Source organism: Streptomyces physcomitrii (assembly GCF_012273655.1).
GTDB classification, from domain to species: domain Bacteria; phylum Actinomycetota; class Actinomycetes; order Streptomycetales; family Streptomycetaceae; genus Streptomyces; species Streptomyces physcomitrii.
The window spans coordinates 283,565-341,082 of record NZ_JAAWWP010000004.1; the positions used below are offsets into that span (position 1 = coordinate 283,565).

General features: G+C 73.5%; 49 protein-coding genes, 1 pseudogene and 1 riboswitch (2 of these 51 running past the window's edge). Of the genes and pseudogenes, 18 read left to right on the forward strand and 32 right to left on the reverse strand.

What is annotated here, in order from left to right; translation table 11 throughout:
* On the forward strand, positions 1–73 hold the 3' portion of the coding sequence (locus tag HFV08_RS09055; protein ID WP_312885478.1) for an alkaline phosphatase D family protein. Its footprint begins 1,583 nt before the window's first position; only the last 73 of its 1,656 coding nucleotides appear in the window; its start codon lies off the left edge, out of view; it ends in the stop codon at positions 71–73.
* Between the two features lie 56 nt (positions 74–129).
* Here the strand turns inward: HFV08_RS09055 and HFV08_RS09060 are convergent, their stop codons facing one another.
* Positions 130–699 (reverse strand): dienelactone hydrolase family protein, encoded by a 570-nt coding sequence (locus tag HFV08_RS09060; protein WP_168537654.1) that lies wholly within the window; start codon positions 697–699, stop codon positions 130–132.
* Between the two features lie 30 nt (positions 700–729).
* Here HFV08_RS09060 and HFV08_RS09065 point away from each other — a divergent pair, with 30 nt between their 5' ends.
* Complete coding sequence (locus HFV08_RS09065; protein ID WP_168537656.1) at positions 730–1,827, forward strand: mechanosensitive ion channel family protein; 1,098 nt, start codon at positions 730–732, stop codon at positions 1,825–1,827.
* Between the two features lie 94 nt (positions 1,828–1,921).
* Here the strand turns inward: HFV08_RS09065 and HFV08_RS09070 are convergent, their stop codons facing one another.
* Positions 1,922–3,508: a Na+/H+ antiporter gene (locus HFV08_RS09070; protein WP_168537658.1), complete on the reverse strand. Its 1,587-nt coding sequence runs from the start codon at positions 3,506–3,508 to the stop codon at positions 1,922–1,924.
* Between the two features lie 257 nt (positions 3,509–3,765).
* On the opposite strand from HFV08_RS09070, the gene HFV08_RS31485 reads away from it, so the two are divergent.
* A complete protein-coding gene (locus tag HFV08_RS31485; protein WP_168537237.1) occupies positions 3,766–4,992 on the forward strand; it encodes a hypothetical protein in 1,227 nt (408 codons plus the stop codon).
* 159 nt (positions 4,993–5,151) lie between these two features.
* A complete protein-coding gene (locus HFV08_RS09080) occupies positions 5,152–6,120 on the forward strand; it encodes a phosphotransferase family protein (RefSeq protein WP_168537660.1) in 969 nt (322 codons plus the stop codon).
* 150 nt (positions 6,121–6,270) lie between these two features.
* Here the strand turns inward: HFV08_RS09080 and HFV08_RS09085 are convergent, their stop codons facing one another.
* From HFV08_RS09085 to HFV08_RS09100, 4 genes are all read right to left on the reverse strand, one after another.
* Positions 6,271–6,735 carry a GNAT family N-acetyltransferase gene (locus HFV08_RS09085; protein WP_168537662.1) on the reverse strand — a complete coding sequence of 155 codons (465 nt, stop codon included), beginning with the start codon at positions 6,733–6,735 and terminating at the stop codon, positions 6,271–6,273.
* A complete protein-coding gene (locus HFV08_RS09090; protein ID WP_168537664.1) occupies positions 6,732–7,673 on the reverse strand; it encodes an RluA family pseudouridine synthase in 942 nt (313 codons plus the stop codon). Before HFV08_RS09090 ends, HFV08_RS09085 begins: the two co-directional genes overlap by 4 nt.
* Positions 7,674–7,801: 128 nt before the next feature.
* Entirely contained in the window at positions 7,802–8,482 is a 681-nt protein-coding gene (lspA, locus tag HFV08_RS09095) for a signal peptidase II (protein WP_168537666.1), read from the reverse strand.
* A gap of 133 nt (positions 8,483–8,615) precedes the next feature.
* Positions 8,616–9,422 (reverse strand): TraR/DksA family transcriptional regulator, encoded by an 807-nt coding sequence (locus HFV08_RS09100; protein ID WP_168537668.1) that lies wholly within the window; start codon positions 9,420–9,422, stop codon positions 8,616–8,618.
* A 611-nt stretch (positions 9,423–10,033) separates the two neighbouring features.
* On the opposite strand from HFV08_RS09100, the gene ileS reads away from it, so the two are divergent.
* Entirely contained in the window at positions 10,034–13,204 is a 3,171-nt protein-coding gene (ileS, locus tag HFV08_RS09110; RefSeq protein WP_312885479.1) for an isoleucine--tRNA ligase, read from the forward strand.
* A 372-nt stretch (positions 13,205–13,576) separates the two neighbouring features.
* Here the strand turns inward: ileS and HFV08_RS09115 are convergent, their stop codons facing one another.
* The 16 genes from HFV08_RS09115 to rsmH all read right to left on the reverse strand — a co-directional run bounded on the left by HFV08_RS09115 (position 13,577) and on the right by rsmH (position 31,540).
* The gene (locus HFV08_RS09115) at positions 13,577–14,686 is read right to left on the reverse strand and encodes a DivIVA domain-containing protein (RefSeq protein ID WP_168537670.1); all 1,110 of its coding nucleotides are present in this window, start codon (positions 14,684–14,686) and stop codon (positions 13,577–13,579) included.
* Positions 14,687–14,774: 88 nt separating this feature from the next.
* On the reverse strand, positions 14,775–15,062 hold the full coding sequence (locus tag HFV08_RS09120) for a YggT family protein (protein WP_040254400.1): 288 nt from the start codon (positions 15,060–15,062) through the stop codon (positions 14,775–14,777).
* Positions 15,063–15,123: 61 nt separating this feature from the next.
* Positions 15,124–15,762, reverse strand: a complete 639-nt coding sequence (locus HFV08_RS09125) for a cell division protein SepF (RefSeq protein WP_040254398.1) — start codon at positions 15,760–15,762, stop codon at positions 15,124–15,126.
* Between the two features lie 133 nt (positions 15,763–15,895).
* Positions 15,896–16,615 (reverse strand): YggS family pyridoxal phosphate-dependent enzyme, encoded by a 720-nt coding sequence (locus HFV08_RS09130; RefSeq protein WP_040254397.1) that lies wholly within the window; start codon positions 16,613–16,615, stop codon positions 15,896–15,898.
* Between the two features lie 7 nt (positions 16,616–16,622).
* Positions 16,623–17,354 carry a peptidoglycan editing factor PgeF gene (gene pgeF, locus HFV08_RS09135; RefSeq protein ID WP_376770593.1) on the reverse strand — a complete coding sequence of 244 codons (732 nt, stop codon included), beginning with the start codon at positions 17,352–17,354 and terminating at the stop codon, positions 16,623–16,625.
* Entirely contained in the window at positions 17,354–18,601 is a 1,248-nt protein-coding gene (gene ftsZ / locus HFV08_RS09140; RefSeq protein ID WP_168537674.1) for a cell division protein FtsZ, read from the reverse strand. Before ftsZ ends, pgeF begins: the two co-directional genes overlap by 1 nt.
* 282 nt (positions 18,602–18,883) lie before the next feature.
* Positions 18,884–19,657: a cell division protein FtsQ/DivIB gene (locus HFV08_RS09145; protein WP_168537676.1), complete on the reverse strand. Its 774-nt coding sequence runs from the start codon at positions 19,655–19,657 to the stop codon at positions 18,884–18,886.
* A gap of 47 nt (positions 19,658–19,704) precedes the next feature.
* On the reverse strand, positions 19,705–20,799 hold the full coding sequence (gene murG / locus HFV08_RS09150) for an undecaprenyldiphospho-muramoylpentapeptide beta-N-acetylglucosaminyltransferase (RefSeq protein ID WP_168537678.1): 1,095 nt from the start codon (positions 20,797–20,799) through the stop codon (positions 19,705–19,707).
* A gap of 6 nt (positions 20,800–20,805) precedes the next feature.
* Entirely contained in the window at positions 20,806–22,119 is a 1,314-nt protein-coding gene (gene ftsW / locus HFV08_RS09155; RefSeq protein ID WP_246341630.1) for a putative lipid II flippase FtsW, read from the reverse strand.
* A 189-nt stretch (positions 22,120–22,308) separates the two neighbouring features.
* Positions 22,309–23,727: a UDP-N-acetylmuramoyl-L-alanine--D-glutamate ligase gene (gene murD / locus HFV08_RS09160; protein WP_312885480.1), complete on the reverse strand. Its 1,419-nt coding sequence runs from the start codon at positions 23,725–23,727 to the stop codon at positions 22,309–22,311.
* On the reverse strand, positions 23,724–24,794 hold the full coding sequence (gene mraY / locus HFV08_RS09165) for a phospho-N-acetylmuramoyl-pentapeptide-transferase (RefSeq protein ID WP_040254386.1): 1,071 nt from the start codon (positions 24,792–24,794) through the stop codon (positions 23,724–23,726). Before mraY ends, murD begins: the two co-directional genes overlap by 4 nt.
* Entirely contained in the window at positions 24,791–26,221 is a 1,431-nt protein-coding gene (locus tag HFV08_RS09170; protein WP_168537682.1) for a UDP-N-acetylmuramoyl-tripeptide--D-alanyl-D-alanine ligase, read from the reverse strand. Before HFV08_RS09170 ends, mraY begins: the two co-directional genes overlap by 4 nt.
* A 4-nt stretch (positions 26,222–26,225) precedes the next feature.
* Positions 26,226–27,866, reverse strand: coding sequence for a UDP-N-acetylmuramoyl-L-alanyl-D-glutamate--2,6-diaminopimelate ligase (locus tag HFV08_RS09175; RefSeq protein ID WP_312885497.1), 1,641 nt, complete (start codon positions 27,864–27,866; stop codon positions 26,226–26,228).
* A 63-nt stretch (positions 27,867–27,929) separates the two neighbouring features.
* A complete protein-coding gene (locus HFV08_RS09180; RefSeq protein WP_168537684.1) occupies positions 27,930–29,885 on the reverse strand; it encodes a peptidoglycan D,D-transpeptidase FtsI family protein in 1,956 nt (651 codons plus the stop codon).
* A gap of 4 nt (positions 29,886–29,889) precedes the next feature.
* The gene (gene ftsL, locus HFV08_RS09185; protein ID WP_168537686.1) at positions 29,890–30,468 is read right to left on the reverse strand and encodes a cell division protein FtsL; all 579 of its coding nucleotides are present in this window, start codon (positions 30,466–30,468) and stop codon (positions 29,890–29,892) included.
* Between the two features lie 43 nt (positions 30,469–30,511).
* On the reverse strand, positions 30,512–31,540 hold the full coding sequence (gene rsmH / locus HFV08_RS09190; RefSeq protein ID WP_168537688.1) for a 16S rRNA (cytosine(1402)-N(4))-methyltransferase RsmH: 1,029 nt from the start codon (positions 31,538–31,540) through the stop codon (positions 30,512–30,514).
* 538 nt (positions 31,541–32,078) lie between these two features.
* Between rsmH and HFV08_RS09195 the strand changes: the two genes are divergently transcribed.
* The 4 genes from HFV08_RS09195 (at position 32,079) to HFV08_RS09210 (ending at position 37,801) form a co-directional block, all read left to right on the forward strand.
* Positions 32,079–32,648 carry a beta-class carbonic anhydrase gene (locus HFV08_RS09195; RefSeq protein ID WP_210430037.1) on the forward strand — a complete coding sequence of 190 codons (570 nt, stop codon included), beginning with the start codon at positions 32,079–32,081 and terminating at the stop codon, positions 32,646–32,648.
* A gap of 286 nt (positions 32,649–32,934) precedes the next feature.
* Positions 32,935–33,975, forward strand: a complete 1,041-nt coding sequence (locus tag HFV08_RS09200) for an AAA family ATPase (protein ID WP_168537690.1) — start codon at positions 32,935–32,937, stop codon at positions 33,973–33,975.
* Entirely contained in the window at positions 33,975–35,378 is a 1,404-nt protein-coding gene (locus HFV08_RS09205; protein ID WP_168537692.1) for a DUF58 domain-containing protein, read from the forward strand. Before HFV08_RS09200 ends, HFV08_RS09205 begins: the two co-directional genes overlap by 1 nt.
* Positions 35,375–37,801: a transglutaminase TgpA family protein gene (locus HFV08_RS09210; protein WP_168537694.1), complete on the forward strand. Its 2,427-nt coding sequence runs from the start codon at positions 35,375–35,377 to the stop codon at positions 37,799–37,801. Before HFV08_RS09205 ends, HFV08_RS09210 begins: the two co-directional genes overlap by 4 nt.
* 384 nt (positions 37,802–38,185) lie before the next feature.
* Here the strand turns inward: HFV08_RS09210 and HFV08_RS09215 are convergent, their stop codons facing one another.
* From HFV08_RS09215 to HFV08_RS09225, 3 genes are all read right to left on the reverse strand, one after another.
* A complete protein-coding gene (locus HFV08_RS09215) occupies positions 38,186–38,596 on the reverse strand; it encodes an SCO2097 family morphological protein (RefSeq protein ID WP_168537696.1) in 411 nt (136 codons plus the stop codon).
* A gap of 380 nt (positions 38,597–38,976) precedes the next feature.
* Positions 38,977–39,747, reverse strand: coding sequence for a methyltransferase (locus HFV08_RS09220; RefSeq protein WP_168537698.1), 771 nt, complete (start codon positions 39,745–39,747; stop codon positions 38,977–38,979).
* 200 nt (positions 39,748–39,947) lie between these two features.
* Positions 39,948–40,520 (reverse strand): SAV_6107 family HEPN domain-containing protein, encoded by a 573-nt coding sequence (locus HFV08_RS09225; RefSeq protein ID WP_168537700.1) that lies wholly within the window; start codon positions 40,518–40,520, stop codon positions 39,948–39,950.
* A 285-nt stretch (positions 40,521–40,805) separates the two neighbouring features.
* Between HFV08_RS09225 and HFV08_RS09230 the strand changes: the two genes are divergently transcribed.
* The 5 genes from HFV08_RS09230 to HFV08_RS09250 all read left to right on the forward strand — a co-directional run bounded on the left by HFV08_RS09230 (position 40,806) and on the right by HFV08_RS09250 (position 47,109).
* Positions 40,806–41,684, forward strand: coding sequence for an ATP-binding cassette domain-containing protein (locus HFV08_RS09230; RefSeq protein ID WP_312885481.1), 879 nt, complete (start codon positions 40,806–40,808; stop codon positions 41,682–41,684).
* Positions 41,656–43,746, forward strand: a complete 2,091-nt coding sequence (locus HFV08_RS09235; RefSeq protein WP_168537707.1) for a YhgE/Pip domain-containing protein — start codon at positions 41,656–41,658, stop codon at positions 43,744–43,746. The genes HFV08_RS09230 and HFV08_RS09235 overlap by 29 nt, the downstream gene beginning before the upstream one ends.
* An 11-nt stretch (positions 43,747–43,757) precedes the next feature.
* Positions 43,758–44,372, forward strand: coding sequence for a TetR/AcrR family transcriptional regulator (locus HFV08_RS09240; protein ID WP_040254365.1), 615 nt, complete (start codon positions 43,758–43,760; stop codon positions 44,370–44,372).
* Positions 44,373–44,754: 382 nt separating this feature from the next.
* Entirely contained in the window at positions 44,755–45,366 is a 612-nt protein-coding gene (locus HFV08_RS09245) for a DUF4126 domain-containing protein (protein WP_168537709.1), read from the forward strand.
* A 111-nt stretch (positions 45,367–45,477) separates the two neighbouring features.
* Positions 45,478–47,109, forward strand: coding sequence for a phytoene desaturase family protein (locus HFV08_RS09250; RefSeq protein ID WP_168537711.1), 1,632 nt, complete (start codon positions 45,478–45,480; stop codon positions 47,107–47,109).
* Positions 47,110–47,185: 76 nt separating this feature from the next.
* On the opposite strand, the gene HFV08_RS09255 is transcribed toward HFV08_RS09250, so the two are convergent.
* From HFV08_RS09255 to HFV08_RS09285, 7 genes and pseudogenes are all read right to left on the reverse strand, one after another.
* Positions 47,186–47,611, reverse strand: a complete 426-nt coding sequence (locus HFV08_RS09255) for a pyridoxamine 5'-phosphate oxidase family protein (protein WP_168537713.1) — start codon at positions 47,609–47,611, stop codon at positions 47,186–47,188.
* Between the two features lie 1,383 nt (positions 47,612–48,994).
* Positions 48,995–49,328, reverse strand: a pseudogene (locus tag HFV08_RS32645) (hypothetical protein); the annotation flags it as partial.
* 45 nt (positions 49,329–49,373) lie between these two features.
* Positions 49,374–50,294 (reverse strand): methylenetetrahydrofolate reductase [NAD(P)H], encoded by a 921-nt coding sequence (metF, locus tag HFV08_RS09265; protein WP_168537715.1) that lies wholly within the window; start codon positions 50,292–50,294, stop codon positions 49,374–49,376.
* Between the two features lie 164 nt (positions 50,295–50,458).
* Positions 50,459–51,109: a thiamine phosphate synthase gene (thiE, locus tag HFV08_RS09270; protein WP_168537717.1), complete on the reverse strand. Its 651-nt coding sequence runs from the start codon at positions 51,107–51,109 to the stop codon at positions 50,459–50,461.
* Positions 51,110–51,180: 71 nt separating this feature from the next.
* Entirely contained in the window at positions 51,181–51,546 is a 366-nt protein-coding gene (locus HFV08_RS09275; protein WP_040254356.1) for an Rv2175c family DNA-binding protein, read from the reverse strand.
* A gap of 219 nt (positions 51,547–51,765) precedes the next feature.
* The gene (locus tag HFV08_RS09280) at positions 51,766–53,007 is read right to left on the reverse strand and encodes an NAD(P)/FAD-dependent oxidoreductase (protein WP_168537719.1); all 1,242 of its coding nucleotides are present in this window, start codon (positions 53,005–53,007) and stop codon (positions 51,766–51,768) included.
* A gap of 44 nt (positions 53,008–53,051) precedes the next feature.
* On the reverse strand, positions 53,052–53,420 hold the full coding sequence (locus HFV08_RS09285; RefSeq protein WP_168537721.1) for an avidin-fold protein: 369 nt from the start codon (positions 53,418–53,420) through the stop codon (positions 53,052–53,054).
* A gap of 83 nt (positions 53,421–53,503) precedes the next feature.
* Positions 53,504–53,616: riboswitch (TPP riboswitch) on the forward strand.
* On the opposite strand from HFV08_RS09285, the gene thiO reads away from it, so the two are divergent.
* The 4 genes from thiO to pknB form a co-directional block, all read left to right on the forward strand.
* Positions 53,610–54,785, forward strand: a complete 1,176-nt coding sequence (gene thiO, locus HFV08_RS09290) for a glycine oxidase ThiO (RefSeq protein ID WP_168537723.1) — start codon at positions 53,610–53,612, stop codon at positions 54,783–54,785. (Overlaps the previous riboswitch by 7 nt.)
* 128 nt (positions 54,786–54,913) lie before the next feature.
* Complete coding sequence (gene thiS, locus HFV08_RS31495; RefSeq protein ID WP_246341633.1) at positions 54,914–55,114, forward strand: sulfur carrier protein ThiS; 201 nt, start codon at positions 54,914–54,916, stop codon at positions 55,112–55,114.
* Between the two features lie 2 nt (positions 55,115–55,116).
* The gene (locus HFV08_RS09300; RefSeq protein ID WP_168537727.1) at positions 55,117–55,959 is read left to right on the forward strand and encodes a thiazole synthase; all 843 of its coding nucleotides are present in this window, start codon (positions 55,117–55,119) and stop codon (positions 55,957–55,959) included.
* 149 nt (positions 55,960–56,108) lie between these two features.
* A protein-coding gene (pknB, locus tag HFV08_RS09305) for a Stk1 family PASTA domain-containing Ser/Thr kinase (RefSeq protein WP_168537729.1) crosses the window boundary here: on the forward strand, positions 56,109–57,518 show its 5' portion. 525 nt of this gene lie beyond the right edge of the window; the window shows 1,410 of its 1,935 coding nt (coding positions 1–1,410); the start codon lies at positions 56,109–56,111; the stop codon falls past the right edge of the window.

Below are 57,518 nucleotides of genomic sequence, written 5' to 3' on the forward strand. Positions count from 1 at the left end.
CTCCTGGACCCGCGGCTACCGCACGCTCAACGGCACCCAGAAGGTGGAGCGCGCGGACTCGCCGGTGCGCTGAGGCACGGGGCCGACTGCCGCCGGGGGCCGGAGAGTTCGGCCCCCGGCGGCTCGCCCTCAGAGGCTCGCCAGGAAACCCGCCGCGGTCCGCCAGGTGGCCTCGGCGGCCTCGGCGTCCCAGTCGTCGAGATCGGGGTCGGTGTAGAGGTGGCCGGCGCCCGGGTAGCGGTAGACCTCCACATCGGCGCCGATCCGGCCCATCCGCAGATACCAGGCGGTGAGCCAGTCGTCGCTCTCGAAGGGGTCGGGCTCGGCGACATGCAGCTGCACCGGCAGCTCGTCCACCGAGGCGCTCTCGGCGATGTCCGAGGTGCCGTGCAGCAGGAGCAGCCCGCGCGCCTTCTCGTCCCCGAGGGCGAGCGTCTGCGCGACGGAGGCGCCGAAGGAGAACCCGGCGTACACGAGCCCGCGCTCCGAGTAGGGCGCCGCGGCCAGGACCGCGCGCTTGAGCAGCTCCTCGCTGCCCAGGCCGTCCGTGAACTCCATCCCCTCCTCGACCGTGCCGAAGGTCCGGCCCTCGAAGAGGTCCGGGGTCCAGACCTGGTGACCTTCGCCACGCAGCCGGTCCGCCGCGGCCCGTACCGCCGGGCGGAGACCGAAGGCCGAGTGAAAAAGCATGATGTTCATGCGCCCATGATGCCGGTTAGGTTCGAGGACATGGACAACGTGCTGCGCCCGCTGATCGTCATCGGTGGTGCGGTCCTGCTGACCCTCCTCGTGGTGTGGCTGGCCGACCGCCTGCTGATGCTCGCCGACGCACGGCACCGCGAGACCCCGCTGTGGGGTCTGCTGCGCCGTGCCCGCCTCCCCTTCCTCTTCACCCTCTGCGCCGCCCTGCTCAGAGGCGCCTACCGGGAGGCGAGGGTCGCCGAGGACCACGCCGCGGGCATCGGACAGATCCTGACCCTGGTCACCATCGCCTCCACGGCCTGGCTCCTGGTGCGGATCGCCGCCGCGATCGTGGAGTCCTCCTACGCCCGCTACGCCACCATGCACCGCGACCCGGCCCGGGTCCGCCGGGTGCGCACCCAGGTCACGCTGATCCAGCGGGTGGTCTCGGCGGTCGTCGCCGTGGTCGCCGCCGCGGCGATGCTGCTCACCTTCCCGGCCATGCGGACCTTCGGCGCCTCGCTGCTCGCCTCCGCCGGAATCGTCGGCATCGTCGCCGGTGTGGCAGCGCAGTCCACCCTCGGCAACCTCTTCGCCGGGTTCCAGATCGCCTTCGGCGACATGGTCCGCATCGGCGACACCGTGGTCGTCGACGACGAGATGGGCACCGTCGACGAGATCACCCTGACGTATCTGACGGTGCGCACCTGGGACGAGCGCCGGATCACCATGCCGGTCTCCTACTTCACCAGCAAGCCCTACGAGAACTGGTCCCGCGGCGGCACCGAGATGACCGGCACGGTCACCCTGCACCTGGACCACAGCGCCCCGGTGGACAAGCTCCGCACCCGCCTGGAGGAGGTGCTGCGCGAGTGCCCCGCCTGGGACGGCCGCGCCTGGAGCCTCGCGGTGACCGACACCACGCCGAGCACCATCACGGTACGGGCGCTGGCCACCGCGAAGGACCCGGACGACGTCTGGACGGTCCGCATCACGGTGCGCGAGCAGCTCATCACCTGGCTGACCGAGCACCACCCCTACGCCCTGCCCCGGGTCAACTCCGCACCCGCGGTCCCGGCCCCGGGGCAGCCCGTACCCGCCGAGTGGCAGCCCGCCCCGGACCGGCACCCGGGCGCGGCGCGGTAGCGGAGGGCGGCGCGGGCGGCCGGAGACGGCACGGGCCCGGGGTCGCGCGAGGGTCGCGCGGGCCCGGCCCCACCGCGTGAGGAACCGGCCCCGCTCAGCGCATGCTGCGCACGTCGAGATGGCGCAGGACCCGGTCCACGATCTCCGGGTCGGCGCCGGGCTCGCTGCGCGCGGCGAGGATCTCGTGCCGGGCCGCGGAGAGCATCTCGCCGTGCATCCGGCGGGACCACTGGGCCCGCTGCATCCGCTTGCCGTGCGCCTCGCGCCGCTCCTCCTCCGCCATGTCCGGGCTGATCCGTACGCCCATCTCCAGTGCCCGGCGCAGGAGTTGCTCGGTCATCTCCTCGGGGAGGCCCTCGTCCCGCTCCAGTTCGCGCAGGCGCCGGCGGGCGGCCTTGGCGGCCCGTACCGCGAGTTCCTTCTCGAACTTCTTCTCCGCCTCGGTGTCCCGGCGCACGTCCAGGGTCCGCACCAGCCAGGGCAGGGTGAGCCCCTGGAGGACGAGGGTGGTCATCACCACGCCGAAGGCGATGAAGATGATCTCGTCGCGGTTCGGGAAGGGCGAGCCGTTGTCCATCTCCAGCGGGATGGCGAGGGCCAGGGCGACCGAGGCCACCCCGCGCATCCCCGACCACCAGACGACGACGGTCTCCCGCCAGGTGGTCGGGATGTCCTCGTCGTAGTCGCGGCGGGCGTGCAGCCGCCGGGTGAGCCAGGTGGCGGGCAGCAGCCAGAGCAGCCGGACCAGGATGACCACCCCGGCCACCGCGCCCGCCCAGCCGAGCACCTGCCCCCAGCGGCCGCTCGCGGTGTCCAGGGCGTTGTGGAGTTCGAGGCCGATCAGCCCGAAGGCGACACCGGTGATCAGGGTGTCGAGCACCCCCCAGAAGGCGCTGCTGGTGAGCCGGGTCATCACATCGTCCGGGTCGACCCCGAACTCCGCCAGATAGAGCGCGGTCACCAGCACGGCGAGCACCCCGGAGCCGTGCAGCTCCTCGGCGAGGATGTACGAGGCATAGGGCACGAGCAGGGTCAGCCCGACCTGGAGGGTGGAGTCGTCGAGCAGCGTCATCACCTTGTTGGCGCCCCACCCGAGGGCGAGACCGAGGACCAGCGCGACGACCGCGGAGAGCACCAGATCGAGGGCCGCGTCCCGGAGCGAGAAGGTGCCGCTCACCGCGGCCGCGATGGCGACGTTGTAGAGCACGATCGCGGTCACGTCGTTGAACAGGCCCTCGCCCTCCAGGATCGAGACAAGGCGCCGCGGCAGCCCCAGCTGACCGGCGACCGCGGTGGCGGCGACCGGGTCGGGCGGCGCCACCAGGGCCCCGAGCGCCACCGCGGCGGCCAGCGGGACGCCCGGCAGTACGGCGTTCGCCACCGCGGCGACGGCGGTGGCGGTCACGAACACCAGGGCGACCGCGAGCAGGAAGATGGGGCGCTTGTTCGCCGCGAACTGCCGCCAGGAGGTGCGCTGTACGGCCGCGTAGAGCAGCGGCGGAAGGAGGGCGGGCAGGATCAGCTCCGGCGGGATCTCCACATTGGGCACGAACTCCAGGAGCGCGAGGACGATGCCGAGCACCGTCATCAGGACCGGCGCGGGCAGCCGCAGCCGCTCCCCGAGCGGCACACTCACCACTGCCCCGAGCAACAGCACGAACAGCAGGGCCATTTGTTCCACGGAACGCTCCGGAGCGGGGTAGATGATCAGTGGCGGTCTCGGCTGATCGCTTTCCAGCAAGTGCGGCCTAAAGCGTGCCACGGGCCCCCGGTTCAACCGGATCAATGCGGTCCGGACCCGCGCGCCCCCGACCGCCCGCACCCAGGGCCCCTCGGGCCCGGCGGCACTGCCCCGGATGCTGCCCCCGGGGACCGTCCGTGAGCCGGGCGCCCCGGTACCGTGCGCCGGACCGACCGTCCGGTGTCGAAGGGAGCCTCGTGCGCGCGCACGGCAAGCGGAAGCCGCAGTCCGAGGAGCGGGAAGCGGCGGGCCGCGTCCCCCCGGCGAGCGCTCCGGTCCAGCGGATGCTCGCCCTCCAGCGGACGGCGGGCAACGCCGCCGTCTCCCGCGCCGTCGAGGCGGAGCGCCACGCGCACGGCCCCGGCTGCGGGCACGCCGAACCGGCCGCCGCGCCGGAGCGGCGGCCGCAGACGCAGCCGAGCGTGCAGCGCGCCCCGGCGCCGAGCGTGCAGCGCACGGTCTGGCAGTTCGAACCGGGCTCCAGCTGGACCGACCCGGTCACGGGCCACCAGGCGCGGTGGCAGAGCACCACCGACCCCGCCGACGTACGTACCTCCGCCCAGCTGGGCATCGACGCCCGCAGCGCCCCCGTGGCGGGCGACACCTACGACGACGCCACCCGGGAGGTGCACAGCAGCGCCAACGCCGACTTCTCCCGGAAGGGCACCGTCTCCGACCAGCGATACCCGGGGCGCGAACTCCAGGCCCGCCGCGCGCTCGTCGAGGCCAAGCAGCGGATCGCCACGGCCCTGGCCATGCTGAAGGCCGCGGGCGACCGGCCCGGCGGCCCGCTCCTCGCCGCCCTGCACTCCGGCTTCCCGGCCTTCCGGACCGCCTCACCCCAGCAGATCGCCGAGCTGCTGCCCCGGATCACCGAGGTCGTGAGCCGCATCCGGGCGGGCCTGAACGCGGAGGGCGCGAAGATCGCCCTGGCCGGCCGGGACGCCCAGGACGACCCCACGGTCAAGGCCTGGGTCGACCCCGGCCCGCGCGACTACCTGACCCGCCTGACCAACCCGAACCAGATGAAGAGCGAGGAGCTGCCGACCATGGACGCGGGCCGCTCCGGGCCGATCCATCTGATGGAGTCCGGCCAGAGCGCCTGGTACCTCGTCCACGAGGCGACCCACCGCTTCGCCGGGACACTGGACTACCAGTACAGCCCCTACGAGGACGAGTTGAAGGAGGAGTCCTTCGAGGCCGGGATGGCCGGGGCCGTCGGCCCGGGCGAGGCGGCCGAGCGGGACCGCGCGATGATCGGGAAGCGGGCGGTGCGCCCGCCCGGCCAGTACACCGGGCAGCACGAGAGCCAGCCCGCCATGCAGCGCAACTGGTACGCCCTGGGCCGCCGCGCCCTGATGAACGCCGACTCCTACGCCCAGTTCATCCTGACCGCCACCGGCGCCCCGACTCCCCGCACCTGAGGCCTGCGCCGCCCCGCCTCCGCCCCGCACACCCGAGGTCCGTGCCGTCGCCTCCGCGGCCCCGCGCCCTCCGGGGACCCAGCGGACGACCGGCCCGAAGTCCCGCCCGCCGCAAGGGACTTCGGGCTCGCTCGGGGCGCGCCCCCTAGGCTCTGACGCATGCCACCCGAGGAGCCGGAGTACCCCCTGCCCGCGGCCACCCGCGCCTGGGTGCGCGCACAGCTCGCCGCGGGTGAGGAGCTGGTGCGGGTGACCCGGCTGACGGGCGGCTGGTCCGCCGAGATGCGGCTGCTGCGGCTGCGGGGCCCGGCGGGCGAGCGGGAGTGGGTGCTGCGCTCCTTCGTGAAGCCCTTCCCCGTCCGGCACGCCCCCGGCATGCTGCGCCGCGAGGCGGGGGTGCTGCGCCTGCTGCGGGACACCGACATCCCGGTGGCCGCTCTCCTCGCCGTCGACCCCGAGGGCCGCCGCTGCGCCGCCCCCTCGCTGCTGATGACCAGGCTGCCGGGGCGGCCCTGCCTGGACGAGTCCGGGGCGGCCGACCGCTCCCGGGCACTGGCCGCGCAGCTGGTCCGCGTCCACCGCGTCTCCGCCGAGGGCGGCGACCGGCCGCCCGCCTACCGGCCCTGGACCTCGCCGGAGACCGTACGCGTCCCCGGGGACAGCACCCGGCCCGCCCTGTGGCAACGCGCCGTCGACATCCTCCGGGCGCCCCCGCCCCTGTACGAACCCCGCTTTCTGCACCGGGACTTCCACCCCGGCAATGTGCTGTTCGCGCCGGGCGGGGACGGACGGACCGGTGCCCGGATCACCGGGGTGGTCGACTGGGTGGAGACCTCCTGGGGACCGGCCGAGCTGGACCTCGCGCACTGCTCGACCAATCTGGCCCTGCTCTACGGCGCCCCGGCCGGGCTCGGCTTCACCCGCCACTACCTCGACGCGGGCGGCCGCCTCACCGGCGACCCCCGGGCCCGCCTGTACTGGCACCTGCTCGACGCGCTCGCCTTCGCCCCGTACGCGGAGCAGGTCGCCGCCCCCTGGCGGGAACTCGGCCGCGCCGACCTCACCGAGGAGCGCATGGCACGGCGCCTGGAGGAGTGGGTGGCGGCGCTCTTCGAGCGGTACGGCTGAGAGGCCCGGCTCGCACGGTGCGGCTGAGGGCCCGTCGCGCGGTACGGGTGAGGGGCCCGACTCGCGCGGCGCGGATGAGAGCCCGGCCGCGCGCTCAGGACGACAGGCGGGACCGGGCGGTCCGGCCCGCAGGCAACGGCCGGGCGGCGCTCAGAGCTTCTTGCGCATCGCCCGGTGCGGGATGCCCGCGTCCGGGAACTCGGGGCCGTAGGCGGTGTAGCCGAGGCGTTCGTAGAAGCCGAGGGCGTGGGTCTGGGCATGCAGGTCCACCGCGCCGAGGCCCCGGCCGCGGGCCGCCTCCTCGATGCCGCGCACCAGGGCCGCGCCCACGCCGAGCCCGCGCGCACGCGCCCGCACCGCGAGCCTGCCGAGCGAGCCCACCCCGGGGTCGCCGCCGGTCTTCGCCTCGGTGCCGGGGCCGTGCAGCAGGCGGCCGGTGCCGAGCGGGGTGCCCTCGTCGTCGCTCGCCAGTACGTGCACGGCGAGGGCGTCCAGGGTGTCGTACTCGATCTCCGGGGCCACGCCCTGCTCGCCGACGAAGACCTCCCGGCGCACCGCGAAACAGGCCTCGCGCTCGGCGGGCTCCACCGCCTCGCGCACCCGCGGGCCGCTCATGAGCTCTCCGCGCGCACCCGGTCCAGGGCCAGCTGGAGGTCCTCGGGGTAGGCGCTCTCGTACTCCACCCAGCGGGCCTCGCCCGGGTGCTCGAAGCCGAGCCGGACCGCGTGCAGCCACTGGCGTTCGAGGCCGAGGCGCCCGGCCAGGGTCGGGTCGGCGCCGTAGGTCAGGTCGCCCACGCAGGGGTGCCGGTGGGCCGCCATGTGCACCCGGATCTGGTGGGTGCGGCCGGTCTCCAGCTTCACATCGAGCAGCGAGGCCGCGCGGAAGGCCTCCTGGAGGTCGTAGTGGGTGACCGAGGGCTTGCCGTCCGCGGTGACCGCCCACTTGTAGTCGTGGGTGGGGTGGCGCCCGATGGGGGCGTCGATGGTGCCGCTGGTCGGGTCAGGGTGGCCCTGGACCAGGGCGTGGTAGCGCTTGTCCACGGTGCGCTCGCGGAACTGCTGCTTGAGGGAGCTGTAGGCGTACTCGGACTTGGCGACCACCATCAGCCCGGAGGTGCCCACGTCGAGCCGGTGCACGATGCCCTGGCGCTCGGCGGCGCCCGAGGTCGAGATCCGGTAACCGGCCGCGGCCAGGCCGCCGATGACGGTCGGCCCGCGCCATCCGGGGCTCGGGTGCGCGGCCACCCCGACCGGCTTGACGATGACCACCACATCGTCGTCGTCGTGCACGATCTCCATGCCCTCCACGGGCTCCGCGACCACCTGCACCGGGGCGGGCGCCCGGGGCATCTCCACTTCCAGCCAGGCACCGCCGTGCACCCGCTCGGACTTGCCGACCGCCGCGCCGTCGACCAGCACCTTGCCTGCCGCGGCCAGTTCCGCCGCCTTCGTACGGGAGAAGCCGAACATGCGCGAGATGGCGGCGTCGACGCGCTCGCCCTCCAGGCCGTCCGGCACGGGCAGGGTGCGGATTTCGGGAATCGTGCTCACCCGTCGAGTATGCCGGACGCCCACGGGGGTCAGGTCCGGGGAGTCGGGCGCCGGCCGCACCGGTGCGCGCGTGCGGGTCGCGGCCTTACAGGTATCCGCCCGGCCCTGCGCGCCCCGGTCCTGGTGCCTCAGTCCTTGTGGACGGTGCCGTCCGGGTCGAGGCCGCGGAAGGAGAGCAGCACGATCAGGATGCCGCCGCAGACGATCGCGGAGTCGGCGAGGTTGAAGACGGCGAAGTGCTTGGGCGCGATGAAGTCGACCACGGCGCCCTTGAAGACACCCGGCGAACGGAAGATCCGGTCGGTGAGATTGCCGAGCGCGCCGCCGAGCAGCAGTCCGAGCGCCACCGCCCAGGGCAGGCTGTAGAGCTTGCGGGCGAGCCGGATGATCACCACGATCACGGTGGCGGCGATCAGCGTGAAGATCACCGTGAAGGCCTCGCCCATCCCGAAGGCGGCCCCGGGATTGCGCACCGCCTCGAACTGCAGCCACTCCCCGAGGACCTCGACCGAGGCGTGGTGCTCCAGCCGGGCGACCACGATCATCTTGCTGACCAGGTCCAGGACGTACGCGAGCACCGCCACCGCGAAGAGCACCGCGATCCGGCGTCTGCCGCGTCCCGTTGCGTCCCCGGCGGCTCCGGCCCCGGTGCGCTCCGTGCCCGCGGCGGACGAGGTGGGCTCGGTGCTCTCGGCGGGCTGGTCCGCGGCGGCTTCCGGACTCCGGCCGCCGGGCACCTGGGGGGGCTGCTCGGCGCCCGAGGTCTCGGGGTTCTCCGGCGTACTGATGATGCGCTCCGCCTCTGCCACGTAAGTCCCTCAATCTGGATGCCCGGCCTGGGCACGAGGGTACGGCACCGGGGTACCGGGGACGGCGCCGAGGAGGGGCGATGCCGGGTGCGAGGAGGGGCGATGGCGGGTGGCGAGCGGGCGCGGGCCCGCCTCAGACCCGGCGTTCCTGCTTCTGCTTGCACTCCACGCAGAGCGTCGCCCGCGGGAAGGCCTGCATCCGCGCCTTGCCGATCGGGTTCCCGCAGTTCTCGCAGATGCCGTAGGTGCCCGCCTCGATCCGGTCCAGGGCGCGTTCGGTCTGGAGCAGGACCTCGCGGGCGTTGGCGGCGAGGCCGAGCTCGTGTTCACGGGTGATGTTCTTCGAGCCGGTGTCGGCGTCGTCCTCGCCCGCCCCGTCCTGGGAGTCCCGCATCAGGCCCACCAGCGATTCCTCGGAGGACTCGATCTCGCTGCGCAGCCGCAGCGCCTCCGCGGTCAGTTCGGCCCGGGCCTCGGCGACCTCCTCCGGCGTCCAGGGGTCCTCCCCGGGCCGTACCGCCAGCTCCCCGGGCCCGGCCGCCGTCTGACGCGCCTTGGGCACCGCGGTCCCGTCCTTGGTGGCCGTACCCCTGTCCCCTGCCGCCTTCTTCGCAACCACCGGCGTGGCTCCCGTCGTCGTCGCGGATTTCTTCGCTGCGGACTTCTTCGCCGCGGTCTTCTTCGCGGCCGACTTCTTGGCCGCGGTCTTCTTGGTGACCGGCTTCTCGGCCGCCGCCTTCTCGGCCGCCGCCTTCTCGGCCGCCGCCTTCTTGGCAGCCGCCTTCTTCGCGGGGGCCTTCTTCGCCGGAGCCCCGGCCTTCGCGGAAGTCCCGGCCGTCTTCGCCTTCGCCTTCGTCTTCGCGGGGGCCGTACCGGCCCGCTTCCCGGCCGCCGTCCCCTGCGCCGTCGACTTCTCGGAGGTCGACTTCTTCGCCACCATGGCCGCGGCCCCTTCACATATTGTGATCTTGCACGCGAATCGTGCTGGGACGATAAATCGACTCCAGGCCCGCGGCAACGGGGCACGCCGCCCGAGAGGCCCACCCCGGCGGGGGCCACGGCCGATCTGCCTCCGTTGTGCCCAACTCCCCGCCCGGTAATCCGCCGAGCTGCGCGGATCCTCTCCGCCCCGGCCCCGTACCGCCCCGTATGCCCATTCGGGTCAGATACGGCCGGACACCACACCGCCCGCGGGCCCCGCCCTCCCGGCGCTCCCCACCCCGAAAAACCGGTCATGCGCCCCGGGCCGCGGCCCGTACACTGGGCACAGCGAGAAGCGTGGATGGGGACGAGTAACGCCGTACGCAGCCATGAGCGACCCGGGGACGGTGCGAGCCCGGGGGCCTGCCCGACGTGAAGATCACCCCGGAGCCGCCGGAAGAAAGCCGCAGCCGACCCAGTCCGCCGCGGCCGGTAGAACCGGCTTCGCGACCCCAATGAGGGGGCCGTGCGGTGTGCCGCGCGGCCAAGGAGGGTGGTACCGCGGGAGTCCGGGCACGACGGCTCTCGTCCCTCCGACGGAAGGCAGCAGTCCGTTGGAGGAGCATCCCCGTGAAGTCGCCGCAGTCGCCGAATCCGGCCGCCCCGCAGCAGTACCGCCAGGTGCCCGCCCAGGTGGACCTTCCCGCCCTGGAGCACGCGGTGCTCGACTTCTGGCGCGAGCAGAAGGTCTTCGCCAAGTCCCTGGAGCAGTCCGAGGGCCGCCCCGAGTGGGTCTTCTACGAGGGCCCGCCCACCGCCAACGGCATGCCCGGCGCCCACCACATCGAGGCCCGCGTCTTCAAGGACGTCTTCCCGCGCTTCCGCACCATGCGCGGCTACCACGTGGCCCGCAAGGCCGGCTGGGACTGCCACGGGCTGCCGGTGGAGCTGGCCGTGGAGAAGGAGCTGGGCTTCAGCGGCAAGAAGGACATCGAGGCGTACGGCATCGCCGAGTTCAACGCCAGGTGCCGCGAGTCGGTGACCCGGCACACCGACGCCTTCGCCGAGCTGACGACCCGCATGGGCTACTGGGTCGACCTGGACGAGGCCTACCGCACCATGGACCCCGAGTACGTGGAGTCCGTCTGGTGGTCGCTGAAGGAGATCTTCGGCAAGGGCCTGCTCGTCCAGGACCACCGGGTCGCCCCCTGGTGCCCCCGCTGCGGCACCGGCCTCTCCGACCACGAGCTGGCCCAGGGCTACGAGACCGTCGTCGACCCCTCGGTCTACGTCCGCTTCCCCCTCACCTCGGGCCCGCTCGCGGGCGAGGCCTCGCTGCTCGTGTGGACCACCACCCCCTGGACCCTGGTCTCCAACACGGCCGTCGCCGCCCACCCCGGGGTCACCTACGTCGAGGCCACCGACGGCACCGAGAAGGTCGTCGTCGCCGAGCCGCTCGTCGAGAAGGCCCTCGGCGAGGGCTGGGAGCCCACCGGCCGCCGCTTCACCGGCGCCGAGATGGAGCGCTGGACCTACGAACGCCCCTTCTCCCTGGTCGAGTTCCCGGAACCCGCGCACTTCGTGGTCAACGCGGAGTACGTCACCACCGAGGACGGCACCGGCCTCGTCCACCAGGCCCCCGCCTTCGGTGAGGACGACCTCAAGGTCTGCCGCGCCTACGGACTGCCGGTGGTCAACCCGGTCAACGCCGACGGCACCTTCCTGGAGTCCCTGGAGCTGGTCGGCGGGCAGTTCTTCAAGAAGGCCGACGAGGCCCTCACCGAGGACCTCGGCACCCGCGGACTGCTCTTCCGCCACCTCCCCTACGAGCACAGCTATCCGCACTGCTGGCGCTGCCACACCGCGCTGCTCTACTACGCGCAGCCCTCCTGGTACATCCGCACCACCGCGGTCAAGGACCGCCTGCTCGCGGAGAACGAGAAGACCAACTGGTTCCCGGACTCGGTCAAGCACGGCCGCTTCGGCGACTGGCTGGAGAACAACATCGACTGGGCGCTCTCCCGCAACCGCTACTGGGGCACCCCGCTGCCCATCTGGCGCTGCGAGGAGGGCCACCTCACCTGCGTCGGCTCCCGCGCGGAGCTGAGCGAGCTGTCCGGCACCGACCAGTCGGCGCTCGACCCGCACCGCCCGTACATCGACGAGGTCGTCTTCCCCTGCCCGCACGAGGGCTGCGCGCTCACCGCGAGCCGCGTCCCGGAGGTCATCGACGCCTGGTACGACTCCGGCTCGATGCCCTTCGCGCAGTGGGGCTACCCGTACAAGAACAAGGAGCTCTTCGAGAGCCGCTACCCGGCGCAGTTCATCTCGGAGGCCATCGACCAGACCCGCGGCTGGTTCTACACGCTGATGGCCGTCGGCACCCTGGTCTTCGACAGGTCCTCCTACGAGAACGTCGTCTGCCTCGGCCACATCCTCGCCGAGGACGGCCGCAAGATGTCCAAGCACCTGGGCAACATCCTCCAGCCGATCCCGCTGATGGACGAGCACGGCGCCGACGCGGTCCGCTGGTTCATGGCCGCGGGCGGCTCCCCCTGGGCGGCCCGGCGGGTGGGCCACGGCACCATCCAGGAGGTGGTCCGCAAGACCCTGCTGACGTACTGGAACACGGTCGCCTTCCAGGCCCTGTACGCGCGCACCTCCGGCTGGGCGCCCACCGGCGCGGACCCGGCCCCGGCCGAGCGCCCGCTGCTCGACCGCTGGCTCCTGTCCGAACTGCACGCCCTGACCGGCCAGGTCACGGTGGCGATGGAGTCCTACGACACCCAGCGCGCCGGCAAGCTGCTCTCCGCCTTCGTCGACGACCTCTCCAACTGGTACGTACGCCGCTCCCGGCGCCGCTTCTGGCAGGGCGACGCGGCGGCGCTGCGCACCCTGCACGAGGTCGTCGAGACGGTCACCCGGCTGATGGCCCCGCTGACCCCCTTCCTCACCGAGCGGGTCTGGCAGGACCTGGTGGTGCCGGTGACCCCGGGCGCGCCGGAGTCGGTGCACCTGGCGAGCTGGCCGGAGGCGGACCCCTCGGCCGTCGACACCGGTCTGTCCCGGCAGATGGCCCTGGTGCGCAGGCTGGTCGAGCTGGGCCGGGCCACCCGCGCCGAGTCGGGGGTCAAGACCCGCCAGCCGCTCTCCCGCGCCCTGGTCGCGGCCACCGGCTTCGAGTCCCTCTCCCCGGAGCTGCGGGCGCAGATCACCGAGGAGCTGAACGTCTCCTCGGTCGCCGCGCTCTCCGAGGTCGGTGGCTCCCTGGTCGACACCACCGCGAAGGCCAACTTCCGGCCGCTCGGCAAGCGCTTCGGCAAGGGCGTCCAGGACGTCGCCAAGGCGATCGCGGCCGCCGACGCCGCCGCGCTCTCGGCGGCGCTGCGGGCCGGTACCGCGAGCGTGGAGGTCGGCGGCGAGACGGTCGGCCTCGCCCCCGAGGAGGTCATCGTCACCGAGACGCCCCGCGAGGGCTGGTCGGTCGCCTCCGACGCGGGCGCCACCGTCGCGCTCGACCTGGAGATCACCGAGGAGCTGCGCCGCGCGGGCCTGGCCAGGGACGCCATCCGCCTCATCCAGGAGGCCCGCAAGAACAGCGGCCTGGACGTCGCGGACCGGATCGCGCTGCGCTGGCGCGCCACCGATCCGGCCGTGGCGAGCGCCCTGTCCGAGCACTCCGGGCTGATCGCCGACGAGGTCCTCGCCACGGACTTCGCCGAGGGCGAGGCGGACGACTCCTACGGCGAGCCCTTCACCGACGAGCCCCTCGGCCTGGCCTTCCGCCTCCGCAAGGCCTGACCGGCCGGAAGCCCCCGACCGGAACCGAGGCCCGGGCCGCCGCGAAGAAAGTCCGCGGCGCCCCGGGCCTCGGCATTGCGTACGCCCGCACGCATGTACGGCCCGGCAACGGACGGCTGAGCACGGGCGGTCCGGCACGGCACGGGCGGTCCGGTACGGCACGGGCAGTCCGGTACGGCACGGACGGTCCGGCACGGACGGCACGGAGACCTGCGTCCGCCCCATCCCGTACGGACTGGCGTTCCCGCACGCCCACTCCCGCCACCGCACCCGCACGCCGCGCTCCCCGCGCGCAAAAGGGCAGGGCCCCCGGAAGACCGGGGGCCCTGCCCTGAACGCCTTGCCGACGCCTGTGGCGTGGTGCGGCGCCGCCTAGTTGTCGTCCTCGTCGATGAGGAAGCCGCGCATCGGCGAGGGAGCCTGCTGCATCTGCTGCGGGCTCTGCGGCCGGACCGGCGCCATCGGCTGGGTCATCGCGGGGGACATCTGCTGCTGCCCGCCGTACGAGGGGCCGCCGGACGGGGACGGGGAGTTGCCGCCCATCGTCTGGTTGCCGCCGTAGGAGGGAGCGCTCGCGCCTGCCGGGGCCATGGAGGGCGCCGGGGACGGCGGGAGCGAGGCCGTCGCGGGGGTCCGCGGCGGCGCCAGCGAGTCGTCGGCCTGGGTCTCCAGCTGGCGCAGCTGGCTCTCCAGGTAGGACTTCAGGCGGGTGCGGTACTCGCGCTCGAAGCCGCGCAGGTCCTCGACCTTGCGCTCCAGCGTGGCGCGGGCGGACTCCAGGGAGCCCATCGCGACGCGGTGCTTCTCCTGCGCGTCCCGCTCCAGGGCGTCGGCCTTGGCACGGGCGTCACGCTCCAGACCCTCGGCACGGCTGCGGGCCTCACCGACGATCTTGTTCGCCTCGGAGCGGGCCTCGGCGATCGCCTGGTCGGCGGTCTGCTGGGCCAGCGAGAGGACACGGGCGGCGCTGTCGCCACCGGGGCCCTGACCGGGACCGGGCAGCTGCGGGCCGCCGTGGCCGGGACCACCGGGACCGCCGGGGCCACCCATGGGTCCGCCCATCGGGCCGCCCTGCTGCTGCATGGGGCCGGGACCGTGCGGGCCGCCCTGGGGACCGCCGGGGCCGTGGCCGCCGGGGCCGGGGGGCAGCTGCGGGGCGCCGCCCGGCAGCTGGGGCGGGCCGCCCATCTGCTGCTGCTGGTGCGGCGGGACCGGCTGCGGTCCGGATATGGCGGCGGGCACCGGGGCGCCGGGCCGCTCCTGGGGCTCCTGCTTGCGCATCTGCTGCTGCTGTTGGTTCTGGGCGGCAGCACGGGTCGCCGCGGCGAGTTTCGCCCGCAGGTCCTCGTTCTCGCGGAGCAGGCGGTTCAGCTCTGCTTCGACCTCGTCGAGGAAGGCATCGACCTCGTCCTCGTCATAGCCTTCTCGGAGGCGGACGGTCGTGAACTGCTTGTTCCGCACGTCCTCGGGGGTCAACGGCATCTCTTCACCTCAACTGGGTTCCATCGGCGTTCGGCATCCGGCAAGACCGTATCGGGATCATCCCCACTGAACTGGGGGATCGCATCGTTCACATCGCCTTCCCGACAAGGGTGAGGAGGATGTACACGATGATCATCAGAACGAAGAAGGACAGGTCGAGCGCCACGCCCCCGAGACGCAACGGCGGGATGAATCGCCGCAGAAGCTTGAGCGGTGGATCGGTGACAGTGTAGGTGGCCTCAAGTACGACCACCATCGGCTTGCCGGGTTGCCACGAGCGGGCGAACTGGAACACGTAGTCCATGACCAGCCTGAAGATCAGCACGATCAGAAAAACCATCAGCGCGATGTAGAGCACTTCCAGTACCACGCTCATCTCCGCGCGTCCCTCTCCCCTGATGCTCTGGTCCTCGGACCGGTCTACCGGATCTTGCGTCTCAGCTCTGGTTGAAGAACCCGCCCTCTGCGATGCGGGCCTTGTCCTCCGCCGTTACATCGACGTTAGCAGGCGAGAGGAGGAAGACCTTCTGAGTCACTCTTTCAATACTCCCGTGGAGACCGAAGACGAGTCCGGCGGCAAAGTCGACAAGTCGCTTCGCGTCGGTGTCGTCCATCTCCGTCAGGTTCATGATCACCGGAGTGCCCTCGCGGAAGTGTTCCCCGATGGTACGGGCCTCGTTGTAGGTCCGGGGGTGCAGTGTGGTGATGCGGTAGGGCTCCCGCTCGGACACCACCTTGGGCATGATCACAGGTGCGTTCTTCTCCAGGCTCTGGCGTTCAGGTGTGATGGATGCCACGGGGGCGATTCGCGCCGGACGTCCGGATTCCGCGGAGAGCGAAGAGGACCGGGACGGCTCGCGCTGGGCGGGAGGCGCGACCGCGCGCACCGCTTCCTCGCGCCCAGAGGAATGGGACTGGTGTGACTGATGTGACGATTCATGGCGCCGACGGTCCCGCTCGGGCTCCGGATCAAGCTCGGGTTCGAAGTCGTCGTCGGGGTCGAAGCCCCGGCCGTCGTACCCATCGTCCTCCACGAGGCCGAGGTAGACCGCCATCTTGCGCATCGCGCCGGCCATGCTCTGAGTCCTCCGCTCTGTGGTGGATCGACTGCCACGACCCGGTGAACCAGGTCCGCGATCCACGAGGTGCACCCCGCTTCAACTGCGGGAATGACCATATTTTGTGCTGTGGTCCGACTTCTTGGCGACGTTACCCGAGCCGTGGTCGGACTCCGAGTACCGCCGTACCGACGCGCACATGTGTCGCCCCGGCCGCGACGGCCTGTTCGAGGTCCGCACTCATCCCTGCGGAAACCATGTTCGCAGCCGGATGGGCCGCGCGCATATGGGTTGAGAATTCCATCAGCCGCTCGAACGCCGCCTGTTGCCTGCCCGCGTACGGCCCGGTGAGCGGCGCGACGGTCATCAGACCGGCCAGCCGCAGCCCCTCGGCCGAGGCGATCAGCGAGGCCAACTCCTCGATCCCGCCCGCCCCCACGCCACCGCGCTCGCCCCTCTTGTCCTCGTCCGCGTCGAGCGCGACCTGGATCAGGCAGTCCACCGCGCGCTCCGCGCGGACGGCCTCCCTGGACAGCGCCGTGACCAGCTTCGGCCGGTCCACGGACTGCACCACATCGGCGTAACCGACCACGGAACGCGCCTTGTTGGTCTGCAACTGCCCCACGAAATGCCAACTCAGGGGCAGATCTGCACATGCGGAGGCCTTGGGTCCCGCCTCCTGGTCGCGGTTCTCCGCCACCTCGCGGACACCGAGCCCGGACAGGATCCGCACATCCTCGGCCGGGTAGGTCTTGGTGACCACGATCAGGGTCACCTCCTCCCGCCGCCGGCCCGCGGCCCGGCAGGCCCGGGCGATGCGCTCCTCGACTGCGGCCAGATTCGCGGCCAGTTCGGCCTCGCGGTCGCTCATCCCCACCTCAGTCCAGCCACACATAGCCCGCGAGACGGCCCGTGGTGCCCTCTTTGCGGTACGAGAAATGATCGTCCGACTCCAGGGTGCAGACCGCCGAACGCTGCCGGTCGCGCACCCCGAGCCGCTCCAACTGCGCGTGCACACCCGCCGTGACGTCGACCGCGGGGGTGCCCCAGCTGGTCTCGGCGCGGGCGGCGGGCTCCACCGCGGCGACCTCGGCCCGCATCCGCTCGGGCACCTCGTAGCAGCGTCCGCAGACGGCGGGTCCGGTACGGGCGGTGATCCGCGCGGGTTCGGCGCCGAGCGAGACCATCGCCTCGACCGCCGCCGGAACGATTCCCTTGACCATGCCCGGGCGCCCGGCGTGGGCCGCCGCGACGACCCCGGCCACCGGGTCGGCGAGCAGTACGGGGGTGCAGTCGGCGGTGAGCACCGCGAGGGCGAGGCCGCGGCGGGCGGTCACCACCGCGTCCGCCTCGGGGATCTCCTGGTCCGCGGCCCAGGGCCGGTCGACCACCACCGCGGTGTCGCCGTGCACCTGCCGCATCCACACCACCCGCGCGGGGTCCAGGCCGAGCGCGGCGGCGGCACGCTCCCGGTTGCCGCCGACGGCGGCGGGGTCGTCACCGACCGCGCCGCCGAGGTTGAGCTGAGCGTACGGAGTGGCGCTCACCCCGCCCCACCGGTCGGTGAAGGCGAAGTGGGCGCCACTCGGCGTATCCGTGTGTGCGGTTATCACTTCAGGAAGTCCGGCACGTCCAGTTCCTCGGCCGCGCTGTCCTGGTAGCGGGCCGGGGGCACCTGCGGGGTGCCCGAGGAACCCGAGGTGGAGGCGGGTGCCGGGGACTCACTCGCCGGGACGGGGCTCGCGGGCTCGGCGGCGGGCTCCGGGGTGAGCGGCTTGGGCTCCTCACGCGGGGTGACGCTGCCGAGGCCGCCGAAGGCCGGGCGGGTCTCCGCCGGGCGGGAGGGGGCCGCGGACTCCTCCCGCTTGGCCGAGGCCGAGCCGAGGACGCCGTCCCGCTTGGAGGGCGGCTGACCGCCGTCGAAGCCGGCGGCGATGACGGTGACCCGTACCTCGTCGCCGAGGGCGTCGTCGATGACCGCGCCGAAGATGATGTTGGCCTCGGGGTGGGCGGCCTCGCTCACCAGCTGCGCGGCCTCGTTGATCTCGAAGAGGCCGAGGTCGCTGCCGCCGGAGATGGAGAGCAGCACCCCGCGGGCGCCGTCGATGGAGGCCTCCAGGAGCGGCGAGGAGATCGCCATCTCGGCGGCGGCCACCGCGCGGTCGTCGCCCCGGGCCGAGCCGATGCCCATCAGGGCCGAACCCGCCTCCGACATCACGGACTTGACGTCGGCGAAGTCGAGGTTGATCAGGCCGGGGGTGGTGATGAGGTCGGTGATGCCCTGGACGCCGGAGAGCAGGACCTGGTCCGCGGACTTGAAGGCGTCGAGGACGCTGACCTGGCGGTCCGAGATGGAGAGCAGCCGGTCGTTGGGGATCACGATGAGGGTGTCGACCTCGTCGCGGAGTTCGGCGATGCCGTCCTCCGCCTGGTTCGCCCGGCGGCGGCCCTCGAAGGTGAACGGGCGGGTGACCACGCCGATCGTGAGGGCGCCCAGCGAACGGGCGATGTTGGCCACGACGGGTGCGCCGCCGGTGCCGGTGCCGCCGCCTTCTCCGGCGGTGACGAAGACCATGTCGGCCCCCTTGAGGACCTCCTCGATCTCCTCGCGGTGGTCCTCGGCGGCCTTGCGGCCGACGGCGGGGTTGGCCCCGGCGCCGAGTCCGCGGGTGAGTTCCCGGCCGACGTCGAGCTTGACGTCGGCGTCGCTCATCAACAGGGCTTGCGCATCAGTGTTGATGGCGATGAACTCGACGCCTTTGAGACCGACCTCGATCATCCGGTTGATGGCATTGACACCACCGCCGCCGACACCGATGACTTTGATGACTGCGAGGTAGTTCTGCGGTGCTGCCACGTCGAAGGCCTCTCGCCTCGAGTTACGTGTCGCTGCTTCGCGGTCCTGCGAGCGGCGACTGATGCCGAATGGGACGGTTCGAACGCCGACCCGAACCCTAACGCTGAAGTTTAGGGTTACCAGTGTGTCTCTTGCTGGACTTCATTGACTGTTCCGAGCAGGACACTAAGTCGACGAGCGGCGCGCGTTCAACGAACACGCCGAACCTCCCTCTTTTCTTTTCACCCTATGTGATCAGCCGTTGCGCTGCTCAACCAGGGTGCTGGCCTGCGAGGACGTGCGTCAACTCCGCGATGAGGCAGGGGCGGTGGGAACACTCACATCGAAGTGGTCCGCCTTCGGTGCGGCTTTCAGAAGGGCCGTGAGCGTACGCGCCTTGGCCGCGCTGTTCTCGCTGCTTCCCCACCGCACCGTGCGGCCCTTGCTCAACTCCAGCGAGAAGGCGTCGTACGAACTCGCCTTCAGCAGACGGGTCTCACGGGCGACCGCCGCCGGGATGTGCCCGGCGACGCGCACCGCCTCGCGTACCAGCCGGGAGGCGGGGAAGCGGCGCAGGCTCGGGGAGTCGGCGGTCGCCAATTCCAGTACGGGCACGCCCTCGGGGGCCCGCTCCCGCTCGGCGAAGCGGACTCCCTGGGCGTCGACTTCGGTGTAGCGGCCGTCCTTTCGGACGAGGAGGACCGCGGTGCGCTCGGTGACCTCGACGGTGAGGGTGTGCGGCCAGGAGCGGCTCACCTCCACCGAGTCGAGGCGCGGGAGCCTCTCGCGCAGCCGCGCCTCGATGTCCTCCGTGTCGACGGAGGCCATCGGGCTGCCGAGCGGCAGGGCCGCCGCCTCGCGCACCTGCTCCTGGCTCAGTACGCGGGTGCCGCTCACCCGCGACTTCTCGGCACGCAGCCAACTGGAGCCGTACAGCGCCCAGGTGGTGAATCCCGCGAGGAGCACGGTCAGCAGGAGGAGCAGGAGCAGCAGGCGCCGCCGGGTGAACCGGGGCGGGCCGGACCTCGTCTGCTCCTGTTCGGCGGCACCGCGTTCGGCGGTGGTGGGTCCGGCCACGCTCCCCTGCCTTCTGCCGCGCGCGGGGGCGCGGCCGTGTTCCTAGGTCACGCGCTCTGCCGCGACCTGATCGCCTCGTACACCATGCCGACGAGGAGTTCGTCGGCGTCCCGGCGGCCGAACTCCGAGGCGGCACGGGACATCTCGTACAGCCGGTGCGGGTCGGCGAGGACCGGGAGGACGTTGCCCTGCACCCACTGGGGGGTCAGTTCGGCGTCGTCGACCAGGAGTCCGCCGCCCGCCTTGACCACCGGCTGGGCGTTGAGCCGCTGTTCGCCGTTGCCGATGGGCAGCGGGACGTAGGCGGCGGGGAGCCCGACGGCGGAGAGTTCGGCGACGGTCATCGCGCCCGCGCGGCAGAGCATCATGTCGGCCGCGGCGTACGCGAGGTCCATCCGGTCCACGTACGGTACCGGCACGTAGGGCGGCATTCCCGGCATGTTGTCCACGTGCGGCAGTTCGTTCTTCGGGCCGACCGCGTGCAGGATCTGGATGCCGGAGCGCTGGAGGACCGGGGCGACCTGCTGGACGACCTCGTTGAGCCGCCGGGCGCCCTGGGAGCCGCCGGAGACGAGCAGGGTCGGCAGCTGCGGGTCGAGGCCGAACATCGCGCGGGCCTCGGGGCGGGCCGCGGCGCGGTCGAGGGTGGCGATGGTGCGGCGCAGCGGGATGCCGATGTAGCGGGCGCCGCGCAGCTTGCTGTCGGGGGTGGAGACGGCGACCTGGGCCGCGTAGCGCGAGCCGATCTTGTTGGCGAGGCCGGGGCGGGCGTTGGCCTCGTGGATCACGATGGGCACCCCGAGGCGCTTGGCCGCGAGGTAGCCGGGCAGGGCGACATAGCCGCCGAAGCCCACCACGGCGTCGGCGCGGGTGCGTTCGAGGATCTGCTCGGCCGCCTTGATGGTGCCGCGCAGCCGGCCCGGCACGGTGATGAGTTCCGGGGTGGGCTTGCGCGGCAGCGGAACCGCCGGGATCAGGGCGAGTTCATAGCCGCGCTCGGGCACCAGGCGGGTTTCGAGGCCGCGTTCGGTGCCCAGGGCGGTGATGCCCGTGCTGGGGTCCTGCCTGCGCAGGGCGTCCGCGAGGGCGAGCGCGGGCTCGATGTGACCGGCGGTCCCCCCACCGGCGAGTACGACATGCACCGAAATTCACCGCTCTCCGGACGAACGCGCCCGTGCGCGCCGTCTCATCGTCTTCCATCTGGCGGGCTCCCGGTCTCCCGGAGCGCCCTTTGCCGCAGCCCGCTTTCTACCAAAGACGGCCCCCCAGTGCCCAAGCAGCCTGGGGCCCGTGCTCTGGCGCAGTGCGAGCGCCGCCCGCGCAGCGGGTTCCTCGCGCGCGAAGGCGATGAGGAGCCCGATGGCGAACATGGTCGGCAGCAGGGCCGAGCCCCCGTAGGAGAACAGCGGGAGCGGAACCCCGGCGATCGGCAACAGACCGAGCACCGCACCGATGTTGATCACGGCCTGGGCCGTGATCCAGGTGGTCACACCGCCCGCGGCGTACCTCACGAAGGGTTCCTCCGTGCGTCCGGCCACGCGGATACCCGCATAGCCTAGAGCGGCGAAGAGCACGAGTACGGACAGCGTCCCGGCCAGGCCCAGTTCCTCCCCGGTGATGGCAAAGATGAAGTCCGTATGGGCTTCGGGGAGTTGGCCCCATTTCTCCACGCTCGCGCCGAGGCCGGAGCCGAAGAAGCCGCCGGAGGCGAGCGCGTAGGTGCCGTGCACCGCCTGCCAGCACTGGTCGTCGGGGCCCGGGTCGGTGGCGAAGAGGCAGCCGAGGCGGCCCATCCGGTTGGGGCTGGTCTTGATCAGGATCGCGCCGATGAACAGGGCGACACCGAGAACTCCGGCGAACAGCCTGGTCGGTGCCCCGGCGAGCCAGAGCAGCCCGAAGAGGATGGAGCTGAGGATGATGGCGGTGCCCATGTCGCCGCCGAGCATGATGATGCCGAGCAGCATGAAGGTGACCGGCACGAGCGGCACCAGCATGTGCTTCCACTGGGTCAGCAGGCGCTTGTCGCTCTTGCGGGCGAGCAGGTCGGCGCCCCACAGGACCAGGGCCAGCTTGCCGAACTCGCTGGGCTGGAGCTGGAAGGGGCCGCCGAGCGAGATCCAGTTCTGGTTGCCGTTGACCGCGACTCCTATCCCCGGAACCTGCACCAGGATCATCAGAAAAACCGATCCTGCGAGGATGGGATAGGCCAGGGCGCGGTGCAGTTTCACCGGCATCCGGGCGGCGGCGTACATCAGGATGCTGCCGAGGACCGCCGCCACGAACTGCTTCTTGAAGAAGTAGGCGCCGGGCAGCGAGAGCTGGAGCGCCTTGATCATCGAGGCGGAGTACACCATCACCAGGCCGAGCACGGTGATGAGCAGCGCACTGCCGAAGATCAGGTAATACGCCGTCAATGGCCGGTCCCAGGCCCGCCGGAAGCGCAGATACAGCCGCAGCGCCAGGGGCTCACGCGGCGGGCGCGGGCGGCCCGCAGGGACCCGGCGCCCAGCGGATCCGCGCACCGGGCGGGCCGGGGCGCGGCCGCCGCCGCGCAGCGCCGCCCCGTCCCCCGCCCGGGAGTCGGGGCCCAGCCGCGAAGATGTCACGTTCCCCTCCGAGGTGCCCGGCACCGCCGGGCCAGGGCGGCCCGGTCAGGCGCTGGCGGCGGGCAGTTCGCGGACCGCCGCCGCGAACGCCTCACCGCGCTTGTTGTAGTTGGTGAACATGTCCATCGAGGCACAGGCCGGTGCCATCAGCACCGTATCGCCCGGCCGCGCGAGGCGTGCCGCCTCCCGGACCGCCGCCGACATCGCACCAGTGTCGGTCCGTTCGAGGTCGGTCACCGGGACGTCGGGCGCGTGTCGCGCCAGTGCTTCGCGGATCAGCGCGCGGTCGGCGCCGATCAGGACCACCCCGCGCAGCCGCCCGGCCGCGCCCTTGACCAGCTCGTCGAAGGTGGCGCCCTTGGCGAGACCGCCCGCGATCCACACCACGTGCGGATACGAGCCGAGGGAGGCCTCGGCGGCATGGGTGTTGGTGGCCTTGGAGTCGTCGACGTAGGCGACCCCGTCCACCTCCGCGACGTGCTCGATGCGGTGGGCGTCGGGGCGGAAGGCCCGCAGCCCCTCGCGTACGGCGGCGGGTTCGACGCCGAAGGCGCGGGCGAGGGCCGCCGCGGCGAGGGCGTTGGCGATGTTGTGCGGGACGCTCGGCCGGACGTCGGTGACCTCGGCCAGCTCCTGGGCCCGCTCCTGGCGGTTCTCGACGAAGGCGCGGTCGACCAGCAGGCCGTCCACCACGCCGAGTTGGGAGGGAGCCGGGGCGCCGAGGGTGAAGCCGACGGCGCGGCAGCCCTCGGCCACCTCCGCCTCCCGGACCAGGTCCTCGGTGGCCTTGTCGGCGGCGTTGTACACGCAGGCGACCTGATTGCCCTCGTAGACCCGGCCCTTGTCGGCCGCGTACGCCTCCATCGAGCCGTGCCAGTCGAGATGGTCGGGGGCGAGGTTGAGGACGGCGCCGGAGTGGACGGCGAGGCTCGGTGCCCAGTGCAGCTGGTAGCTGGAGAGTTCGACGGCGAGCACGTCGAGGGTGCCGTGCCGCTCCGCGTCGAGGACCACGTCGATGATCGGGGTGCCGATATTGCCGACCGCGGCCGTGCGCAGCCCCGCCGCCTCCAGGATCGAGGCGAGCATCCGGGTCGTGGTGGTCTTGCCGTTGGTGCCGGTGACCGCGAGCCAGGGCGGGGCGCCGGGGCCGCGCAGCCGCCAGGCGATCTCCACGTCGCCGACCACGTCCACGCCCGCCTCGGCCGCCGCCGCGAAGAGCGGGCTGGACGGTTTCCAGCCCGGCGAGGTCACCACCAGCGAGGTGCCCTCGGGCAGGGTCTCGGCGTCGGCGAGGCGTACGGCGACGCCCTCGGCCCGCAGTTCGGCGGCGCGCGCCCGGTGGGTCTCGCTGTCGCCGCCGTCCACCACGGTCACCTTCGCGCCGAAGCCGGCCAGGGCGCGGGCGGCGCTGATGCCGCTCACCCCGAGACCGGCGACGGTGATGTGCTGTCCCTCGAAGGTCACTTCTCGGCTGCCCACCCTGCGTAGAAGAGGCCGAGGCCGACGATCACGCACATGCCCTGGATGATCCAGAAGCGGACCACGACCAGGACCTCGGACCAGCCCTTGAGTTCGAAGTGGTGCTGGAGCGGCGCCATCCGGAAGACGCGCTTGCCGGTCATCCGGAAGGAGCCGACCTGGATCACCACGGACATGGTGATGAGGACGAACAGGCCGCCGAGGAGCGCGAGCAGGAGCTCCGTACGGGAGCAGATCGCGAGGCCGGCGAGGGCGCCGCCGAGGGCGAGCGAGCCGGTGTCGCCCATGAAGATCTTCGCGGGCGAGGTGTTCCACCACAGGAAGCCGAAGCAGGCGCCCATCAGGGCGGAGGCGACCACCGCGAGGTCCAGCGGGTCGCGGACCTCGAAGCAGGCGGCCGGGTTGGTCAGGGTCGCGGCGTTGACGCAGGACTCCTGGTACTGCCAGATCCCGATGAAGGTGTAGGCGCCGAAGACCATCACCGAGGCGCCGGTGGCGAGTCCGTCGAGGCCGTCGGTGAGGTTCACCCCGTTCGACATCGCGAGGATCATGAACAGCGCCCAGACCACGAAGATGACCGGGCCGATGGACCAGCCGAAGTCCGTGACGAAGGAGAGCTTCGTGGAGGCGGGGGTGTTGTTCTGGCTGTCGGCGAACTGCAGGGACAGCACCGCGAAGGCGATGCCGACCATCAGCTGACCGGCCATCTTCGCCTTGGCCCGCAGGCCGAGCGAGCGCTGCTTGACGATCTTGATGTAGTCGTCGAGGAAGCCGACCAGGCCCATGCCCGCCATCAGGAAGAGCACCAGGACACCGGAGAAGGTCGGGTCCTCGCCGGTGATCACCTTCGCGAGCGCGTAGGCGATCAGGGTCGCCAGGATGAAGGCGATACCACCCATGGTCGGGGTGCCGCGCTTGCTGTGGTGCTCGCGCGGGCCGTCGTCCCGGATGAACTGCCCGTATCCCTTGCGGGCCAGGAACTTGATCAGCAGCGGGGTGCCGACCAGGGTCAGGAAGAGCCCGATCACACCCGCGAAGAGGATCTGCCTCATCGGCCGGCGACCTGCCCCTCGGAAGACGCGGCGAAGCCTTCGAGCAGCCCCTCGGCCACCCGCTCCAGGCCGACCGACCTGGATGCCTTCACGAGTACGACGTCCCCCGGCCGCAGCTCGCTGCGCAGTAGATCGATCGCCGCCTGTGCGTCGGACACGTGCACCGACTCCTCACCCCACGAACCCTCGTTGTATGCGCCCATCCGCAGCCAGGCGGCTTCCCTGCCCCCGACAGCCACGAGCTTGCCCACGTTCAGCCGGACGGCGAGCCGCCCGACCGCGTCGTGTTCGGCGAGAGCCTCGTCCCCGAGCTCGGCCATCTGCCCGAGCACCGCCCACGTACGGCCCCCCTCGGCCCGTGAGGCCTCGCCCATCGCCGCGAGCGCGCGCAGCGCCGCTCGCATGGACTCGGGGTTCGCGTTGTAGGCGTCGTTGACCACGGTCACGCCGTCCGGGCGCTCGGTGACCTCCATACGCCAGCGAGAGAGGGAGCCCGCCGCACACAGGGCGAGGGCGATCTCTTCCGCGGACATGCCCAGTTCATGGGCGACGGCGGCCGCGGCGAGCGCGTTCGACACGTGGTGCTCACCGTACAGGCGCAAGGTCACCTCGCTGCACCCGGAGGGTGTGTGGAGGGCGAAGGACGGCCGCCCGTCGGCGGTCAGCCGCACGTTTTCGGCTCGTACGTCGGCTTCGCCCGCCTCCCCGAAGAGCAGCACCCGCGCCTTGGTGCGGGAGGCCATCGCGCGGACCAGCGGATCGTCGGCGTTGAGGATCGCGGCGCCCTCGGCGGGCAGCGACTCGACGAGTTCGCCCTTGGCCTCGGCGATCTGCTCCCGGCCGCCGAACTCCCCGATGTGGGCGCTGCCGACGTTCAGGACGACACCGATCCGCGGCGGGGTGAGCCCGGTGAGGTAGCGGATATGGCCGATTCCGCGCGCTCCCATCTCCAGTACGAGATAGCGCGTCCCCTCCGTGGCGCTGAGCGCGGTGAGCGGCAGGCCGATCTCGTTGTTGAAGGAGCCCGGCGTCCACACGGTGGGCGCCTTGCGGGTGAGCACCTGGGCGATCAGGTCCTTGGTGCTGGTCTTGCCCGCGGAGCCGGTGACCGCGACCAGGGTGGCGCCGAGCCGCTGGACGACGGCGCGCGCGAGGGCGCCGAGGGCGCTCTGCACGTCCTCGACCACGATCGCGGGCACGCCGACGGGGCGGGCGGCGAGGACCGCCACGGCCCCCTTGGCGACCACCTCGGCGGCGTAGTCGTGTCCGTCGCTGCGGGCGCCCGCGAAGGCGGCGAAGAGCGAACCGGGCTCCACCTCACGGGAGTCCTTCACCACCGGTCCGGTCACTTCGACGGCCGGATCCGGTATGTCGTGGATCTGCCCGCCGACGGCTGTGGCGATCTCGGCGAGGGAGAGGGCGATCAAGAGTTCATCCCTGGGTCTTGTCGATGGCTTCGCGGAGCACCTGGCGGTCGTCGAAGGGGCGGATCACCCCGGCGATGTCCTGGCCCTGCTCGTGTCCCTTGCCCGCGACCAGGACGGTGTCCCCGGGCTCCGCGCGGGCGACGGCGGCCGCGATGGCGGCGGCCCGGTCCTCGAAGACGGCGACGTCGCCCCGCTCGTGGGTGGGCACCTCGGCGGCGCCCGCGATCATGGTGGCGAGGATGGCGAGCGGGTCCTCCGAGCGCGGGTTGTCCGCGGTGAGGATCGCGGTGTCGGCGAGCCGCGCGGCCGCCGCGCCCATCGGCCCGCGCTTGGTCTTGTCGCGGTCGCCGCCGCAGCCGAGCACGATGTGGATCCGGCCCTCGGTCACCTTGCGCAGGGCGCGCAGCACCGACTCGACCGCGTCCGTCTTGTGCGCGTAGTCGACGACCGCGAGGTAGTCCTGGCCCGCGTCCACGCGCTCCAGGCGGCCGGGGACACCCGGCACCGCGCCCACTCCGACGGCGGCGCGCTGCGGGTCGAGCCCGGCGACCGCGAGCGTGACGATCGCGGCGAGGGTGTTGGAGACGTTGAAGGGACCCGGCAGCGGGGCGCGCGCCGCGATGCGCTCGCCCTTCGGGCCGACCACGGTGAACGTCGAGCCCAGCGGCCCGACTTCGACGTCCTCGGCGTGCCAGTCGGCGTCCGGGTGGCCCTCCGCCGAGTACGTGGTGATCGGCAGCGAGGCCTCCTTGACCAGGCGCCTGCCGTACTCGTCGTCGAAGTTGACCACGCCCTGCCTGCTGCGCAGCGGGGTGAACAGCTGCGCCTTGGCCTGGAAGTAGTCCTCCATGCCGGAGTGGAACTCCATGTGCTCCGGGCTGAGGTTGGTGAACACCGCGACGTCGAAGACGCAGGCGTCCACCCGGCCGAGGACCAGGGCGTGGCTGGAGACCTCCATGGCGACCGCCTCGACCCCGCGCTCGCGCATCACCGCGAAGAGCGCCTGCAGGTCGGTGGCCTCGGGGGTGGTGCGCTCGGACTTGATGCGCTCCTCGCCGATGCGCATCTCGACGGTGCCGATGAGTCCGGGGACGCCGCCGGCCGCCTCGTCGAGTCCGCCCTGCACGAGGTAGGCGGTGGTGGTCTTGCCGGAGGTGCCGGTGATGCCGAGCTGGAGCAGGGCGCGGCCGGGGTGGCCGTAGACCGTCGCCGCCAGCTCGCCCATCCGGGCCCGGGGGCTGTCGACGACGAGCACCGGCAGCCCGGTCGCGGCGGCCCGCTCGGCGCCCGCCGGGTCGGTGAGGACGGCGGCGGCGCCCAGCTGCGCGGCCTGCGGGGCGAAGTCCGCCCCGTGGTAGCGGGCCCCGGGCAGGGCGGCGTAGATGTCACCGGGGCGCACCGCGCGGGAGTCGTGGGTGATGCCCGTGACCTCGGCCTCGGCGGGGGACTCGATGCCCAGCTGGGCGGCGAGCGCGCTGAGCGCGGTGGCCTCGGTACGGTCCGGACGAGGCGGCCCCGGGTAGGTCACAGGGGCGGTGTTCTCGGCGGTCCCGGCGGTGTTCGGGGACTGGTCGGCGTGTGGCACGGCGGTAACCGTACCGGCCCCGCCCCCGCCGGAGCGAAGTGATGGGCGCGGCGGAGCAATCGTCTCCTGGCTGCCGCGAGGGTGCAGGTCGTTCGTCGTCACAGGCGATTCCCGGTCGTTCTTTCAGGGTGTGAAGGCTACGGGCAGCCGGGCCGGCTCGGCGCCGGTCGGCGGTACCTGGAGCGTCTTGAGGGCGAATTCCATGACCTTCTTGTAGATCGGCCCGCAGATCTGGCCGCCGAAGTAGCCGCCCTTGGTGGCGTTCTGGATGGCGCAGTAGACAGTGACCCGGGGCTTGTCGGCGGGCGCGAATCCGGCGAAGGAGGAGGTGTAGCCGCGGTAGCGGCCGGTCTCGGGGTCGACGCGGTTGGCGGTGCCGGTCTTGCCCGCGACCCGGTAGCCGGGGATACGGGCCTTGACGCCGGTGCCCTCCTCGTCGTCGACCACCGACTCCAGCATCTTCGCCAGGGTGCCCGCGGTCTTCTCGCTGACCACCCGGGTCGTGCCGGGCTTGGCGACCGGGGTGAACCGGCCGTCGGCGCCGCGGCTGCCGCGCACCAGGCTGGGCTCGATCCGGGTGCCGCCGTTGGCGATGGTCGAGTAGACCGAGGCCGCCTGCATCGCGTTGATGGAGAAGCCCTGGCCGAAGGGGATCGTGTACTGCTGCGAGGTGGACCAGTCGCCGGGGCGGGCGAGGATGCCCGGGGTCTCGCCCGGGAAGTCGAGGCCGGTCGGGACGCCGATGCCGAATTTGCGCAGATAGGAGTGGAGCACCTCGTTGGCCTTGGGCTGCGTCTTGCCCAGCTGCCCGGTGGCGAGGATGGTGCCGATGTTGCTGGACTTGGCGAGCACCCCGTTGAGGGTGAGGTGCCAGGTCGGGTGGTCGATGTCGTCCTGGAAGAGCCGGTCGCCGCGGTGCAGCCGGTTGGGCACCGTGACATGGGTGCCGGGGGTGGCCGCCTTCTCCTCCAGTACGGCCGCCATCGACATGACCTTGGCGGTGGAGCCCGGCTCGTAGGCGTCCTGGACGGCGGCGTTGCCGAGCGAGCCGCCCTTCGCGGAGGAGAGGTCGTTGGGGTCGAAGCCGGGGGCGTTGGCCATCGCGAGGATCTCGCCGGTCCGGGTGTCCTGGACGATGACGTAGCCGCGGTCCGCCTTGGACTTGGCGACCTGCTTGCTGATCGCCTCCTGCGCGGCCCACTGGATGTCCCGGTCGATGGTCAGCTCGACCTCGGAGCCGGGCACCGGCGGCTTCTCGGTGCCGCCTGCGGTGGGCACCCGGCGGCCGCCGGACTGGGCGTAGGTGACCTTGCCCTTCTTGCCCGCGAGCTCCTTCTGCAGCTGCTGTTCGAGTCCGCCGCCGCCCTTGCCCTCGGCGTTGACCCAGCCGAGCATGCCCGCGCCGAGGTCGCCGGCCGGGTAGACGCGCTTGCTGCTGGCCTCCTGGAAGACGCCGGAGAGGACGTTGACGGTGCCGTCCCGCTGGGCCCGCTCGGTGAGGGTGGAGCGCAGGTCCTTGATCTGCTTCCAGACCGAGGGCTCCTGGCGGCGGGCGAGGACCACGTAGCGCCCCTTGGTGCGCAGCTTCTTCGCGAGCTCCTCGGTCTCCTGGCCGAGGATCGGCCCGAGGAATCCGGCGGCCTGCTCCGGGGCGTCCTGGGTCTCGGTGAACTCCGGCGTGAACATCGAGGGGTCGGCGGTGATGTCGTACGCGTCGTCGCTGAGCGCGAGGGAGACGCCGTTGCGGTCGGTGATCCGGCCGCGCTCGGCGGCCAGCGTGTGCGTGAGGTAGCGGTCCTTCTCGGCCTTGGCCGCGTAGGCGGGGCCGTCCACCGCCTGCACCTGGAGCAGCCGCACCACGAAGACCAGCATGACCAGGGTCAGGCCGAGGCCGACCATGCGCAGCCGGGGCCGGGGGCGGCCCAGCCGGATGGTGCGCGGCCGGGCGGGCGGGCGGCCGCCGCGCGGCTGCCGGGAGCTCTGCCGCGGCGGGCGGGGGCGTCCGCCCTGCCTGCCGCCGGAGCGCTCGGGCCGGGCCGGGCCCGGTACCCGGCGCCGCGGGGGTTGCCTGTCGGTCACGGCGTCACCTGCCGGTGGTCGAGGGTGCGGGCTGGGGGGCGGTGGAGGGCGCGGCTCCGGGGCGGCCGCGGGGTGTGGCGGCCGGGGCGGATGCGGCCGTACCGCTCGGGGCCGGGGCCGTGCGGTTCGGGGCCGCGGTACGGCCGGGGGTGGCGGCGGGAGACGGGGCGGGCGGGCTCGGCACGGTCTGGGGCTTGGGTGCGGGCGGGGCCGCGGACTTCTCGGCGGCGCCGGGCACCCCGCGCAGGCCGCCGTCCGGGGTGAGGAAGACCGGGTCGCCGCCGGGCACCATGCCGAGTTCACCGGCCCGGCGCTGGAGGGCGCCGGGGGCCGAGTAGCCGTCCACGTCCCGTTCGAGTTCCTGGCGCTCCTCGGTGAGCGAGGTGGTGTCCTTCCTCAGCTCGCTGAGTTCGAAGGAGCCCGCGTTGAGCGAGGAGTTGAGCATCAGCAGGGCGATCAGGCCGCCGCCGAGGAGGACGACCACGAGGAGCACGAAAGGGGTGCGCGCGGCGCCGCTCGGCCGGGTGGGGAAGAGACCGGCGAAACGCGCCGCCCGGCCCCTGAGTTCGGGTGCCCTGCTCATGCCGCCGCCCTCGCCTTCCCGTCGTCCCGTGCGGACTGCGCGCTCACGCCGCCCCGCCCTCCTCGGGGCGGATGCGCTGCGCACCTCGCAGCCGTGCCGGGGCCGCCCGCCGGTTGGCGGCGACCTCTTCCTCGGTGGGGAGTTCGGCACCGCGGGTCAGCAACTTGAGCCGCGGCTGGTAGCGCTCGGGCACCACCGGAAGCCCGGGGGGCGCGGTACTGGCGGCACCCGCGGCGAAGACCTGCTTGACGAGCCGGTCCTCCAGGGAGTGGTAGGAGAGCACCGCGACGCGCCCGCCGACCGCGAGCGCGGCGACCGCGGCCGGGATCGCCCGCTCCAGAACCGAGAGTTCGCCGTTGACCTCGATGCGCAGGGCCTGGAAAGTGCGCTTGGCCGGGTTGCCGCCGGTGCGCTTGGCGGCCTGCGGCAGCGCGTCGCGGATGAGGGAGACCAGCCGGGCGCTGTTCGCGAAGGGCTCCTTCTCCCGCTCCCGTACGACCATCGAGACGATCCGCTTGGCCTGCTTCTCCTCGCCGTACGCCCGCAGGATCCGCACGAGTTCACCGGGCGGGTAGGTGTTGAGGACCTCGGCGGCGCTGATGCCGGTGCTCTGGTCCATGCGCATGTCCAGCGGGGCGTCCTGGGCGTAGGCGAAACCGCGGTCCGCCTCGTCGAGTTGCATGGAGGAGACGCCGAGGTCGAAGAGGACGCCCTGCACCTCGCGCAGGCCGAGCCGGTCGAGTACGTCGGGGAGTTCGTCGTAGACCGCGTGCACCAGGGTGGCCCGCTCGCCGAAGGGGGCGAGCCGCTCGGCGGACAGGCGCAGCGCCTCCTTGTCGCGGTCCAGGGCGACCAGGCGGGCCGCGGGGAAAGCAGTCAGGAGCGCCTCGCTGTGGCCGCCGAGCCCGAGCGTGCAGTCGACCACCACGGGGGGCTCCCCGGGGGTGCCGCCGAGGGCCGGGGCCAGCATGTCCAGACAGCGCCGGAGCATCACGGGTACGTGCCGTGCCTGCTCCCCCTGCGGTGCCCGCTCCTCGCCCGGGGCGTCGGGGAGCACCTCGTCCTCGCGCATCGGCCCTCCCGTCTGGCGCCGCGCCCCGGGGGCCGCTCGGCGTCCTCGCCCTCTGCTTCTGCCGCGCTCCCGGGCGGCGCACGCGCATCCCGGTCCCGCCCTCCCCCGGCCGCTCGCCGGAGGGCGCCCCCGTACGGAGGGGGAACGCACCGCCCGCGCCGGGAAACGGCGGCGGCCGGACGGGAGGGGTGGAGGCCGGGCCGTACGTGTACGTGCCGCGCACGCGGATGAGCCCCGGTCAACGGGGCCTCCAGGGGGCGTCCGAGCCGCAGGAAACCCTCTCGCCTGCCGCTTCGCGTCACTTTAGTCCACACTGTCTTGCGGTCAATCAACTGGCCCGCGCGTGGCGGGAGCTGTGCGCGGGCTGTGTCCGGAGCGGGCCGCCCGGACCGGTGCGCGGGGCGCGGCCGGTGTCCTGCTCACTCGTGCGGGTGAGCAGGGCCAGGACCTGTGGGTTAGCTCACAGGAGCGGTCAATGGCGCTCTTTGTCCCGTCCCGCGACGGGCCCGGCCGGGGGCGGCCGGATAGATTCGACGCCATGTCGACTCATGCGCCTTCCGCGTCCACCGCATCCGCAGCGTCCTCCGCGGATGCCCCCGCCCAGGCCCCCGGCTCCGCCGTGACGGACCGCCTCGTCGAGTCCAACCGCCGCTACGCCACCGAGTTCACCGACCCCGGCATGGACGCCCGGCCCGTGCTCAAGGTCGCCGTCGTGGCGTGCATGGACGCCCGCCTCGACCTGCACGAGGCGCTCGGCCTCTCGCTCGGCGACTGCCACACCATCCGCAACGCGGGCGGCGTGGTCACCGACGACGTGATCCGCTCCCTGACCATCAGCCAACGCGCGCTGGGCACCCGCGGTGTGGTCCTCATCCACCACACCAACTGCGGTCTGGAGAGCCTCACCGAGGAGTTCCGGCACGAGCTGGAGATGGAGGTGGGCCAGCGTCCGTCCTGGGCGGTGGAGTCCTTCCGCGACGTCGACCAGGACGTCCGCCAGTCCATGCAGCGGGTGCGCACCTCGCCGTTCCTGGTCTCGACCGAGGATGTGCGCGGATTCGTGTTCGACGTGCACACCGGTCTGCTGCGCGAGGTCGACCCGGCCTGAGCGGACCGGAGAGCGGGCGAAGGCGTCCGCGCCGAACGACCGAGGGTGACCGGCCGGACGCGTTCGCGTACCGGCGTTCGGCAGCAAAAGCTGGCATATCGGCGCCAGTTGTCCACAGGCGAGTGACACGAACCGGTAACGGCATCAAGAATGCTGGGGTGGCACCGCGGGGAACTTCCCGTCCTCGGTGTCCGTGTATGGGGTGGGGCCGGTTCGCGTCACGCGGCGTCGGCCCGCAAATGGTTTCCCCGCTCCTTCGCGGGCGGGGGAAAGCGAGGAGGGCCGGTTGACGACCTATGAGGATCGAGCGAGCCTCACTGACCTGACGGCGACCGCGGAACGCATCCGCGCGTCGGTGGAAGGCGTGATCGAGGGCAAGCCGGAGGTCGTACGGCTCTCGCTGACGGTGCTGCTCGCCGAGGGGCACCTGCTCATCGAGGATGTGCCGGGCGTCGGCAAGACGATGCTGGCCAAGGCGCTCGCCCGCTCGGTGGACTGCTCGGTGCGGCGCATCCAGTTCACCCCGGACCTGCTGCCCTCGGACATCACCGGGGTCTCGGTCTGGGACCAGCAGCGCCGGGACTTCGAGTTCAAGCCGGGCGCGATCTTCGCCCAGATCGTCATCGGCGACGAGATCAACCGCGCCTCGCCGAAGACCCAGTCGGCGCTCCTGGAGTCGATGGAGGAGCGCCAGGTCACCATCGACGGGCAGAGCTACGAACTCCCCGATCCCTTCATGGTCGTCGCCACCCAGAACCCGGTGGAGATGGAGGGCACCTACCCCCTGCCGGAGGCCCAGCGCGACCGCTTCATGGCCCGGGTCTCCATGGGCTATCCGAGCGCGGACGCCGAGCTGCAGATGCTCGACGTGCACGGCGGGCCCTCCCCGCTCGACGACCTCCAGCCGGTGGCGCACGCCCACGAGGTGGCCAAGCTGATCGAGGCGGTGCGCACGGTGCACGTCGCCGAACAGGTCCGGCGGTACGCGGTCGAACTGGTCGCCGCCACCCGGGGCCACCCCGACCTGCGCCTCGGCGCCTCGCCCCGCGCCACCCTGCACCTGGTGCGCGCGGCCCGGGCCGCCGCCGCCCTCGCCGGGCGCGAGTACGCCCTCCCCGACGACCTCCAGGCCCTCGCGGTGCCGGTCCTCGCGCACCGCCTGCTGCCCACCGCCCAGGCCCAGTTGAACCGCCGCAGCGCCGAGCAGGTGGTGCAGGAGATCCTGGGCCGGGTCCCGGTGCCCACCGCGGTCCCGGGCGGCGGGTTCCCCACCGGCGGCCGTCCGCCGCTGCCGCGCCACCAGCCCCACGGCGCCAGGAGGCCGTGATGTCCGCCCCGGCTGCCCCGGTGGCCCAGGAGAGCGCACCGGGGCCCGGGGAGCAGCGGCTGCGCGCCGCCTTCTCCGGGCTCACCACCCGGGGGCGCTCCTTCCTCGCCGCGGGCCTCGCGGCCGGGGTGTGCGCCTATGTGCTGGGCCAGAGCGACCTGTTGCGGGTCGGGCTGCTGCTCGCCTCCCTGCCGGTGGTCTGCGCGCTGGTCCTCTTCCGCACCCGCCACCGGGTGACCGGCAGCCGCCGCCTCTCCCCCGCCCGGGTCTCCGCGGCCTCCGAGGCGCGGGTCCACCTCCGGGTGGAGAACGTCTCCCGGCTGCCCACCGGCCTGCTGATGCTCCAGGACCGGGTGCCCTACGTGCTCGGCCCCCGGCCCCGGTTCGTCCTGGACCGCATGGAGCCCGGCGGGCGGCGCGAAGTCGCCTACCGGGTACGGTCCGATCTGCGCGGCCGCTATCCGCTCGGCCCGCTCCAGCTGCGCCTGACCGACCCCTTCGGCATGTGCGAGCTGACCCGCTCCTTCTCCACCCAGGACATCCTCACCGTCGTCCCGCAGGTGGAGGCGCTGCCCCCGGTGCGCCTCACCGGCGAGGCCAAGGGATACGGAGAGGGCAGACTGCGCGCGCCCGCCCTCTCCGGGGAGGACGACGTCATCCCGCGCGGGTACCGGCACGGCGACGACATACGCCGGGTGCACTGGCGTTCCACCGCGCGGCACGGCGAGTTGATGGTGCGCCGGGAGGAGCAGCCGCAGCAGTCCCGCTGCACCGTCCTGCTCGACACCCGCGACTCCGCCTTCTACGGGGCGGGCCCCGGCTCGGCCTTCGAGTGGGCGGTCGCCGGGGCCGCCTCCACCGTGCTGCACCTGCTCGAACGCGGCTTCGCCGCACGGCTGCTGACCGACACCGGCGCCTCGGTGCCGCGCTCGGGCGCCGAGGCCACCCTGACCGGCCAGGACAGCGCCGAGGCCGCCGGGCTGATGCTGGACACCCTCGCGGTGGTCGACCACTCCGAGTCCCCGGGCCTCTCGCTCGCCTACGACCAGCTGCGCGGCGGGCCCGGCGCGGGCGAGGGCAAGGAGGGCCTCCTGGTGGCCTTCTTCGGAGACGTGGACGAGGAGCAGGCCGCGGTGATCGCCCGGATGTGCCGGCGCAGCGGCGCGGCCGTCGCCTTCGTCCTGGACAGCGCGGACTGGGCCCACGAACACGAACCCGGCTACCCGGACCTGGTCCCCGCGGGCCGCTCCTGGGACGAGGAGCGGCTGCGGCTGCTGCGGCACTCCGGCTGGACGGTGGTGCCGGTGCGACCGGGCGCCCCGATGGCGGCGATGTGGCGCCAGGCCGACGAACTGCGCGGCGCGGCCGGTACGGCGGCCGGGGCACCGGGAGGTGCGGCATGAGCGGACGCACCCGGCTGGCGCTGTGCGCGGCGGCGGCCACCCTGCTCGCCTCCTGCGCCCTGCTGCCGCTGGTCGAGCGGTCGACCTGGCTCCTCCAGGCGGCGGCCCTCGTCCTGATCCAGACCACGGTGGGTGCCCTCGCCCGCCGCGCCCCGCTGCCGAGGCCCGCGACGACCGCCGCCCAGGCCCTGGTCAGCCTGATGCTCCTGACGCTCTTCTTCGCCGGTGCCCAGGCGGTGGCCGGGGTGATCCCCACCCCGGCGGCCCTCGGCGAACTCGGGGGCCTGCTCCAGGCCGGCTCGGACGACATCAGCCGGTACTCGATACCGGCCCCGCTGACCGAGGGCATCCGGCTGATGCTGGTCGGCGGAGTCCTCGTGGTCGGCCTGGTGGTCGACACCCTCGCCGTCACCTACCGGAGCGCCGCGCCCGCCGGGCTCCCGCTGCTCGCCCTGTACTCGGTGGCCGCGGGCCTGTCCGAGGGGGGCGCGGGCTGGCTGTGGTTCCTCCTCGCCGCCGCCGGATACCTCCTGCTGCTGCTCGCCGAGGGCCGCGACCGGCTGGCCCAGTGGGGCCGCGTCTTCAGCGGCGGCCCCCGCGGACCGGGCGGCTCCCCCGCGGCGGCCGAGAGCACCGCGATCGCGCCGGTACGCACCGGCCGCCGCATCGGCATGGTGGCGCTCGGCGTCGCCCTGGTGGTGCCGCTCGCCCTGCCCGGACTGGACGGCGGGCTGGTGGACCCGGCCCGCGGCAAGGGCGAGGGGCCGGGCAACGGCGGCACCATCTCGGCGGTCAACCCGGTGGTCTCGCTGCAGAACAACCTCAACCAGGACGAGGACCGCGAGGTGCTGAGCTATCGCACCGACGGCGCCCAGTCGCAGCCCCTGTATCTGCGCATCGTCGCGCTCGACGACTTCGACGGGAAGTCCTGGAAGCCCGCGGTCCGCCGCATCTCGGACGTGCCCTCGCCGCTGCCCGCCCCGGTGGGCCTCGCCGCCGGAGTGCGCAGCACCGAGCTGAACACCCGTGTCACCGCCTCCGGTTCCTACGCCCAGGGCTGGCTGCCGATGCCCTACCCGGCCACCAACGTCCGTATCGACGGCGACTGGCGCTTCGAACCGGTGGGGCGCACCGTCCTCGGCGACGGCGGGCAGACCACCCGCGGCAAGGAGTACCTCGTCTCCAGCCTGGCCGTGGAGCCGACGCCCTATCAGCTCGCCCAGGCCCCGGCGCCCTCCCCCGGTCTGGCGGAGGAGTTCACCGAGGTGCCCGGCTCGCTGCCCCCGGTCGTGGCGCGCACCGCCCGCCAGGTCACCCGGGGCGCCGCGAACGACTACGAGGCCGCGGTCAAGCTCCAGGACTGGTTCGCCGTCGACGGCGGCTTCACCTACGACACCTCGGTCCAGGCGGGCAGCGGCACCCAGGCCATCGCCCGCTTCCTGAAGGACAAGGAGGGCTTCTGCGTCCACTTCTCCTTCTCGATGGCCGCGATGGCCCGCACCCTCGGGATCCCGGCCCGGGTCGCGGTGGGCTTCACCCCGGGCTCCCCGCAGTCCGGCGGCGCCATGTCGGTCGGCCTGCGGGACGCGCACGCCTGGCCGGAGCTGTACTTCGAGGGCGTGGGCTGGACCCGTTTCGAACCGACGCCCTCGCGGGGCTCGATCCCCGAGTACGCCCAGAGCCGGACACCCGGGAGCCCTCCGCAGCCGGACGAGGAGCCCGTCCCGTCCGCCTCCGAGGAGCCCTCGGCCGCGCCCTCCGCACCGGAGAGCTGCCCGCCGGACCAGCGCAGGACCGGCACCTGCTCCGGGGCCCCGGAGACCTCCACCGGCTCCGGCGGCGGCTCGGGACCGAGCGCCCTGCCCGAGATCCTGCTGTTCAGCTTCGGCGGACTGCTCCTCCTCGGGCTGCCGCTGACCCCGATGCTCTGGCGCAGGCGCACCAGAGCCAGGCGGCTCGGACCGGCCCGCTCCTCCCCCGTGCTCGCGGGCGCCGGCACCCTGCGGGTCTGGGATGAGGTCCAGGACAGCGCCTGGGACTACGGCATCCCGCCCGACGCCTCGCTCACCCCCCGGCGCGCGGCCGAACGCATCGTGCGCGGCATGCGCCTGGAGGGCGAGGCGGCCGGCGCCGTGAGCAGGGTCGCGGCCGCCGTGGAGCAGACCCTCTACGCCCCGAGCCCCGAGCCGGTGCCGGGCCTGACCGAGGACGCGCGCCGCCTGGGCACGGCCCTCGGCGCCTCCGCCGGAAGACGCGCCCGACTGCGCGCCCTGCTGCTGCCCCGCTCCAACGCCCGGCTCGGCCGCGCCCTCGCGGACCACTGGCGCGGCCTCCGCTCCCGTGCGTACGGGATCCTGCCGCGGCGGTCCGGCGCGCGTACGGCCGGGGCGCCCGCGAAGGCCACCGGGTCCGAGGGCGGCTGAGCGGTCGGGGGGGGCGGGACCTCAGAGTCTGGGCTGGGGCACGGACCTCGGAGCCCGAGGCCCGGACCTCGAAGCCCGGACTTCAGAGCCCGGGACTTCAGAGCCCGGGACTTCAGAGCCCGGGACTTCAGAGCCCGGAACTCGGTCCCGGCGACCGGTTCCGGGGCGGGACTTCAGCCGGATCGGCCCGGCTCCTCCGAAGCGCGGGTGCGGCGCCCGCCGGGGGAACCCGGGGCGCCGGGAACGGCACGGCCTCGGGAGGTCATGAACCGGATCGGCCGGAGCCCCGGGAAACTGCCCGGCCCCGGATACGCCTGAGGGGTGACCGGCCTGCCGGTCACCCCTCGGATGCGTACTGCCGCCGCCCGCGGGGGCGGCGAAGACTCAGTGGCCCTGTTCGTCGCGGCGACGCTGCCAGCGCTGCTCGATGCGGTCCATCACGGAACGCCGCTGGCGGGACTGGCGCCGCGCGCTGCCGCCGCCCCGGTTGCCGGATCCGGACTGCTGTTGCTGCTCGCCCGGCTTGGGAGCCTTGCGCCAGCCGGTGACGGCGAGCACCGCACAGCCCAGCATGACGAGGAAGCCCACCACGCTGATCCAGATCTGCTGGGCGACCATTCCGGCCATGAGGAGCGCGATACCCACCAGGAAGCCTGCGACCGCCTGGTAGACCCGTCGCCGGGTGTACGTACGCAGCCCGCTTCCCTCAAGCGCTGTCGCGAACTTGGGATCTTCGGCGTACAGCGCTCGCTCCATCTGCTCGAGCATTCGCTGCTCGTGCTCTGAGAGCGGCACGGAGTCCTCCTCATCGTGCAGTCGCCGGGGGCGACCGGGGGTCCCCTTCAGGATAGGCAGGGAATCGCCCCCGTGAAACCCGCCCCTCTACGCCAACTTCGCCATACCGGACCGCCATGGAGACCGGACCCGCTGAAGCCGTCATTCCCCAGCGGCCGGTCCGTCATGCCGGACCGTCAGGGCCTGTCTCTCGGATCTCGCCGGGGCGGCCGGGCGCCGACGCGAACGCCGACGGCGACCCGCCAGGATCCGAGAGGCAGGCTCCTGCACCGATCATACGGCGCCCGGGCCCTCAGCGGAGGGGCTGTGGCGTACTCCATCCACCGCTTCGTCGCTGATCAGCCCCCGGGGCGGGGCCGGCGGGACCGGAATCCGGGCTCTCACTCACCCTGCGTCACTCGCTTCACTCCGAGCACATGCAGCTGCGTGGCCACGGAGCGGAAGGCGGGCAGCTCGGCGGCGGCCGCCTCCAGCTGGAGCAGGGCGTCCAGGGCGCCGGGCTCGGTGTCCACGAGCGCGCCGGGGACCAGGTCGGCGAAGACCCGCACCCCGTGCACGGCGCCGACGCCGATGCCCGCCTCCTCGGCGAGCGCGGTGAGCTGTTCGGGGGTGAAGCGCCGGGGCACCGGGTCGCCCTCGCCCCAGCGGCCCTCGGTGTCGGTGAGCGCGCGCCGCGCCTCCTTGAAGTGCCCGGCGAGCGCGCGGGCGAGCACCGCGCCGCCGAGCCCCGCGGCGAGCAGGCTCAGGGCGCCCGCCTCGCGCAGCGCCCCGGTGACATTGCGCAGGCCCTCGGCGGGGTCGTCCACGTACTCCAGGACGCCGTGGCACAGGACCGCGTCGTACCCCTCGCGCTCCACCACCTCGAAGAGGCCGTGGGCATCGCCCTGAACGCCGCGCACCCGCTCGGCGACGCCCTCCTCGGCGGCCCTGCGCTCCAGGGCGAAGAGGGCGTTGGGGCTCGGGTCGACGACGGTGACCCGGTGGCCCAGGCGGGCGACCGGCACCGCGAAGTGGCCGCTGCCGCCGCCGGTGTCGAGGACGTCGAGCGCCTTGCGGCCGGTGACCGCGACCCGGTCGTCGAGGGCTTCGCGCAGCACGTCCCAGACCACGGCGGTTCTCAGTGCGGCGCGGGGGCGCATCGGGTCCGGCACGGCTTTGACTCCTCGGCGCGGCACCGCCCCCGAAGGGCGGAGCGATGGGCTGCTTGCGGCCGGCTCACGGGGTCCGCGGCGCGGCAGGGGTGCCAGCCTATTGCCTCGGCCGGGGCGCCCGTGCCCCCGGCGGGCACGCGCCCCGCCGCCCCCGCGCGCACCGGCGCGCGCAGGGGCCCGGCCGCGGCGGCCTCCCCCGCTCAGCCGGTGCGGGCCCGTATCTCCGGGGCGTCCCCGCCGCCCCCTTGCGCACCCGGCGGCTCCTCCTCCCGGGTACGCGGCCGGGGCAGGGTCGGTTCCGGGACCAGGAGGCGTTCGACGATGCCGAGGAACATCTCCACGTCCCGGCGCAGATCGTCCGCGTCCCGCTGCCCGGCCGCGCCCTTTATGCCGGCCTCGGCGCGCGCCCTGCGCTGCGCCCCGGAGGCGAACAGGGCGCACCACTCGGTGAGTTCGGGGGCGATCCCCGGCAGGACCTCCCAGGCGCTCCGGATGCGTTCCCGGCGGCGCGGCGAGCTCTCGGGCCGTCCCCGGGCGGCGAGCACCGCGGCGGCGGTGCGCAGGGCGGCGAGGTGGGCGGTGGCGTACTGCTCGTTCGAGGTGGGCAGGAGCGCGGCTTCGTCGAGGCCCTCGCGGGCCTGGGCGAGCAGGTCGAGCGCGGCCGGCGGCGCCGCGGCCCTGCGCAGCACCGGGTGGACGTCGGACGCCCTGCCGGTCGGCACCTGTGCGCCGGGACGGGCCCGGCGCGCGGCGGCACTGGATGAGGCGGCCATGACGAACCTCCTGTCGTCCATGAGTGCGCATGTACGGCACTGGTACGGGACCGGACCGCTCGGTCGCGGCTCGTCATCCCGTATGCCCACATCGTGACGTACACCACTGACAATCCGGCGCGACCTGCGGTGATGCCCTCTCCGCCCGGCCCGCGCACCGGAGTTGGGGCAGTGCGGCTTTACCTCGCGGAGGGGCGTGGCTATTTTTGAACTGACCGGTCAGTACAAAAACTGGCCGGGGCAGCCGAGATGCCGCAGAAGGCAGCAGGACAGAAGGGGAGACAGGTGGACGGGCCCCAGGCCGCGAAACCGGCCGCGAGCACCGACGGCGCCGCCGTCACGACCGAGGACCTCGGCCTGCGGGGCCCGAGAGGCTGGGCCTTCCGCGGGGTCACCCTCGACGCACCGGCCGGTTCCCTGATCGCCCTCGAAGGGCCCTCCGGCTCGGGCCGGACCTGTCTGCTCCTCGCCCTCACCGGCCGGATGCGCACCACGGAGGGCACCGCCCGGATCGGCGGGCTGCGGCTGCCGAAGCAACTGGCCGCCCTGCGCCGGATCAGCGCGCTGGGCCACACCCCCGGCGTCGCCGAGCTCGAACCCGCGCTCACCGTCGCCGAGCACCTGCGCGAACGGGCCCTGCTCCAGCGCCGCTTCGGCGGCTCGCTGCGCGGACTGCTGCGCCCCCGGAGCGAGCGCCGGGCCGAGGCGCGGCAGCGGGTCGACGAGGCGCTGGCCGCCGCGGGACTCGATCCCGCGACGCTGCCCAAGGGCCTGCGTACCGCCGTCCGCGACCTGGAGCGCACCGAGGCGCTGCGGCTGTCGATCGCGCTGGCGCTGATCGGCCGCCCGCGGCTGCTCGGCGTCGACGACACCGATCTGAAGCTCTCGGACGCCGAGCGCGCGGAGATCTGGGAGCTGCTCGCCGCCCTCGCCGGCCAGGGGCTCACCGTCCTCGCCGTGTGCAGCGAGGCACCCGCGGGCGCCCTGGTCGTCTCCACCGCACCCCGGCAGGAGAGCGGCCGGTCCACGGCCCCCGAGGACGGTACGCGAACGGCCCCCGACGGCGGTACGCAGGCGGACGCGCGGCCCGAGGACGACAGCAGCACCACCGGCACCACCGGGAAGGAGAACGGGGATGCGCTCGCCGAAACTGGCCGCGCTTGAGTTCAAGCGGTTCGCCAGGGGGCGGCTGCCGAGGGCCGCGCTGGTCGCGCTCCTGCTGCTGCCCCTGCTCTACGGCGCGCTGTACCTGTGGTCCTTCTGGGATCCGTACAGCCGCCTCGACCGCATCCCGGTGGCCCTGGTCAACGAGGACAAAGGGGCCGTCGACGACGGGAAGAAGGTGGCCGCCGGTGCCGATCTGGTCGAGGGGCTGCACGGCAGCGACACCTTCGACTGGCGGGAGGTCAGCGCCGAGGAGGCCGAGTCGGGTGTCGCGAGCGGGAAGTACTACCTGTCGCTGACCATGCCCGCGGACTTCAGCAAGCGGATCGCCTCCAGTGCGGGCGACCGCCCCGAGACCAGTCCGCTGCGCGTGGAGACCAACGACTCCAACAACTACATCGTCGGGCAGATCTCCCGGACGGTCTTCTCCGAGGTCCGCTCGGCGGCCTCCAGCAAGGCCTCGCGCACCTTCTTCGACCGGATCTTCATCGCCTTCTCCGATCTGCACGACCAGACCGCGAAGGCGGCCAAGGGCGCCTCCCAGCTCGAAGGCGGCATCGGGCAGGCCAAGGGCGGCTCCCAGCAGCTCGTCGACGGGCTGAAGGAGGCGAAGACCGGCAGCGGGAAGCTCAACGACGGGATGACCAAGCTGGACAAGGGGTCCAAGGACCTCGCCTCGGGGGCGACCCAGGTCGCGGACGGCACCCAGCAGCTCGCCGACAAGGTCAACGGCGTCAACGGCAAGCTGGCCCCCTTCCTGCGGGACAACAAGAAGGCGATCGCGCACACCGCGCAGCTCGTCGCCGACTCCACCGGCGTCATCCGCGAGCACCTCGACACCTTCGTCAAGGTCGCCCCGGTCGCCGCCGAGGGCACCCGCAAGGCCGCCGACACCCTGGACGAGGTCTACACCCGCCGCTGTGAGCAGGCCGCCGTCGCCGACCCGGCCTGCGCGGACCTGAAGAAGGCCAGGGACGCGGCGGAGAAGGCGGCGAAGCTGACCGCGGACGTCGACGAGGTCCTCAAGGACTACGACTACGACGTCGGCAGGCTGGACAAGCAGCTCGCCACCCTGCAGAAGCAGTCCGCGGCCCTCGCCGAGGCCGCCCCGCACCTGGACAAGGACCTGAAGAAGGCCGTCGCCCAGGTCAACAAGCTCAACTCCGGTGCCCACCAGGTCGCGGGCGGCGCCGGGAAACTGCACACCGGCCTCGGCACCGCGCACCGGGGCGCAAAGAAGCTGGACTCCGGGCTCACCCGCCTGGAGAAGGGCGCGGACAAGCTGCACGGCGGCATGTTCAAGCTGGCCGACGGCTCGCACCGGCTGGCGGGCGGACTCGAGGACGGTGTCGAGCAGATACCCGACTACGGGGACAAGGACCGCGACCAGCGCACCGGCGTCATGTCCGACCCCGTGCAACTCGCCTCCCAGGCCCTGCACAAGGCGCCGAACTACGGCACCGGATTCGCCCCGTACTTCATCCCGCTGGCCCTGTGGGTGGGCGCGATGGTGGCGTACATGCTGATCACGCCGCTGAACCAGCGGGCGCTCGCGGCGGGCGCCTCGGCCTGGCGGATCACCCTGGCCGGCTGGCTGCCGGTGGCGGCGCTCGGGGTCGCGCAGGCCGCGGCGCTGATGGCGGTGCTGCACTGGGCCCCGGGCATGGGCCTGGAGGTGGAGCGGGCCGCGGGCACCGCCGCCTTCCTGGTCCTCGTGGTGGGCTGCTACGCGGCGATCGTGCAGTGGCTCAACGCCCGCTTCGGGGCGGCCGGGAGGATCCTCGTCCTCGCGCTGCTCATGCTCCAGCTGACCTCGGCGGGCGGCACCTATCCGGTGGAGACCAGCCCCCGCTTCTTCAACTGGATCCACCCCTTCCTGCCGATGAGCTACATCGTCGAGGCGCTCCGGCGGCTGATCACCGGCGGCGGCCTCGCCCCGGTGTGGACCGGCTCGGTGGTCCTGCTCGCCTTCCTGCTCGGCGCGCTCACGCTGACCGCGCTCTCGGCCCGGCGCAAGCAGGTGTGGACCTTCGACCGTCTCCACCCGGAGCTGAGCCTGTGACAATCAGTGCCATGGCGAGCAGCAGCAGTGGACGACGCGGGGCGACCCGGCAGAAGGTCTTCGAGGCGGCGGTGGCCCTCATCGCCGAGCAGGGCTTCTCCGCGACCACGGTCGACGAGATCGCGGAACGGGCGGGCGTCGCGAAGGGCACCGTCTACTACAACTTCGCGAGCAAGTCGGTCCTCTTCGAGGAGCTGCTGCGCCATGGCGTCGCCCTGCTCACCGCCTCCCTGAGCGGGGCCGCCGAGGAGTCGGCGCGCGCGGGCGGCAGCCAGGTCGACGCCCTCGACGCGATGATCGGGGCCGGACTCGGCTTCATCGAGCGCTATCCGGCGATCACCACGATGTACGTCAGCGAGCTGTGGCGGGCGAACAACGACTGGACCGGCGTCCTGCGGGTGGTCCGCCAGGACGCGGTCGCGGTGGTGGAGAAGGTGCTCGCCGCGGGTGTGGCGAGCGGGGAGTTCAGCGGCGAGATGGACGTACCGCTGACCGCCTCGGCCATGATCGGGATGGTCCTGGTGGTCGCCCTGGACTGGCGCACCTTCCAGCCGGACCGCAGCCTCGCCGACGTCCACGCCGCCCTCTCGCTGCTCCTCCAGGGCCGGGTGGCCACCCGCCGCTGAGGCGGACCGGCCGCGCGGGACCCGCGAGGCACCGGCGATTTGGGGCGGAAGTAACTTGGCCGAAGACCGCCGGGGTCGGAGGGTGCTGCGTACCCCGAGCGGACGAGCACAGCGCCGGCCCGGTGCCGATGCACCGGGCCGGCGCCCCCGTTGCCTGCCCCCGAATCCCCCGCGCTCCGTGGTCCGCGGAGCCGGTCAGCCGGGCCGGCCCGTTCCGCCGCCCCGTGTCGGCGGTCCGGTGCCGTGCCCCGCTGTGTCCCCCACTCTGGCCCGCCGCCGCGCCCGTTCCTATCCGTGCGGATACTCAACTGCCCTTCTGGGTACGGATACTCAGTCCCCGCACGGGTGCCGCTCCCGGTACCGCGCTGGTTACCATCGGCCGGTGTCCGTACTCCCGCTTGTCTTCACCAGCGGCTGGGCGAGCGGGATCAACGCCTACGCCGTCGTCCTGCTGCTCGGCCTCTTCGGCGCGACCGGGGTGAGCGACGAGGTCCCCGAGGCACTGCAGCGGCCCGAGGTCCTGTGCGCCGCCGCCGTGCTCTTCCTCTGCGAGGCGGTCGCCGACAAGATCCCGTACGTCGACTCGGTCTGGGACGTGGCGCACACCGTGATCCGGCCGGTCTCCGGTGCCGTGGTGGGCGCCCTGCTCGCCGGGCAGAGCGGCTCGCTCCCGGACCTGGTGGCCGGGGCGCTCGGCGGCTCCACCGCGCTGGTCAGCCATCTGGTGAAGGCGGGCACGCGGATGGCGGTGAACACCTCCCCGGAGCCCGCCAGCAATATCGTCCTCTCGCTCCTGGAGGACCTCGGGGTGGCGGGCCTGCTCACCTTCGCCCTGTTCCACCCGGAACTGGCGGCGGCGCTCGCGGCCCTGCTGCTGCTCACCGGAATCGGCCTGGTGTTCCTGCTGTTCTCCCGGATCCGGCGCTTCTGGCGGCGCCGGGCCGAACGGCGCGCGGCCCGGGCCGCGGGGGTGGGCCGGCCCGCGCCCTGGTGAGCGGGCGCGGCGGGTGAGCCCGCGGGGTGACCCGGTGGGTGAGCGCGGTGCGCGGGCCTGCCGCCCGGTCCGGTACGCAGCCGGTTCCGGCGCCCCGCTACAGTCCCTGGCATGGCACGGATTGCGGTGATCGGCGCGGGCATGGGCGCCATGGCGGCGGCCGCCCGGCTCGCCGTGGCGGGCCACGACGTGGTGGTGTACGAGCGCGGCGCCACCCACGGCGGAGCCCTCGGCCGAAGCACCCGGGACGGCTTCGCCTTCGACACCGGCCCGGTGCTGCTGACCCTCCCCGCGGTCTACCGCGACCTCTTCGTCAAGACCGGCCGGAAGTCCCTGGAGGACCGTCTCGGCCTGACCCAGGTCGAGCCCGCGGTACGCCATCTCTTCGCCGACGGCACCCGCGTGGACCTGCCCAACGCCTCGCGGGCCGGGGTCGGCCAGGCCCTGGACGCGGCGCTCGGCGCGGGCAGCGGGGAGCGCTGGGCCGCCTTCGTGAACCGGGCCAGGGAGGCCTGGGACCGCAGCCGCAGGCCCTTGCTGGAGGAGCCCCTGTGGCCCAACTGGCAGGTGCTCGCCGAGCGGGAGCCCTATCCGGCCGTGCCCCGGCGGCGACTGCTGCGCCGCGAGCTGAGGGCCACCACCCTCGCGGAGATCGCCGCGCTCGAACTCGGCGACGAACCACGGCTGCGGGCCCTCCTGGAGCAGTACGCGCTGGCCGCCGGGCTCGATCCGCGCACGGCACCGGCGAGCGCCGCCGTGCTGCCGTACATGGAGCAGACCTTCGGCCTCTGGTCCGTCGAGGGCGGCATGCGTGCCCTGGCGGACGCCCTGTACGAGCGGTGCCGGGAACGCCGCGTCCGCTTCCGCTTCGGCACCCCGGTGCGCCGGGTCGTCATCCGCGGCGGCCGTGCCGTCGGGGTGGCCGTGGACACCGGGGTGCGGGACGCCGGGGCGGAGGGTACCGGGGCCGCTCAGGCGGAGGCGGGCGGCGGCCCGGCCACCACCGTCGCCGAGGAAGCCGCCCATGTCGTCGAGGAAGCCGACCATGTGGTCGCGGGGGTCGCCCCGGACGTACTGGACTCGCTCCTCGACGGCGTCCCGGCCCGCGAGGAGACCGGGGTCCCCGCCCGGCGCACCGCCCGGAGCAGGGTGACCCTGCTGCTCGCCCTGCGGGGCGCCCGGACCCCGGAGGCCGCCTGCCGGACGGTGGTGCACACCCCGGACCGGGAGGGCGAGTTGGCGGCCCTGTTCGGCGCGGAGCCCGGGCTGCCGGAGCGGCCGACGGTGACCGTGCACCGGCTGCCGGACCCCTCGCTCGTCCCGGACCCGGACCATGAGGCGGTCACGGTCACGGCGACCGTCCCGGCGGCGACGGGCGAGGCCGCCGAGGCGGCCGACGACGCTGTATCCGCCCCCTCCCCCGGCCCCCTCACCTCCTTCGCGGACCGGATGACGGCCGCCGCCCGGCGCGAGATCCCGGACCTCGACGGGCGCCTGCTGTGGCGCGAGGTGCGCACCCCCCGGGAGATCGAGGCCGCCACCGGTACGCCCGGGGTGCCCGCCCCGGCCCTCGCGGCGGGCGGCGGGCGATGGCTGCACCCCGCCAACAGCACCGCCGTCGAGGGCCTGTTCACCGTCGGCGGCTGGTCGCACCCCGGCGGCGGGCTGGCGCACGCGGGGATGTCAGGGGCGCTGGTCGCCGGGCTGATCGTGGAGGGCCCGGACTTCCGCGGCTCGCAGTGACGGCGGTCCTCCAACGGGGCGGTCCTCAACGGGGCGGTGCATGGCCGGAGTTGCGCACGTCGCCGCGCCGAGCCGCTCAGACCGCGCCGAGGTCCGCGCCGAGCCAGTGCTCCGGCCGCATCCGGATCACCACCTGTTCGCCCAGGGTGTCCTGCGCGAAGCCGAGGTAGCGCTCCAGCTCCGGGCCGGAGAGGTAGCGCGAGGCGATCTCGCGGTGGGTGTCCTCGGTGCCCGGGGTCATCTCGGCCACCGTGCCCTCGACGGAGACGTACCGCACCGTGGGCTGCACATCCTCGACCAGGAGGCTGAACCGGCCCGCCGCCTTGATCAGTCGGGCCTTGCGGGAGTCGGCGCCGGTGAGAATCCAGGGCCGGCCGCCGGGTTCGTAGCCGAACCAGACGGGGACGAGCAGGGGGCCGCGGTCCGCGCCCGCGGTGACGCCGAGCGCGGCGACCCGGGGCTCGGCCAGGAACTGTTCACGTGCTTCTCGGGAGAGTGCCATGCCGCCCGACTGTAGGCAGCGGCACTGACAGCACCCCGCGACGCCCCACGCCACCGGGCCGCGCGACCCGGACGGCCTTCGCCTCAGCGGCGGTACGTCCGCGGGGCCCCGTTGCGCCCTGGCAGCGGTACGTCGGCACGGCCCCGCGGGGGCCTCGGGGCGGCCCGGGCGCGCGGTGTCAGTACCGGTACTGCTGGCCGTCGTACCCCTCGTACCCGCTCTCGGAGGGGTACGCGGCGGGCTGCTCCGGTGGCAGGGCGCCGCCGTAGGGGTCGGTCTCGTCGGCCTCGCGCTGCTGGGGCACCCACACCCCGCCGGGCGGAGTGTCCCCGGGGCCCGCCCAGCCGCCACCGGCCGCCGGGTATGTCCCCTGCCCGCCGTAGGAGTCGTGGGATCCCGGGTCCTGGGAGTAGGGATCCTGGTATCCGGCGTACCCGCCGTCCTGCGGGTAGGGCTGGTCGTAGCCCGGGGCGGGCTCGCCCCCGTAGCCGGGCGCCGAGGCGGCCGCATAGGCCTCCTCGCTGTAGACGCCGTAGTTCCCGGTGTCGTCGGGCATCGGCTGCGGCCGGTAGACGGGCGGCGGCGCGTAGGAGGGCGCCTCCTGGCCGAAGGCCGAGAACTCGGGCTGCTCCTCGGGGACTTGGGCGGAGTACGGCGGGTAGGGGGCATAGCCGCCGGACGGCTCCTGGCCGTAGCCGCCGTCCTGCGGGCCGCCCGGCCCGGGGTAGGGCTGGTCCGGGTATCCGTGCTCGGGGTAACCGCGATCCTGGTACCCGGGGTCCCCGTAGTCACGGTCCTGGTAGTCACGGTCCTGGTAGTCACGGTCCTGGTACGGCCGCTCCGGGTATCCGTGTTCCTGGTACTGCTGCTCCTGGTACTGCCGGTCCTGGTACGGGCGGTCCGGGTACTGCTGCTCCTGGTACCCGGAGCCTGCCTGGTACGCCCCCGCGGGATCCGGGTACCCGGCACCGTCGTACCCCGCGTTCTCGTACCCCGCGTTCTCGTACCCCGCCCCGGCGTAGCCCGGTTCCGCGTACTCCCCGCCGCGGTAGCCGGTGTCCTGGTACCCGCTCTGCTGGTAGGCCGGGGCGCCGGACGCGTCCTCGGCGTAGGCGGGGCGCTCCGGGGGGAGCGGGTAGCCGGAGGTCGCGTAGCCGGGGTCGGTGAAGCCGGGGGTGTAGGCGGTGTCCTGGGCGGGTCCGGCGGGGGCCTGGTCCGGGTAGGGCGGGGCGGGCGGCGTGCGGTTCTCCTCGCGCTCGTCCCGCTCGCCGGGGCCGCCCTGGTCCTGACCGGGGTGGTCCGGGTCACCGGTGCCGTAGCCGTAGGGGTCCTCGGCGTGACGCGCGTAGTCCCCGGGGCCGCCCGGGCCCGCCGGGGCCTCGGCGGGCTCGACTCCGGAGACCGAGAGCGTGGGGTCCTGGCGGCCTTCGCCGGGGGTGCGGCGGCGCTTGCTGGCACCCGGGCGTCCGCCGAGGGCCCAGCCGGTGGAGAAGCCGCGCCGGAAGGAGAGGGTGACGAAGGCCTGGCCGGTGGCGAAGCCGAGGGCGCCGAGCACGATGACGAAGATCGAGGGGATCAGCACCCCGAGCACGACACCGAGGAAGCCCGCGAAGGCCAGCATCCGCCAGCGCAGCCGCGCCTTGTACTGGAGCAGCACCTCGCCGAGCAGCCACAGCGCGACGATCGCGAACGCTATGTAGAGGACCGTCCAGCCCATGTACGCCCCTCTCGTACGGCCGCGGCCCTGACGGATACGGCCGGCCTAGGCCGGTGTGTGATGCAGACCAAGATTCTCGTAGATCTCGAGCGTCGCGGTGGAGTTGTTCAGCGTGATGAAGTGCAGTCCGGGCACACCCTCGGCGAGCAGCCCCGCGCAGAACTCCGTCGCGAAGTCGATGCCAATGGAGCGTACAGCCGCCGGGTCGTCCTTGGCGGCGAGGATGCGCTCTTTCAGCTCGGCGGGGATCGAGGCGTTGCTCAGCTGGGGCAGCCGCTCCAGCATGCGCACGCTGGTCACCGGCATGACCTCGGGGATGATCGGGGTGTCGCAGGCCGCCGCGGCGACCTGGTCGCGCAGCCGCAGATAGGACTCCGGCCGGAAGAACATCTGCGTGATCGCGTAGTCCGCGCCCGCCCGGCACTTGTCCACGAAGTGGCGTATGTCGCTCTCCTCGTGGGTGGAGCGCGGGTGCATCTCCGGGAAGGCGGCGACGCCGACGCAGAAGTCCCCGGACTCCTTGATCAGTTCGACCAGTTCGGCGGCGTAGGTCAGCCCCTCGGGGTGCGCGACCCACTCGGCCGTCGGATCGCCCGGCGGATCGCCGCGCACCGCGAGCATGTTGCGGATCCCGGCGTCGGCGTACTGCCCGATGATGTTGCGCAGCTGGGCCACCGAGTGGTCGACGGCGGTGAGGTGGGCGATGGGTGTCAGGGTGGTGTCGGCGACGATCTGCTCGGTCGCCTTCACCGTGCCGTCCCGGGTGGAGCCGCCCGCGCCGTAGGTCACCGAGACGAAGCTCGGGGCCACCGCCTCGACCCTGCGCAGCGCGTTCCACAGGTTCCGCTCGCCCTTCTCGGTCTTGGGCGCGTGGAATTCGAAGGAGTACGTGGTCGCCTGCGCGGCGAGCATCTCGCGCACCGTCCGCGCGCGATCAGTCCTGGTGGAAGCAGTGCCGAGGGCCATACCCGAAGGTTAGTCAGCGAACCGTGCTCCCCCAACCAGAGGGCCCGGATTCGACCGGTTTCGGGCCCTCGCTGTCCACGTACCGGACACGGGGGTCACGCTGCGGCCCCCCGCCGTCCCGCTCGCAGGGCAGGCGGGGACGGTCTCAGAGGTGGGCGCCGCCCTCAGACCTCGCGCAGCCGCCGGGCGAACTCCGCCGCCGCGGCGCCCGGATCCGACGCCTCGGTGAGCGCGCGGACCACGACGACCCGGCGGGCCCCCGCGTCGAGCACCTGGTCCAGCGTGCCGAGGTCGATCCCGCCGATCGCGAACCAGGGGCGGGCGGTGCCCAGGCCCGCCGCGTACCGGACCAGGTCGAGGCCGGGGGCGTGCCGTCCGGGCTTGGTCGGGGTGGGCCAGCAGGGCCCGGTGCAGAAGTAGTCGGCGCCGGGCTGGGAGGCCGCCGCGGCGGCTTCGGGCCCGGCGTGGGTGGAGCGGCCGATCAGGGTCCGCTCCCCGAGGATCGCGCGGGCGGCCGGGACCGGCAGATCGCCCTGGCCGAGGTGCAGGACGTCGGCTCCGGCGGCGTGCGCCACATCGGCGCGGTCGTTCACCGCGAGCAGCTTGCCGTGCCGGCGGCAGGCCTCGGCGAAGACGGCGAGGTGGTCCAGCTCCTCGGCGGCCTCCAGGCCCTTCTGCCGCAGCTGCACGATGTCGACGCCGCCCGCGAGGACGGCGTCCAGGAACTCGGGGAGATCGCCCTGCCGGGTGCGGGCGTCCACGCACAGGTACAGGCGGGCCGACGCGAGCTGTTCGCGCGGCGTGGTCCTCGGCATGGAGCGGTGTCCCCCCGGGCTGCGGTGTCCGGACCCGGAAGCCGGGCCCGGACACCGGTGGTGGTGTCAGGTCAGACGGCGAGCGCCTGTGCCCGGCGCTTCACCTCGGTGCCCCGATTCTCGCTCAGGGCCTGCGCCGGGGTTCCCGGCAGGGTGTCGTCAGGGGTGAAGAGCCACTCCAGCATCTCCTCGTCGGTGAAGCCGTCGTCCCGCAGCAGCGTCAGGGTGCCGGTGAGGCCCTTGACGACCCTGTCGCCGTCGATGAAGGCGGCCGGGACGTGCAGTGCCCGGTTCTCACCACGGCGTACGGCGATCAGCTGGCCCTCCTTGACCAGCTGCCGTACGCGGGTCACCTCGACGCCGAGCTGCTCGGCGATGTCGGGGAGGGTGAGCCAGGCGGGGACGAGAGCATCGATCTTCGCGTCAATCTCAGTCACGAGGACAAGCGTGCCATCCAGGACCGACAGTCGGAAGCCGGGCCGCCCCGCGGCAGGTCGCGGGGGCGGCTTCCCCGCAGCTCGGCCGGGGCTCGGACGGCCGCGCCCCGGTACGTCGCCGCGGCCGGTGACCGGGGTCCCGGACCATGCGGAGCGCCCACTCCCGGCCACCGCGCGGGGGCTTCGGAACAGGGCGGCGGCTCAGAGCAGGGCGGCGGCTCAGAGCAGCGCGGACCTGAGCGGTGACGCCGGGTCCGCGAGGCGTACGGGGTCGACGGTGGCGCCCGCCTCGATCATCTTGCGGCCCTGGGCGACATCGCGCGGGCGGCCGACGGCGAGCACCGCCACCAGCCGGTCGGCCTGGAGCCAGCACACCGACCAGGCGGCGCCGTCCGGCTCGCCCCGCCAGACCAGGGTGTCCGCGGCGCCGTGGTCCCCCGCGTACTGCACGAACCGGCCGAACTGCTCGGACCAGAAGTAGGGCACCGGATCGTAGGCCGCCGGTTCCTCGCCGAGGAGGTTCGCGGCGAGGGTGCGCGGGCCCTGCAGGGCGTTGTCCCAGTGGTGGACCAGCATCCGGCGGCCGTAGCGGCGGGAGGGGAAGGAGGCGCAGTCGCCGACCGCCCAGACGCCCGGGGCGGAGGTGCGCAGCTGCTCGTCGGCGAGGATCGCGCCGTCCTCGCCGAGGGCGATGCCGCTGTCGCGCAGCCAGCGGGTGGCGGGCCGGGCACCGATCCCGACGACCACGGCGTCCGCGGTGAGCTGGGTGCCGTCCTGGAGGCGCACCGCGCCCTCCTCGACGGCGGCGACCCGCGCCGAGGTGCGCAGTTCGGCACCGGCGTCCGCGTACCAGGCGGCCATCGGCGCGGCGACCTCGCGCGGAAGCGCGCCCGCGAGCGGGACCTCGGCCGCCTCGACCACGGTCACCTCGCAGCCCGCCTCCCGGGCGGCGGTGGCGAACTCGGCGCCGATCCAGCCCGCGCCGACGACCACGATCCGGTGCTGCCGCTCCAGTACCGGGCGCAGGCGCTCCGCGTCGTCGAGGGTGCGCAGCAGGTGGACGCCCGCGATGCCGGAGGTGCCGGGCAGGCCGACCGGCTCGGCGCCGGTGGCGAGCACCAGGCGGTCGTAGCCGAGCGGGCCCGACTCGGTGTCCAGGGTGCGTACTTCGGGCCGCAGGGCGGTGACCTCGCAGCCGAGCAGCAGCTCGATGCCGAGCGCCTCGAAGTCGACCTCGAAGGCGGAGCCCTCCGCCTTGCCGAGCAGGATCGCCTTGGACAGCGGAGGCCGGTCGTAGGGCTGGTGCGGTTCGGCGCCGAGCAGGGTGACGCGGCCGGGCCAGCCCTGTTCGCGCAGGGCGACGGCGGTCTGCACCCCGGCCATCCCGGCCCCGGCGATGACGACCCGCTCCGGCTGTCCCTGGTCCCGCCCCGGCTGCTCAGGCCGTGTCTGCTCGGTCATCCGCTCACTCTAGACACCCGGCACAGGGCCGGTAAGCGGAACGATCATCCCGTGACCGGCGCCACCCCGCCCTCCCCCGCGAGCTCCTCCACCACGCTGGTACCGGCGCCCTGCCGGGACTCCCACTCCCAGCTCTCGGCCAGGCGCAGCCGCCCGTCGGGCAGTTCGCTCACGCGCGAGACGCAGTGCCCGCTCGCCGTCGCCCCGTCCCGGGTGAGCTGCACATAGCGGAAGTCGAGGCGGTCGCCCGCCCGGGTGCCGACGAGCCGCCCGTGCACGATGTCGCCGCCCTCGTACTCCGCCCAGATCCGCCCGTCCTGCTCGTGGTACGTGAAGCGGGTGCCCGTACCCACCTGGCCCGGGGCCTGGTCCGCGAGCGGGGCGAAGCGGACGCGGTCGAGCGAGCGGGTCATCGGCGGCTCCCTTGCGCAGACGGGCCGGAGCCGCCCCGGGCGCGTGTCCGGTCCCGGAGGGCTCCGCGTTAGGCTGACCAACGTAGAGCACTCGCGGGAGCCCGTCGCAGCGGGCTGAGAGGGAGGCTGAGCGGCCTCCGACCGTAGGAACCTGATCCGGGTCATGCCGGCGAAGGGAGGAGCTGAGCGATGGTGCGAGCACCGGCGGGCGGTCCCGCGGCGGATGTCCTGGTGATCGGCGGCGGGATCATCGGCCTGGTCACGGCCTGGCGGGCCGCCCAGCGCGGACTGCGGGTCGCGGTGGCCGATCCCGAACCGGGCGGCGGGGCGGCCCAGGTGGCGGCCGGAATGCTGGCGGCGGTCACCGAACTCCACTACGGCGAGCAGACCCTGCTCGGCCTCAACCTCGCCTCCGCTGCCCGCTATCCCGACTTCGCGCGGGAGCTGACCGAGGCCACCGGGCAGGATCTCGGCTACCGCGCCTCGGGCACCCTGGCCGTCGCCCTGGACGCCGACGACCGGGCCCATCTGCGCGAACTGCACGCCCTCCAGGAGCAGTCGGGCCTGTCCTCGCAGTGGCTCAGCGGCCGCGAGTGCCGCCGCCTGGAGCCGATGCTGGCGCCCGGGGTGCGCGGCGGGCTGCGCGTCGACGGGGACCACCAGGTCGACCCGCGCCGCCTGGCCGCCGCCCTGCTGCGGGCCTGCGAGGACGCCGGGGTGGCCTTCCACCGGCAGGGGGCGCGGCGGCTGACCGTGGTGCGCGAGCGGGCCACCGGACTCGTCCTCGACGACGGCACCGCGCTCGCCGGGGACCGGGTGGTGCTCGCCGCGGGCAGCCGCAGCGGCCGCCTGGACGGCGTGCCCGAGGAGGTGCGCCCGCCGGTGCGCCCGGTCAAGGGCCAGGTACTGCGGCTGACGGTGCCCCGGGCGCGGGCGCCCTTCCTCAGCCGGACGGTGCGCGCCGTGGTCCGCGGCAGCCAGGTCTATCTGGTGCCGCGCGAGAGCGGCGAGCTGGTGGTGGGCGCCACCAGCGAGGAGCAGGGCTGGGACACCACGGTCACCGCGGGCGGGGTGTACGAACTGCTGCGGGACGCCCATGAGTTGGTACCCGGGCTGACCGAACTGCCGCTGACCGAGACCCGCGCGGGACTGCGCCCCGCCTCCCCGGACAACGCCCCGCTGCTCGGCCCCACCGCACTGCCGGGGCTCCTGCTCGCCACCGGCCACCACCGCAACGGCGTCCTGCTCACCCCGGTCACCGGCGACGTCCTGGCGCATGCCCTGGTCACCGGTGAACTTCCGGCGGAGGCACGCGCGTTCAGCCCCCAGCGATTCCGCACGGCACTCACGGAGCAGCCCGTATGAACGAGCCCGCACACCCCGAGCCCGCACACCCGGACCACCCCGGGCCGGCCGTACGTACCGACCGGACCGGCGGCCTCACCTCGGCCGCGCTCCCCGACGGGCCCGCACGCCCCGACGGACCCCCGCGCCTGAGCGTCACCGTCAACGGCGCCCGCCGGGACCTCGACCCGGCCACCAGCCTCGGCGCCCTCGTCGCCGCGCTGACCACCGCGCCCTCCGGGGTGGCCGCCGCGCTCAACGAGACGGTGGTGCCGCGCGGCGAGTGGGCGGCCACCGCGCTGCGCGAGGGCGACCGCGTCGAGGTGCTCACCGCCGTCCAGGGAGGCTGAGCATGACCGAGCACGTCCTGACCCCCGCCGCCGTACCCGCCGACGCCCCCGGCGCCGGGGACCCGCTGCGGATCGGCTCCCTGAGCCTCGGCTCCCGGCTGATCATGGGCACCGGCGGCGCGCCCTCGCTCGATGTCCTCGAACGCTCGCTGACCGCCTCCGGCACCGAGCTGACCACGGTGGCGATGCGCCGGGTCAGCGCCGAGGCGCACGGCTCGGTGCTCTCCGTGCTCGGCCGGCTGGGCATCCGCGTCCTGCCGAACACCGCGGGCTGCTACACGGCGGGCGAGGCCTTGCTGACCGCCCGGCTCGCCCGGGAGGCGCTCGGCACCGACCTGGTCAAACTGGAGGTCATCGCCGACGAGCGGACCCTGCTCCCGGACCCGGTGGAGACCCTGGACGCCGCCGAGGCGCTGGTCGACGACGGCTTCACCGTCCTCCCCTACACCAACGACGACCCGGTGCTCGCCCGGCGCCTGGAGGAGGCCGGCTGCGCCGCGATCATGCCGCTCGGCTCCCCCATCGGCTCCGGGCTCGGCATCCGCAACCCGCACAACTTCCAGCTGATCGTGGAGCAGGCCCGGGTACCGGTGATCCTCGACGCGGGCGCCGGTACGGCCTCGGACGCGGCGCAGGCGATGGAGCTGGGCTGCGCCGGGGTGATGCTCGCCTCGGCGGTGACCCGCGCCCGGGAGCCGGTGCTGATGGCGGAGGCGATGCGGCACGCGGTCCGCGCGGGGCGCCTGGCCCACCGGGCCGGTCGGATCCCGCGCCGCCACTTCGCCGAGGCCTCCTCCCCGGCCGAGGGCCTGGCCCGGCTCGACCCGGAGCGCCCGGCCTTCTGAGCGGCGCCGGGCGGGCCCCGGACGGGCGCCGGACAGGCCCCGAACGGGTCCCGGACGGGCCCCGGAGGCTGTCACAGCTCGGCTGCAGTACGGTCCCGGGCTTCCGGCGGCCGCGCCGGGCGTCAGTGGCTCCTCGTACACTCACCTGCGTGGACACGACCCTTCAGGACCCTCTCGTCGGGCAGGTGCTCGACGGCCGCTACCGCGTGGACGCGCGCATCGCGACGGGCGGGATGGCCACGGTGTACCGGGCCGTGGACACCCGGCTCGACCGGGTGCTCGCGCTCAAGGTGATGCATCCCTCGCTCGCCGCCGACGCCCTCTTCGTGGAGCGCTTCATCCGCGAGGCCAAGTCGGTCGCCCGGCTCGCGCACCCCAATGTGGTGGCGGTCTTCGACCAGGGCGCGGACGGCGCGCATGTCTATCTCGCGATGGAGTACGTGGCCGGGTGCACCCTGCGCGACGTCCTCCGGGAGCGCGGCGCGCTGACCCCGCGGGCCGCCCTGGACATCCTGGAGCCGGTGCTCGCGGCCCTCGGCGCGGCACACCGGGCGGGCTTCGTACATCGCGACATGAAGCCGGAGAACGTCCTCATCGGGGACGACGGCCGGGTCAAGGTCGCCGACTTCGGCCTGGTGCGCGCGGTCGACACGGTGACCACCTCCACCGACACCGTGCTCGGCACCGTCTCCTACCTCGCCCCCGAGCAGATCGACAGCGGCACCGCCGAACCCCGCGTGGACGTCTACGCCTGCGGGGTGCTGCTCTACGAGATGCTGACCGGCGCCAAACCGCACGGCGGCGACACCCCGGCCCAGGTCCTCTACCGGCACCTCAACGAGGACATGCCGCTGCCCTCGGCCGCCGTGCCGGGGCTCGCGCCCGGGCTCGACCGGCTGGTCACCGGCGCCACCGAGCGCGATCCGGCGGCCCGGCCGCAGGACGCGCGGGAGCTGCTCGCCCAGGTGCGGGAGGTGCGTTCCGCCCTCGGCGCCGAGCAGTTGGACGCCCGGCCGCCGCAGGCGCACGGCGAACGGCACGACGGCGCCGAGGACCGCACCAGCGTGATCCCCCGGGCCGCGGGAGGCACCGGACCGCGGCCGGACCCGGCCGCCGAGGACCGCCTGAACCGGACCAGCCGGCTGCGCCTGCCGCCGCCTCCGCCCGAGGCCCCGGCCCACCCGGCGGCCGATCCCCGCAGGCGCCGGGTCTTCCTGCTCGTGGCGGCCGCCGTGGCGCTCGCGGTGACCCTGGTCGCGGGCTTCTGGTACATCAACTCCGGGCAGTTCACCACGGTCCCGCCGCTGCTCACCAAGACCCAGGCGCAGGCCGAGGACCGGCTCTCGGAGGCCGGGCTCGACGTCGGCGACATCCGGCGGGAGTACAGCGACACCGACAAGCGGGGCACCGTGATGGCGACCCGTCCCGCCCCCGGCGAGCGCATCCGCGGCAACGCCGAGGTGGGCCTGACCGTCTCGCTCGGCCCGAAGAACGTGAAGGTCCCCGACCTCACCGGCATGAGCCTCGCCGAGGCCAAGGAGCGGCTGAAGCGGGCGAAC

What these genes read in the sequence shown, in the direction of transcription:
- HFV08_RS09060 (WP_168537654.1), bottom strand. Translation starts at nt 699, where the DNA reads ATGAACATCATGCTTTTTCACTCGGCCTTCGGTCTCCGCCCGGCGGTA.
- HFV08_RS09065 (WP_168537656.1), top strand. Translation starts at nt 730, where the DNA reads ATGGACAACGTGCTGCGCCCGCTGATCGTCATCGGTGGTGCGGTCCTG.
- HFV08_RS09080 (WP_168537660.1), top strand. Translation starts at nt 5,152, where the DNA reads ATGCCACCCGAGGAGCCGGAGTACCCCCTGCCCGCGGCCACCCGCGCC.
- HFV08_RS09085 (WP_168537662.1), bottom strand. Translation starts at nt 6,735, where the DNA reads ATGAGCGGCCCGCGGGTGCGCGAGGCGGTGGAGCCCGCCGAGCGCGAG.
- HFV08_RS09100 (WP_168537668.1), bottom strand. Translation starts at nt 9,422, where the DNA reads ATGGTGGCGAAGAAGTCGACCTCCGAGAAGTCGACGGCGCAGGGGACG.
- HFV08_RS09115 (WP_168537670.1), bottom strand. Translation starts at nt 14,686, where the DNA reads ATGCCGTTGACCCCCGAGGACGTGCGGAACAAGCAGTTCACGACCGTC.
- HFV08_RS09120 (WP_040254400.1), bottom strand. Translation starts at nt 15,062, where the DNA reads ATGAGCGTGGTACTGGAAGTGCTCTACATCGCGCTGATGGTTTTTCTG.
- HFV08_RS09125 (WP_040254398.1), bottom strand. Translation starts at nt 15,762, where the DNA reads ATGGCCGGCGCGATGCGCAAGATGGCGGTCTACCTCGGCCTCGTGGAG.
- HFV08_RS09130 (WP_040254397.1), bottom strand. Translation starts at nt 16,615, where the DNA reads ATGAGCGACCGCGAGGCCGAACTGGCCGCGAATCTGGCCGCAGTCGAG.
- mraY (WP_040254386.1), bottom strand. Translation starts at nt 24,794, where the DNA reads ATGAGGCAGATCCTCTTCGCGGGTGTGATCGGGCTCTTCCTGACCCTG.
- ftsL (WP_168537686.1), bottom strand. Translation starts at nt 30,468, where the DNA reads ATGAGCAGGGCACCCGAACTCAGGGGCCGGGCGGCGCGTTTCGCCGGT.
- rsmH (WP_168537688.1), bottom strand. Translation starts at nt 31,540, where the DNA reads ATGCGCGAGGACGAGGTGCTCCCCGACGCCCCGGGCGAGGAGCGGGCA.
- HFV08_RS09195 (WP_210430037.1), top strand. Translation starts at nt 32,079, where the DNA reads ATGTCGACTCATGCGCCTTCCGCGTCCACCGCATCCGCAGCGTCCTCC.
- HFV08_RS09205 (WP_168537692.1), top strand. Translation starts at nt 33,975, where the DNA reads ATGTCCGCCCCGGCTGCCCCGGTGGCCCAGGAGAGCGCACCGGGGCCC.
- HFV08_RS09210 (WP_168537694.1), top strand. Translation starts at nt 35,375, where the DNA reads ATGAGCGGACGCACCCGGCTGGCGCTGTGCGCGGCGGCGGCCACCCTG.
- HFV08_RS09225 (WP_168537700.1), bottom strand. Translation starts at nt 40,520, where the DNA reads ATGGCCGCCTCATCCAGTGCCGCCGCGCGCCGGGCCCGTCCCGGCGCA.
- HFV08_RS09235 (WP_168537707.1), top strand. Translation starts at nt 41,656, where the DNA reads ATGCGCTCGCCGAAACTGGCCGCGCTTGAGTTCAAGCGGTTCGCCAGG.
- HFV08_RS09240 (WP_040254365.1), top strand. Translation starts at nt 43,758, where the DNA reads ATGGCGAGCAGCAGCAGTGGACGACGCGGGGCGACCCGGCAGAAGGTC.
- HFV08_RS09250 (WP_168537711.1), top strand. Translation starts at nt 45,478, where the DNA reads ATGGCACGGATTGCGGTGATCGGCGCGGGCATGGGCGCCATGGCGGCG.
- HFV08_RS09255 (WP_168537713.1), bottom strand. Translation starts at nt 47,611, where the DNA reads ATGGCACTCTCCCGAGAAGCACGTGAACAGTTCCTGGCCGAGCCCCGG.
- metF (WP_168537715.1), bottom strand. Translation starts at nt 50,294, where the DNA reads ATGGCCCTCGGCACTGCTTCCACCAGGACTGATCGCGCGCGGACGGTG.
- thiE (WP_168537717.1), bottom strand. Translation starts at nt 51,109, where the DNA reads ATGCCGAGGACCACGCCGCGCGAACAGCTCGCGTCGGCCCGCCTGTAC.
- HFV08_RS09280 (WP_168537719.1), bottom strand. Translation starts at nt 53,007, where the DNA reads ATGACCGAGCAGACACGGCCTGAGCAGCCGGGGCGGGACCAGGGACAG.
- HFV08_RS09285 (WP_168537721.1), bottom strand. Translation starts at nt 53,420, where the DNA reads ATGACCCGCTCGCTCGACCGCGTCCGCTTCGCCCCGCTCGCGGACCAG.
- thiO (WP_168537723.1), top strand. Translation starts at nt 53,610, where the DNA reads ATGGTGCGAGCACCGGCGGGCGGTCCCGCGGCGGATGTCCTGGTGATC.
- HFV08_RS09300 (WP_168537727.1), top strand. Translation starts at nt 55,117, where the DNA reads ATGACCGAGCACGTCCTGACCCCCGCCGCCGTACCCGCCGACGCCCCC.